This is a genomic window from Pseudoxanthomonas sp. USHLN014 (assembly GCF_037153335.1).
Classification (GTDB): Bacteria; Pseudomonadota; Gammaproteobacteria; order Xanthomonadales; family Xanthomonadaceae; genus Pseudoxanthomonas_A; species Pseudoxanthomonas_A winnipegensis.
Map to the genome: position 1 here is coordinate 1 of NZ_JBBCKO010000011.1, position 57,671 is coordinate 57,671.

Annotated in this window: 44 protein-coding genes and 1 pseudogene (1 of these 45 running past the window's edge); 29 read left to right on the top strand and 16 right to left on the bottom strand. The window is 62.5% G+C overall.

Translation table 11 applies throughout. From position 1 onward, the window contains the following. Positions 1-58: 58 nt before the first annotated feature. Positions 59-718, bottom strand: coding sequence for a DUF6538 domain-containing protein (locus tag WFQ05_RS17180; RefSeq protein ID WP_337054692.1), 660 nt, complete (start codon positions 716-718; stop codon positions 59-61). Positions 719-1,094: 376 nt separating this feature from the next. Here WFQ05_RS17180 and WFQ05_RS17185 point away from each other — a divergent pair, with 376 nt between their 5' ends. From WFQ05_RS17185 to WFQ05_RS17250, 14 genes and pseudogenes are all read left to right on the top strand, one after another. Beyond that, positions 1,095-2,417 (top strand): site-specific integrase, encoded by a 1,323-nt coding sequence (locus tag WFQ05_RS17185; RefSeq protein WP_337054788.1) that lies wholly within the window; start codon positions 1,095-1,097, stop codon positions 2,415-2,417. Positions 2,418-2,486: 69 nt separating this feature from the next. Next, positions 2,487-3,407 carry a hypothetical protein gene (locus WFQ05_RS17190; RefSeq protein WP_337054693.1) on the top strand — a complete coding sequence of 307 codons (921 nt, stop codon included), beginning with the start codon at positions 2,487-2,489 and terminating at the stop codon, positions 3,405-3,407. Positions 3,408-3,539: 132 nt separating this feature from the next. Next, positions 3,540-3,935 carry an H-NS family nucleoid-associated regulatory protein gene (locus WFQ05_RS17195; RefSeq protein ID WP_337054694.1) on the top strand — a complete coding sequence of 132 codons (396 nt, stop codon included), beginning with the start codon at positions 3,540-3,542 and terminating at the stop codon, positions 3,933-3,935. Positions 3,936-4,507: 572 nt separating this feature from the next. Further along, a complete protein-coding gene (locus tag WFQ05_RS17200; RefSeq protein WP_337054695.1) occupies positions 4,508-5,440 on the top strand; it encodes a hypothetical protein in 933 nt (310 codons plus the stop codon). A 26-nt stretch (positions 5,441-5,466) separates the two neighbouring features. Next, positions 5,467-6,231, top strand: coding sequence for a hypothetical protein (locus WFQ05_RS17205; RefSeq protein WP_337054696.1), 765 nt, complete (start codon positions 5,467-5,469; stop codon positions 6,229-6,231). A gap of 57 nt (positions 6,232-6,288) precedes the next feature. Next, positions 6,289-8,619 carry a hypothetical protein gene (locus WFQ05_RS17210; RefSeq protein ID WP_337054697.1) on the top strand — a complete coding sequence of 777 codons (2,331 nt, stop codon included), beginning with the start codon at positions 6,289-6,291 and terminating at the stop codon, positions 8,617-8,619. Positions 8,620-9,015: 396 nt separating this feature from the next. Further along, complete coding sequence (locus tag WFQ05_RS17215; RefSeq protein WP_337054698.1) at positions 9,016-10,338, top strand: hypothetical protein; 1,323 nt, start codon at positions 9,016-9,018, stop codon at positions 10,336-10,338. 85 nt (positions 10,339-10,423) lie between these two features. Next, on the top strand, positions 10,424-11,176 hold the full coding sequence (locus WFQ05_RS17220) for a hypothetical protein (protein ID WP_337054699.1): 753 nt from the start codon (positions 10,424-10,426) through the stop codon (positions 11,174-11,176). A 2-nt stretch (positions 11,177-11,178) separates the two neighbouring features. Beyond that, positions 11,179-13,344: a peptidase domain-containing ABC transporter gene (locus tag WFQ05_RS17225; protein ID WP_337054700.1), complete on the top strand. Its 2,166-nt coding sequence runs from the start codon at positions 11,179-11,181 to the stop codon at positions 13,342-13,344. A 378-nt stretch (positions 13,345-13,722) separates the two neighbouring features. Then, complete coding sequence (gene xth / locus WFQ05_RS17230) at positions 13,723-14,514, top strand: exodeoxyribonuclease III (RefSeq protein ID WP_337054701.1); 792 nt, start codon at positions 13,723-13,725, stop codon at positions 14,512-14,514. Between the two features lie 86 nt (positions 14,515-14,600). After that, a pseudogene (locus tag WFQ05_RS17235) lies at positions 14,601-14,777 on the top strand (DUF3606 domain-containing protein). Between the two features lie 576 nt (positions 14,778-15,353). Continuing rightward, positions 15,354-15,812, top strand: a complete 459-nt coding sequence (locus WFQ05_RS17240; protein WP_337054702.1) for an Imm26 family immunity protein — start codon at positions 15,354-15,356, stop codon at positions 15,810-15,812. 199 nt (positions 15,813-16,011) lie between these two features. Next, positions 16,012-16,632, top strand: coding sequence for a hypothetical protein (locus tag WFQ05_RS17245; RefSeq protein ID WP_337054704.1), 621 nt, complete (start codon positions 16,012-16,014; stop codon positions 16,630-16,632). Next, the gene (locus tag WFQ05_RS17250) at positions 16,610-17,173 is read left to right on the top strand and encodes a hypothetical protein (protein ID WP_337054706.1); all 564 of its coding nucleotides are present in this window, start codon (positions 16,610-16,612) and stop codon (positions 17,171-17,173) included. The genes WFQ05_RS17245 and WFQ05_RS17250 overlap by 23 nt, the downstream gene beginning before the upstream one ends. 355 nt (positions 17,174-17,528) lie before the next feature. On the opposite strand, the gene WFQ05_RS17255 is transcribed toward WFQ05_RS17250, so the two are convergent. Both WFQ05_RS17255 and WFQ05_RS17260 read right to left on the bottom strand, forming a co-directional pair. Continuing rightward, entirely contained in the window at positions 17,529-18,257 is a 729-nt protein-coding gene (locus WFQ05_RS17255) for a hypothetical protein (RefSeq protein ID WP_337054707.1), read from the bottom strand. A 22-nt stretch (positions 18,258-18,279) separates the two neighbouring features. Beyond that, entirely contained in the window at positions 18,280-19,143 is an 864-nt protein-coding gene (locus WFQ05_RS17260) for a hypothetical protein (RefSeq protein ID WP_337054708.1), read from the bottom strand. A gap of 262 nt (positions 19,144-19,405) precedes the next feature. On the opposite strand from WFQ05_RS17260, the gene WFQ05_RS17265 reads away from it, so the two are divergent. Together WFQ05_RS17265 and WFQ05_RS17270 are read left to right on the top strand one after the other, a co-directional pair. Further along, entirely contained in the window at positions 19,406-20,074 is a 669-nt protein-coding gene (locus WFQ05_RS17265) for a hypothetical protein (protein WP_337054709.1), read from the top strand. 28 nt (positions 20,075-20,102) lie between these two features. Further along, positions 20,103-20,882, top strand: coding sequence for an abortive infection family protein (locus WFQ05_RS17270; protein WP_337054710.1), 780 nt, complete (start codon positions 20,103-20,105; stop codon positions 20,880-20,882). A gap of 161 nt (positions 20,883-21,043) precedes the next feature. Here the strand turns inward: WFQ05_RS17270 and WFQ05_RS17275 are convergent, their stop codons facing one another. The 3 genes from WFQ05_RS17275 to WFQ05_RS17285 form a co-directional block, all read right to left on the bottom strand. Further along, a complete protein-coding gene (locus WFQ05_RS17275; protein WP_337054711.1) occupies positions 21,044-21,739 on the bottom strand; it encodes a hypothetical protein in 696 nt (231 codons plus the stop codon). Next, on the bottom strand, positions 21,736-23,112 hold the full coding sequence (locus WFQ05_RS17280; protein WP_337054712.1) for a hypothetical protein: 1,377 nt from the start codon (positions 23,110-23,112) through the stop codon (positions 21,736-21,738). The genes WFQ05_RS17275 and WFQ05_RS17280 overlap by 4 nt, the downstream gene beginning before the upstream one ends. 447 nt (positions 23,113-23,559) lie before the next feature. Next, a complete protein-coding gene (locus WFQ05_RS17285; protein WP_337054713.1) occupies positions 23,560-24,294 on the bottom strand; it encodes a hemolysin III family protein in 735 nt (244 codons plus the stop codon). A 121-nt stretch (positions 24,295-24,415) separates the two neighbouring features. On the opposite strand from WFQ05_RS17285, the gene WFQ05_RS17290 reads away from it, so the two are divergent. Further along, the gene (locus WFQ05_RS17290) at positions 24,416-25,768 is read left to right on the top strand and encodes a HAMP domain-containing sensor histidine kinase (protein ID WP_337054714.1); all 1,353 of its coding nucleotides are present in this window, start codon (positions 24,416-24,418) and stop codon (positions 25,766-25,768) included. Between the two features lies 1 nt (position 25,769). Continuing rightward, the gene (locus WFQ05_RS17295; RefSeq protein ID WP_337054715.1) at positions 25,770-26,471 is read left to right on the top strand and encodes a response regulator transcription factor; all 702 of its coding nucleotides are present in this window, start codon (positions 25,770-25,772) and stop codon (positions 26,469-26,471) included. Positions 26,472-26,480: 9 nt separating this feature from the next. Here WFQ05_RS17295 and WFQ05_RS17300 read toward each other — a convergent pair whose 3' ends face one another. Beyond that, a complete protein-coding gene (locus tag WFQ05_RS17300; RefSeq protein ID WP_337054716.1) occupies positions 26,481-27,221 on the bottom strand; it encodes a DNA/RNA non-specific endonuclease in 741 nt (246 codons plus the stop codon). Positions 27,222-27,875: 654 nt separating this feature from the next. Between WFQ05_RS17300 and WFQ05_RS17305 the strand changes: the two genes are divergently transcribed. Further along, positions 27,876-29,396: an XVIPCD domain-containing protein gene (locus WFQ05_RS17305; RefSeq protein WP_337054717.1), complete on the top strand. Its 1,521-nt coding sequence runs from the start codon at positions 27,876-27,878 to the stop codon at positions 29,394-29,396. Between the two features lie 29 nt (positions 29,397-29,425). On the opposite strand, the gene WFQ05_RS17310 is transcribed toward WFQ05_RS17305, so the two are convergent. Continuing rightward, the gene (locus tag WFQ05_RS17310) at positions 29,426-29,668 is read right to left on the bottom strand and encodes a hypothetical protein (RefSeq protein WP_337054719.1); all 243 of its coding nucleotides are present in this window, start codon (positions 29,666-29,668) and stop codon (positions 29,426-29,428) included. Positions 29,669-30,298: 630 nt separating this feature from the next. Here WFQ05_RS17310 and WFQ05_RS17315 point away from each other — a divergent pair. The 7 genes from WFQ05_RS17315 to WFQ05_RS17345 all read left to right on the top strand — a co-directional run bounded on the left by WFQ05_RS17315 (position 30,299) and on the right by WFQ05_RS17345 (position 44,719). Further along, the gene (locus WFQ05_RS17315; RefSeq protein ID WP_337054720.1) at positions 30,299-34,711 is read left to right on the top strand and encodes an OmpA family protein; all 4,413 of its coding nucleotides are present in this window, start codon (positions 30,299-30,301) and stop codon (positions 34,709-34,711) included. A gap of 11 nt (positions 34,712-34,722) precedes the next feature. Then, a complete protein-coding gene (locus WFQ05_RS17320; protein ID WP_337054721.1) occupies positions 34,723-38,442 on the top strand; it encodes a hypothetical protein in 3,720 nt (1,239 codons plus the stop codon). Beyond that, positions 38,442-40,127, top strand: a complete 1,686-nt coding sequence (locus WFQ05_RS17325) for a CshA/CshB family fibrillar adhesin-related protein (RefSeq protein WP_130528798.1) — start codon at positions 38,442-38,444, stop codon at positions 40,125-40,127. The genes WFQ05_RS17320 and WFQ05_RS17325 overlap by 1 nt, the downstream gene beginning before the upstream one ends. A 111-nt stretch (positions 40,128-40,238) precedes the next feature. Continuing rightward, complete coding sequence (locus WFQ05_RS17330; protein ID WP_337054722.1) at positions 40,239-41,528, top strand: hypothetical protein; 1,290 nt, start codon at positions 40,239-40,241, stop codon at positions 41,526-41,528. 79 nt (positions 41,529-41,607) lie between these two features. After that, entirely contained in the window at positions 41,608-42,525 is a 918-nt protein-coding gene (rimK, locus tag WFQ05_RS17335) for a 30S ribosomal protein S6--L-glutamate ligase (RefSeq protein ID WP_130528802.1), read from the top strand. A 186-nt stretch (positions 42,526-42,711) separates the two neighbouring features. Next, entirely contained in the window at positions 42,712-43,389 is a 678-nt protein-coding gene (locus WFQ05_RS17340; protein ID WP_130515758.1) for a response regulator transcription factor, read from the top strand. Continuing rightward, positions 43,352-44,719, top strand: coding sequence for a HAMP domain-containing sensor histidine kinase (locus tag WFQ05_RS17345; protein WP_337054723.1), 1,368 nt, complete (start codon positions 43,352-43,354; stop codon positions 44,717-44,719). The genes WFQ05_RS17340 and WFQ05_RS17345 overlap by 38 nt, the downstream gene beginning before the upstream one ends. Before the next feature lie 76 nt (positions 44,720-44,795). Here the strand turns inward: WFQ05_RS17345 and WFQ05_RS17350 are convergent, their stop codons facing one another. Both WFQ05_RS17350 and metF read right to left on the bottom strand, forming a co-directional pair. Continuing rightward, positions 44,796-45,398 carry a hypothetical protein gene (locus tag WFQ05_RS17350; RefSeq protein ID WP_337054724.1) on the bottom strand — a complete coding sequence of 201 codons (603 nt, stop codon included), beginning with the start codon at positions 45,396-45,398 and terminating at the stop codon, positions 44,796-44,798. A 481-nt stretch (positions 45,399-45,879) separates the two neighbouring features. Further along, a complete protein-coding gene (metF, locus tag WFQ05_RS17355) occupies positions 45,880-46,710 on the bottom strand; it encodes a methylenetetrahydrofolate reductase [NAD(P)H] (protein ID WP_130533575.1) in 831 nt (276 codons plus the stop codon). 137 nt (positions 46,711-46,847) lie between these two features. Here metF and WFQ05_RS17360 point away from each other — a divergent pair, with 137 nt between their 5' ends. Next, complete coding sequence (locus tag WFQ05_RS17360) at positions 46,848-47,771, top strand: M14 family metallocarboxypeptidase (RefSeq protein WP_337054725.1); 924 nt, start codon at positions 46,848-46,850, stop codon at positions 47,769-47,771. Positions 47,772-47,777: 6 nt separating this feature from the next. Further along, a complete protein-coding gene (locus WFQ05_RS17365) occupies positions 47,778-48,335 on the top strand; it encodes a DUF3228 family protein (RefSeq protein ID WP_337054726.1) in 558 nt (185 codons plus the stop codon). Positions 48,336-48,407: 72 nt separating this feature from the next. Here the strand turns inward: WFQ05_RS17365 and WFQ05_RS17370 are convergent, their stop codons facing one another. From WFQ05_RS17370 to WFQ05_RS17395, 6 genes are read right to left on the bottom strand one after another with little or no spacing between them, the layout of a single operon-like run. Further along, the gene (locus WFQ05_RS17370; protein WP_337054727.1) at positions 48,408-50,252 is read right to left on the bottom strand and encodes an NPCBM/NEW2 domain-containing protein; all 1,845 of its coding nucleotides are present in this window, start codon (positions 50,250-50,252) and stop codon (positions 48,408-48,410) included. A gap of 43 nt (positions 50,253-50,295) precedes the next feature. After that, positions 50,296-51,243 carry a BadF/BadG/BcrA/BcrD ATPase family protein gene (locus tag WFQ05_RS17375; RefSeq protein ID WP_337054728.1) on the bottom strand — a complete coding sequence of 316 codons (948 nt, stop codon included), beginning with the start codon at positions 51,241-51,243 and terminating at the stop codon, positions 50,296-50,298. Between the two features lie 5 nt (positions 51,244-51,248). Further along, complete coding sequence (locus WFQ05_RS17380; protein ID WP_337054729.1) at positions 51,249-52,412, bottom strand: SIS domain-containing protein; 1,164 nt, start codon at positions 52,410-52,412, stop codon at positions 51,249-51,251. Then, positions 52,393-53,682 carry a D-tagatose-bisphosphate aldolase, class II, non-catalytic subunit gene (locus WFQ05_RS17385; RefSeq protein WP_337054730.1) on the bottom strand — a complete coding sequence of 430 codons (1,290 nt, stop codon included), beginning with the start codon at positions 53,680-53,682 and terminating at the stop codon, positions 52,393-52,395. Before WFQ05_RS17385 ends, WFQ05_RS17380 begins: the two co-directional genes overlap by 20 nt. 16 nt (positions 53,683-53,698) lie before the next feature. Beyond that, positions 53,699-54,619, bottom strand: a complete 921-nt coding sequence (locus WFQ05_RS17390) for a DMT family transporter (RefSeq protein ID WP_337054731.1) — start codon at positions 54,617-54,619, stop codon at positions 53,699-53,701. Beyond that, positions 54,616-56,706 (bottom strand): glycoside hydrolase family 36 protein, encoded by a 2,091-nt coding sequence (locus tag WFQ05_RS17395; RefSeq protein WP_337054732.1) that lies wholly within the window; start codon positions 56,704-56,706, stop codon positions 54,616-54,618. Before WFQ05_RS17395 ends, WFQ05_RS17390 begins: the two co-directional genes overlap by 4 nt. Positions 56,707-56,911: 205 nt before the next feature. On the opposite strand from WFQ05_RS17395, the gene WFQ05_RS17400 reads away from it, so the two are divergent. Then, positions 56,912-57,671, top strand: partial view of an amidohydrolase family protein gene (locus tag WFQ05_RS17400; RefSeq protein WP_337054733.1) — the 5' portion only. Its footprint extends 302 nt past the window's final position; 760 of the gene's 1,062 nt are visible here — the first part of the coding sequence; its start codon is at positions 56,912-56,914; its stop codon lies beyond the right edge, outside the window.

The following is a 57,671-nucleotide window of genomic DNA, read 5'->3' on the forward strand; positions in this document are numbered from 1 at the left end:
CAACCGCACCGCGCTTGAACTCGGTGCTGAACTTCCTTCGCTTCGACATGAACACTCCTCATGGCCTTGATCGGCCTTCTCGTAAGTGTCCGTGAAAACGGGGGTGAACCCTCGCGCCCACCTGTCGCGCGAATTCGGCAAGGCGGTTTTCGTGATCCTTCCATGTGCCCTTCTTCAGCCCCCGCTCCTGCTTGCCCTTGATGAAGTCGGTAGCCCAATCCGACAGCGGCCGGTAGCCGGGGTCAGTGATCGAACGGTGGACCTGAGTGAATCGTGCGGACACTGGTGGCGACAGCAGGTTCAACGCTGGGCCGTCCTCCGGGTCCACCGCGCCAATGCTGACCGCATGAGCATGCAGCAGCTCGCCTAGCTCGAACTCGGCGCCTGCGACGTCGGCGGGATGCTCGGGTGCGGGATAGGCCCCGGCACGGTGCCGGGCTTCGATGTTGTGCAGTTCCTGCAGGACGCTGGCGGAACACTTGGGGTCGAGCTGATGGCGTCCGGCGATGGCCTCTTCAACTTCCCGCTGGATGGCGGCCAGCTTCGCCGGCAGGCGTCGCTGCGCCTCCAGCTTGTCCCGCGTGCCCAGCGTTCGCCACACCTCTTCGCGTCCGTAGGCCTGCTGGTGTTGACGAGGAACAAAGTAGCGAGCGTTCCAGGTAAGCCCCCGAAGCCGAAGATTGGTCCGGGTCTTTGGCGGGGTGTTGCGGGTGGTCAAGCTGAGCCTTAAGTGGCAGCGGATCGTAGCAACTGATCGTAGCAGTTCTGGGCCGCAAGTGACTGATACTCAATCGGAAGATCGGCTTAGGTAGTGCCCAGAGTAGAGTCCCTTCACCCGCTCCATCCTGCTTCTCGAAGTCCGTAAGTGACTGAGAAATCACGGGAAATGGCGAAAAACGATTCCTTGAACGATCCCTCCCCGAGGTATCAATCAAGGTATCAAATTGCCCAAACCGTTCCTTCTGCCGCGCCGCTCTGGCCTCTACGCACGCTTCTTTGTCCCCACCGATCTGCAAGGGGTGGTGGGCTCGCGTTACCTCGTTCGCCCTCTCCATCTGCCACCTGGTGACGCTGCGCGTCTGGTGTCGGCCTACATGGGGATGGCACTATCGAACGCGTTCAAAGCATTGAGACAAGGGAAGTCCATGGATCTGGACGAGGTGCTGCGCCGCATCCGAGAGCAAGGACTGCGCGAACTCACATTGACCGATGTGACGCTGCCTAACGGCACGCATCTGGGTAGGGCCCAGATCGACACGCCTGAGGACGCAGCGCTATTTGCTGAGCTGTTGCGTGAACCTGCCGCCGAGGTTGCCGCGCCTGCCAAACCAAGCGGTTGGCGCACTGGCAAGGCCAAAGCCTCCCCGCTGCTGTCCAAAGCGATTACGGATCACTTGGGAGACTTGGGTCGCGCCAAGCTCCACAGCAAGACCATCCTTGAAAGCCGCCACACCCTGCGGTTGTTCGCGGGCGCCGTGGGGCAGGACCTGGCAGTGTCCGAATTGACAGCAGACCACGTGCGCGCCTTTTTCGATGTCGTGCGGTGGTGGCCATCGAACGCGACCAAGCGCGCGCCCTACAAGGGCCTTACCGTCATGGACGTGGTCGCGCTCGCCAAGGTCAATCAAGTTCCTGAGCCTGCCGCCTGGACGGTTGCCAAGCACCGTCAGCGCTTGTCTGTGTTCTTGGTGTCGCTGGTCTCGGCAGGGCTTTTGGCGAGCAACCCGCTGGCGGGTATCCGGGCGATTGCCACACCTGATGCCGACGACACGGGCGAGCCGTTCACCGACGCTGAGTTGAAGGCGATCTTCGACCCGGTGGCCTTCCCGGCGTGGGCTAAAAAGTATCCGCACAGATGGTTTGGCCCGATGCTTGGGCTCTACTCAGGGGCACGCGTGAATGAGATCGCGCAACTTAGGGTGGAGGACATCGACACGATCGATGGTGTGCCGGGCTTCTATGTCAGAAGCGGTGGGAAGGGCCAAAGCGTCAAGAACAAGAATAGCCGCCGTTTTGTGCCGTTGGCCAAGCCGGTGGTCGATGCTGGCTTTTTGGTCTACATCGATGAAGTGCGTCAGGCTGGCCACACTCAGATCTTTCCGCATCTGCCCAATAGCACAGGACTTGGCTTTGGTCGACAGTTGAGTCGCCAGTTTTCCGTCTACATTAAACGTCAGGGGATCACGGCGAAGGGGCAAGGGTTTCATGGCTTTCGCCACACCATTGCATCGCGCTTAGATGAGGCCGGCGTATCGGCCTCCGCCATTGCGGCAATCACCGGTCATGCGCGCGGGCAGGGGGTGTTGGAGAAGTTCTATATCGACCGACGGACACTGCCGGATCGTGTAGAAACCCTAAGACGCTTTCAGCCCTGTGTATCAATTCCTACTTACTGCAAGGATTACTTTGGGTTGTAATCGTAAGGTGGGTAGAGGGCGCCTTGATGATAGCGAGAGCCGGGCCGCCGGTCATGAGGGACATGAACAATGCCTCTCATTGGTATTTTTTACCAACACTTGGAAATCGGCTTTCCCCGGTTAAGTAAGAGCGAACTTCATTTGCAAATCTTAAGCGACAAGCTGAACCTAGCCCCGATTGACGAGACCTTCGTCAATCGGGGGTTTTCTAGCATTCGTGCGGAGATGTCTCTCGCGACGGCGATTTTTGGGCCTGATAGCTATCAGAAGTTCATTGAAAATCAGTCCTTCCCAGAACTATTTGTGGCCGCTAAGGAGCGGGCGAGTGAGCTTGGCGTTCGACTTGCGGAGTGGGAAGCTACCTCTCGGGATGAGGTGAATGAGGCTGTTGCGCTTGTCTTGGACGATCCTGTTCTCGATTTCTTGCGAAAGCGCAATTTGCTTGTGCGGTTCTTTCCTGAGCAGCTCGGACAGATGCTATCTGCGCATCTGCCCGCCTATCAAAGAAGCGTCGAGCAAGAGGTTCAAAATCTCTGCATCGTCACGCGCGGGACCGCCATTCATTTGACAGGAGGGGAAGCGATCGTTGCGCGGAAGCAAGTATTTAATGAGGTTGCACGAGACGCCTTTGCGAAAATTGGACTATTTGTTGCCGGTGAAAAGGATGGATTGCTTCGCTTCTCTGGCGTCGGAAGCGATGGTGCCAAGATTTCGGCGCAGATGGAGCCTTCATCCCTCACTCGGACATACATGACTTACATGTGGCCGACCATTCGATACTGGCCTTTGATGCAATTTAGCTTCGTCGTCAAGAGGAGAGCTAGAGGCGAGAAGAAAGCGGCATTCTTGATGCCACCTGATGTTCGGTCACTGGCAGCGCTGCGCCTAGGAAGATATGAAGACAGCCACTCTTTAGAGTGTGCTGTGCGAGCTTTGGCGCTATGGATCGAGCTAGGATTTTTCGGCGGCGCGCCTAATAGGGCATCGTGAGATCTAGCGTTGAAGCTCAATGGCATATCAAGCCATGAGATAGACGGCAGAGTAACCCTGAGGCTGCTGGTATTTACATTCAAAGCGGCTGTTGGGTCATAATAGATGCGTCTACTTTTAGGGTAATGAGATATGGCAGGAATTTCACTCGATTCGATCGCCGCCACCAAAGCAAAGTTGGAGGAAGAGCTTCGCAAGTTGGAAGAGCAAGAAGCCCAGTTGCGGCAAGATCAGGCTGCCGAAGCGTTCAATGAAGTCGTCAAGCTGCTTGGAGAATTTGCGCGACACTTCAATGCTCAGCAGCGTGCGGAAGTTGCGGGCTTTGTCATTCATGGGGCGGCAAAGTCCAAGAAGGCAGCTGCTTCAAAGAAGGAGGTCGCTCCCAAATACTGGCTGCCTCATACGCAAGAGACTTGGTCGGGTCGTGGACGCACTCCGAGGAACTTTGCCGCGTGGGAAGGCACTGCGGCATACAAGGACTGGAAATCGAAGCATCCTGACGAGAAGTTTCCGAAATTTCCGGGCTAATCGTCTTAAAGAAAGCCGGCAGCAATGCCGGTCTTCCTTGTGCGGTTGGAAGGGCAGTAGCTCCAAACAGATGTTATGGCAGAATTTCGTGAGCGCGCTTGGCGCAGTGCAGCTTCGAGCTACGAGCACAAAATATACGCCAAGCCGCCAGGTATAGTCGTCGACTGTAGAAGTCAACAGACCGTGACAAGTATGCAAACTGCCAAGCAACTCCACTGGCCATTGGCGAAAAGAGGCGTATGGGGTGAGCGGCTAGATTCAATCAGCGGATTGTTCGACTAAAAGCCTGCTTCTAGATCGTTTAAGCAGTTATGCTTCTCAGAGGATGTCGTTAACTAGGTTCGGACCAGTCAAGACCTTTCTGTGATTAATCTGCATGGGTGATCTTTGACGCCTTGTAGGACTTAATCGCTTGGCACCACATTGGAAATACCAACAGTGGGCACTGCCAAAAGATCTCAACGCGTTGTTACACACGACCACCCGCGAAGCTTGACTAAGCAGCCCTGTGCGAGTATACGTCATGATATTACAGGGGTGTAACGTTTGACTTAGGCAAGGAGCAAGGGTTTGTGAAATTGAATGGGGTAGTTGCGGCTAGCGTTATAGCCGTGTCCGCTATTGGGATTTATTTGGCGTTTTCGCATGCTGAGGCCGATAACGCAAAAACCCAGGGAAAAGTTTCAGGTGAAGAAAATGGTCTTGCATCTTACGCTCCTGATGGCGTAGGAGTTAACAAGAAAGGTGCTAGGCATGTCACTTATCTTGATTACAACCAAGCTGGAATAGATAAAAGATACACAGCGTCGCCTGAACTTACTTATGAACATGTGAGCAAGTGCGAAGCTAGGAAGTCATTCGAGTCTTTCTTTCTGTCTAATCAATCCGATCCAGACTCGATCTTCAATAGCAAAAAGAAGTTGCAGGGTCTGTCGGACCTTAAGAGATCTTATCTCGAAAAAGATCTTAAAATGATGACGGATGCGAAGAATGAGTGCGCTGAATGGGAGGAATTAGTGGATCCCCAACTAGCTGGACAACAGCTCTATGGATCAGCACTGAATGCGTCACTTGCCGGAGATGACAATGCAACAGCGTGCATGATGTTTGAGCCGTGGCAATTGCCCGACGCTAATTCTCCTGATTACAAGCAGCTGGCCGCAGCGTTTGAGTCTAGCGCTTCATCATTAATTGATAGAGGTATTGCCAACGGCAACTGGAAGGTTGTTGCGGCAAGCGTCTTGGCCTTCCGGGAGAGAACGGGACTGCGAGCATTGGTTCCTGGCAATGACGCTACCGCATATTATTACGCACGTCTAGGCCAGATGGGCTCTTACAATGACGAGCTGGCCTCGTCTTTCGGTTATGACGCATCAAATTTTGCAAGATTGATTGCGCCGGCAGCCCTAGAAGCAGCGGAAGCAAAGGCTATCCACGATTACGGAGCATACTTCGGGAGCAAAAAGCTAACGGAAGAAGACATTACTGTCAGGTGCGGGAAGTAATCCAACAACCCAAAAAGGGAATTTCGATGAGAATACTGAATGAAAGCGAATTGGAGTTGATCTTCGGTGGTGATGGTTACGGCACTACAACTCTCGAGTCAGTTAAGGTGACGGCACCCTCATACCAGTCAATAGGGAACTATTTCAACTTCTCTTATTCCGCCCCATACACTGAAAGCGGGGGCGGAGGCTCTGGTGGCTCCTACCATGCTCCTGCGAATTCGGCACTACCCCCCTCGCAAGTCCCGAACGTAGCGAAGCTTAGATGTCAAGCCAATGCTGCGGCAGTTCCTGGACATGCACCTAGTGATGTTCCCGGTTATAGCCTTGATTTCTACAATACCCACGCCTATCAGTATAACGGGTCGACTTCAGTTTACTTCACAAAGGGATCAGACAATCAGCCTGCTGGAACAACTCAGTTGAGAGGTCAAACTTATCCCAATTCCCTCACGAAAAACGAGGCAACGGGGGCGTATTCTGGGGGGGCAGTGAAAATTTATGCTGATGCTGCAATTGCAACGACTGGGAATACTTATTCGCATTCATACTATGACGATAGTAATAACTTCGTTTCCCAAGGAGTTTCACTGGGAGTTTTGAGCGCCGAAGAAAATGCACTAATGGTCACCCTCCATGAGTTTCAGCACGCCTATCAAAGTGCGAATCCGAGTTGGATGGCCTCACAAGGTAGAGCAAATACGGCAGCTAATATTGAAGCAGACGCTGAAACATTTGCCATAAAAGGACTTGAGAGATTTCGTGCTGGAAACAAGGGAACTTGCAATTAGATCATGGAAAGATGGCTCTCAAGGGAGCCATCTTTTTAAGAGATGGCAAGGAGCGCTATGCTGTTCGAAATTCAAAAGAAGTTGAGGCAAGCGATTGTTGAGCTGGCTCCAGGCAGCCATCATGCGCTACGCTATAAGTATAGTCAGAATGAATTGATATCGATTTATCCAGTAGTTATTGCGCTCCCACCTATATTTAAAAGTAATATCAGGTCAAAGAGTGACGCGAACTATTTTGATAGGATACTTAAGCGCACAGACGAAATCTACGATGGGTTAAGCTCCACCGAGATCGTAGATACAATTGCACGAGAGCGCACATGTTTCTTCTTGCAGAGAACGGAATTTCTTATTCCTGCAATAGTTTGCGCCTATTTAGTCGCTAAAATTCTTAGCGTTGATGCTCGCGATCAGAGCACTGTAAAGAGGCTTTGCGAAGGAATTTCCCAAGTCTCTGGCTCTCGGGGGCAAGAGCTGGTCTTAAATTCATCAAAAAAACAGCGTCTACTGTCGCACGCCTTAGGGGATTCTTACAATCTACTCAACGCTAAGCTCAAATCGTTAATCCATTCGCGTTTGGGGCAACGAGCTAATTCGCACCTTCATCGCGCTTGCGATGTAGATGACGAGGTTATGGGTAATAGTAGCAACTTATGGGAGATAGTCGCTCTTAGGTCGCGGCGGTTACCAATTCAGCATGCTCGGCTGATCGGTTTCCGTTTTTTGGTTGCCTTGGCTATCTTTCTATTTCAGATGTATCTCACGTACCAATTAATGGGTTTGGCTGATCTCAATGTTTCATCCATATTTTTGGTGGCGCCTTCGGCTTTGTTGTTATCGCTTGAGATTGTGGATGATCTAAGCTTTTTGAGAAAGCCTGAGAGACATGTGGCATACAACGACTACAGCATTTCCGGCATCCCACATGAAGTCTGTGTTGCCATTCCAATTATATTCAATACAGGCGATGACTTAAAGGCAGAGCTCAAGAATATAGCTATAAATGTGTTGGTAGCAAATGACTCCAACGTGAAGTTCGTAGTTTTAAGTGATTTGGTCGACTCTACATGTGAGCCGGATCCTGCTGATGAGCTTCACTTCGTCCATAAGTTAAGACAGGCGGTTGAAGAGCTAAATCTTGAGCTTGGATCTCGCTTCGGTGAATGCATCTACTACGCGCATCGAGAGCGCAAATTTGTGGGTGAGGCAGGGAGGTGGTTAGGAGAAGGGCGTAAGCTAGGAAAAATCAATCTGCTCAATACGTTGATTATTACCGGAGCCTCTGAGTTCTCTTCAATGAGCCCACGTTTGGCCAAACAGGCGCAATGTTTCAGATACGTAATGGTCCTAGATCAGGACTCTATCCTGACCCCAAACGCTATCCAGACTCTCGCCGGTGCACTGGACCACCCTGCAAACTCAGTCTTGATTGATGGCCAGGAAATCAAGGCCGGGCACGGCATCGCGGTTCCTCAAATCTACACTCAGGCAATTTCCTTACGGGATTGGCGCCTGCCCGAGTCGGTTACAAAGGGCTTAGTTGACGCTCGGGGCGGGCGTGAGACAACCAGCCTATTGTTCAATGATTTTGGACAGGCCGGCTATTTCGGAAAAGGTATGTTTGACCCGCGTGTTTATGCCCAAGTCTCCAAAAAAGTGGATCATCGATCTTCTCTGAGCCACGACACCGTCGAAGGAGATTTACTCCGACCGTGCTTTTTAGGTTCCGTCAGTGTAGCGGACGCTTTTCCGAGTGGCCCGCTAGAGCTGCTTACTAGGGACGAAAGATGGGCAAGGGGAGACTTCCAGAATCTTATTCAGAGAATTTTGTTGCCTAAAGGCCACCGCCCACGCTTGTCGCCGGTTGGATCGTATGTTGTTATGCGTCAATGTCTATCATGGTTTTCGCTTGCATCGACGTTTCCGATGGCATTATTGCTGTCAGCAAGTGTCAAAAGTGGTATGGCGCTCTTCTTTTCGATCGCGCTCGCTGTTTATCCTGAGGTAATAGAACGGTTTCTCGCCGCATTGTCCTCAATAAAAAGTGGGAACCACTTTAAGTTCGGTATGTTCTTGAGAGTTTCGCTCTTTATCTTCTTTAAAAAGTTCGTTCTTGCTCCTTGGCGGTTTGGTCAGGTGAGCGTGTCTCTTTGCGGCGCTATATCAGCGGGTCTAGGTTGTAAATATTCGCTTGACTGGAAGGTTGGAAAAAACCGTGTCAGCAGGGGTTCTTTCTACAATAAGCTTGTGTGCGGAGCTTTTGTTGTGTCGATAGTGGCTCTAGCACTCGCTCAGGACGAACGCCCTTGGGCTGCAGTTTATATGGCCCCCTTTATGTCAGCCTTGTTCTTGGAGAGGATATGTCTCAATCAGCGAGCGAGCAGATAGATTCTTCACCTAATTATCGTGTATTCGCTGAAAAACTTGGCTCCGTTGTTGACCTGTGCTCACAGTTGCCAAGCTATCGGATGATGCCCTTAGTCAATCTTCGTGCTTGGACCATCCCGGCAATAGAGCTTGATCAAGTGGTCTTTTTTTATGGCCCTTCCGGGGCGGCGGTGGGCTATTTTTCTTGGGCATATCTCGACTATCACGACGCATTGTGCTTTTTGCAGGGAAGGTCTGCGCCATTTGTTGCGGTCCAACGATTGGACGGTCCAGACTTTTGGATCACAGACCTAGTCGCACTCCCTGGGGCAGTGAGAATAATCACGAAATACATTCGAGATGTAGTCGTCCCCGAGGTGAAGGTTCTGAATTTTAGATCGCCTAGGACCGGTAGACATGCAAGATATGACGCTGAAAAGTTGTTCAGTGGTCGCGAGGGCGCTCGCATCAAGTTCACTATATGAAGAAAGCGCCTGCTTTTTGCCTATCACCGTAAAGAAACTTGAGCGTGCAAAGGTCATCTGGGTAAATCGCCGACTTGAGACCGAAATCCGTAAATACTTTGGTGTTGGCCTAGAGGCCGATGTCTCTGAGCTTATCTTGTCTCGCTTGGCATACACGATAACTTCCCCTGAAAGTGCGTCGAGTCGACTGGTAACTGATTTCTATGGCTCTAGCGGTGTTACTTTCTTTGGAGGTAGCGGTCGTGCGGCGATAATTGATGGGCTGCAAGTTAAAGGTGTTGGAAAAACACCTCTGGTGAGTCCTTATACCAACTGGCACCACTCACATGGATCTGTTTTCTTGGCTGAGGCAATTCGCGAAGTCTTCTACGCCGAGAGAATCCAGGCCGAAATTCCCAGCTCCGTTGTTCCTTATTGGGCAATCATCGACTGTTGTGAATACATAGATCTTCCGAACGGTACACGAGAGCCTAGAGCGCTTTTGGTGAGACCTTTTGTCATTAGGCCTGCACATGTCGAGCGTGCACTTGGATATGGCCACGCCAAAGGGCAGTTCAAGAGAACCTTCCAATTGTCTGACAGACGACGTGTCTCCTCGTGGGTTGAATTCGCAACGACGAATCTAGAATTCGATCTTGTCGAATTCTCAGAAAAACTCGGATCAGCCTGTGCAAATTGCCACGTAAATTCGTGGTTCCATGGCGGACTTTTTTCGTCGCTCGTGGATCTTGATGCCCGAGTAATAGATTTTGGATCTACACGACGGGTGGAGTCATGGTTGAGGGTCAACTACGAGCCTGGCGAACCGGCCTTTGGTGAAGAGATCAGATATGGCTTCAATATCTTGAGATCAATTGCATTCTCTTTTGCGCGCTATGGCGGAATGATATTCGACGTTAATCAAGTCTTGGATAGATTTAATTATTCATATCGAAATGCCGCCATTATGCTGCTGGCTGGTGGAGCGAGCACGACAACAAAGGAAGACTCAGGAATTTTTGAGGTCTTCATTGATCATTTTAACCGCGCGCAGATATGCGGCTCTCATGACTTGGCACAAACGATTGCCAATCAGTTATTTGATGAGCTTAAGTGCTCCCATCCTCTGGGATCTACCCCACCTGAGAGAAGAGAAGATATTGAGCGATCTGCTCTTGAGTTAGTCAGAAATCTGAAGGATGGCGCTGACCTACAGGATCCGATTGATCAGTTGATCCAGAGCGGCGTTGGTTTTCCGGCTAGTAAGGGTTCGTAAAATGGATTTCCGAGAAGAATTTCTGAAGGAAAAGCGAAGGGACAGCCTTGGGCATGTCTCGCTATCGTCGCAGAAAGCTGTGACCATGGCTGCTGTCTCTTTTGCGATATCGAGTTTATTGATAGTGGTCGCGATTTTTAATGTTCGATATTCGCAATACGAGCGTGCTGTGGGCTATGTAGCTGAGAGACATCCTAAGAGCATAGTCGCATCTCCACTTCCAACTAACACCTCTGTTAACGAAATATTTGTGCAGCAGGGAGATTCGCTTATCCCCGGAAAGGCGATCGCATCAGTCGTCCCAGATAAGGATCTGCCGAAAAATCAATTTTCGGCAAATGCTAATTCATTCTTCTTTGCGCCTCAGGTTAAAGATTCCGCGGAAAAAAGCGTGATCATTAGCAGCACCGTCGCGGGAAGGGTAGACAATATCCTTGTTAGAGAAGGAGCAAGCCTATCCCCAATGCAGCCTCTAGTGACCATATCGACTGCTGAGCCCCGCACTTACTTTCAGATCCTCGCGCCGGGCTCAGTTGTTTCGCATCTGGAAGTTGGCAGCGATATTTCAATTTCTATCTCGGATATAAACGAATCTGACCTTGCGGGCTATAGAGGCGTTGTGACGCGGATATCTCATGTGGGTATGTCGCCGATGGAAGTCTCGTCTTTACTGGGGATCCCGCCACCTCCCGGCCCAAGATACCTAATTGAAGTCGATCCTAAAACCGCGCTGAACGTTGAGCAACAGCGAGTCGTTAGACCAGGCATGAGTGTTCTCGCGTCAATCAAGACTAGGGAGAGGACATTGGCATCCTGGATATTGAATAAGAAGGAATAAAAATGGCTTTCAATTCTCAGGTGGGTGAACGCAGCTTTGAGTTTGGTTGGCGAACGAGGATTGAGCCTGTCTTCCAAGCACAGTCTTCTGAGTGTGGGGTCGCTTGCTTGGCAATGGTTCTTAATTTTTACGGTAATGCCATAACAATAACCAAGCTCAGACTAAGCAGCTGGTCTTCGTCTCGTGGCACAACTCTAGCGGGATTGGTCGAGCTAGCCTCCTTACATGGCCTGCAATCACGTCCATTGAGTGCAAGCATGGATGAACTCAGCGCTGTTCGCCTACCCGCCATTGTTCATGTTGACGGTGATCATTTTGTGGTCATCGAAAGCGTCAGAAAGAATACTCTGACAATAGTTGACCCGGCACGCGGCAGAAAGACCGTCAAGGCGAGTGAGTTTTCAAAAAAATTCACAGGTGCTGTCTTGGAGGTGTTTCCTAACTCAAAATTTGAAAAAAGGACGCCCGGCGGCGTAGATTCAGTTATTGGTTTTATAAAGGGGTTGGGGACTGTCGCAGGATTGAGAGCCGCGCTTCTATGGATGTTTGTTCTTGCGGTTGTATTAGAGCTAACAGTTTTGCTCAGCCCGCTATTCATGCAGCTAGTAATTGATGGCGTCGTGGCAAACAGCGATGCCCGTCTATTGGTGATCGTATGTGCGGCATATTTGGGATTGATTTCTTTTCAGACCATTGTATCGTCTTTCAGAAATTGGGCGCTTTCAGTGCTCGGTGCAGAACTCAGTCTTGGCTGGACTGCCAATGTTTTTAGGCGTTTGATCATGTTGCCAGAACAATATTTTTATAACCGATCTGTGGGCGATATATCATCTCGATTTATAGGTTTGAAAGAAATCCAAAACCTGGTTTCAGTCTCCTCTATCGAAGTGGCGCTAGATTCGATTATGCTGATCGGCGTTGCTGGAATGTTGTTCTATTATAATTTATCAATGGCATTGATTGCGATAATAGGTTCTCTGTTTTATCTAGCGGTGCGATTTCTGTCACTAGAAACAATTTCTAGTGCCAATGTTGATCTTATTTCGGCCGACGCTCGGCGCGAGACTGCCTTCATTGAATTTGTGAAGAGCCATTCTAGTATTCGATTTTCCAACTTGCAGCCCTTCGCTGTCAGTAAGCTCGTGAATCTTACCTCGACGGTGCAAAGGAATGGGCTTAAATTACAGTCTATCCAAATTGTATTTGGAGCTATCGGCACAATTCTTCTTGGTGCTGTGAAAGTAGCGACTGTCTATTTCGGTGCTAATCTGATCTTAAAGGGTGACCTGACGGCTGGCATGCTGATCGCTTTCATAGCTTACTGCGATCAATTTTCTGGCCGCTCATCTAAGCTCGTTGATTTTCTGATATCTTATAAGATTTTGAGAATGTACGTGTCTCGCCTAAAAGATATAACTACGTCTGAGGAGGAAAGTAACTTTCAAAGTAGCAGTGCAGTGGCCTTCGATGACTATTCACTGCAATTGAATGGCGTTTCATTCCGATATGGAGTCAATGATCCGCCCATCGTATTGCAGGCAACGTTGGAGGTTCCTTTTAATTCAACGATTGCGCTTGTCGGTCCGTCCGGAACTGGAAAAAGCACAATCGTCAAATTGATTGCTGGGATTTTAAGTCCGCAAGGCGGCGAATTAATGATTGGTCGACAGAAATATGCGTGGGTCGGCCTCGCTAAAGTCCGTGAGTTGATCGCATTTGTCACGCAAGATGACACTCTCATGTCCGGAACACTAATGGAAAACATCACAGGCTTCGAAGCCAATCCGGATACCGAATTCGCCAGTGCTTGTGCCATGATCGCTGGCGTTCATAGTGAAGTCCTGAAGCTGCCGATGAGATACGAAACGGCAGTCGGCGATTCTGGCGTGCTGCTATCAAGCGGCCAGCGACAGAGAGTCTGTCTTGCAAGAGCTCTGTATAGAAATCCCAAAATATTGGTTCTGGATGAGGCTACAAGTCACTTGGACATCAGAAAAGAGGCGGAAGTGATGGCTTCCCTCTCAAAGCTGGAAATGACCATAGTTATCATCGCGCACCGACCGGAGACTGTTCGGTATGCTGATACGATTTACTGCTTAGACAGCGGAAGATTCGTCAGGCTTGAACCTTCCCCCAACCCGGCAGCGAGTGTCAATGTCTCTATCTGACTCGAACGAACTGATTCCAATCCGAAGTGTAAACGGGATAAGGAGTGCCAACTCACTTTAATATTCGAGCACTGCCTCCGCTGCCAGTCGCTCCTAATCTTGATGATCCCCTACCCGCCGGCGACTGGCGCGTTGTATCGGGGAGTCGAAAAAAAAAAAAGACCTAGAGAAGTCGAAGCATGCTCCGGCCAATAGGAGTGCTGCAACCTAAGTTGAAGCGTCGCTCGGCCAAGCCGATCAGGAAGCCAAGGCACACGAACGAGAAAGTCCCGAACTATCCTAGCTAAGGACTTGGGCTGGGAGGTTGAATCCAGGCCCAAGCGCGAGGGTTGACTGCCTCATTGCTGCCTGCAAGACGGCAAGCCACTAGGAATAGCAATGTCGAAACGACGGACCTTGAAGCTAGCCACATTCAACGTAAATGGCATCAACACGCGCCTGGCGAGCTTGCTCAGCTGGTTGGATGAAGCCAAGCCAGACGTGGTCGCGCTTCAGGAATTGAAGGCGACCGATGGAGCCTTCCCTGCCCAGGCGCTGGAAGCGGCTGGCTACGGAGCGATCTGGCACGGGCAGCAGTCTTGGAACGGCGTGGCGTTGCTCGGCAGACAAACGCAACCCATCGAGAGCCGTCGCAGCTTGCCGGGTGACCCGAGCGACGAGCAGAGCCGTTACATCGAAGCGGCCGTGCACGGCGTGGTGGTGGCTGGCCTCTATTTGCCAAACGGCAACCCACAGCCCGGGCCGAAGTTTGACTACAAGCTGGCTTGGATGAAGCGTTTGGAGCAGCACGCGAAGGCCTTGGTCGCTTTGCCGCACCCTGTGGTCCTGATGGGCGACTTCAATGTCATTCCCACCGATCTCGACGTCTACGACCCGAAGTCATGGAAGAAGAACGCCCTGATCCAGCCCGAGTCCCGAGAAGCGTTTGGCCTCCTGGTTGGACAGGGGTGGACGGATGCCGTGCGTAAGGTGTTTGGCGAGGAGCGGATCTACACGTTCTGGGACCACTTCCGCCAGCACGCCGAGCGCGACCGGGGCCTTCGCATCGACCACCTTCTGCTCAATCCTGTTCTGGCCGAGGGTTTGATCGAGGCGGGGGTGGACCAATGGGTGCGCTTGGAAGAACACGCGAGCGATCACGCCCCGCCCTGGGTAACCGTGAGGATCTGATCACATCCGGCAGACGAAGCCGGGGCTACAACCATCTCGGGCCGAAAGCGACTGTCAGGCCCCAACCCAACCGCTTGGAGGACGAGATGAGCGACGACAAGAAGAACACCTGATCCCCTGACCGCGACCGCATCAACGTCAATGAGGACTACGAGGTGCAGTATTGGACCAAGGAGTTGGGCGTGTCCGCCGAGAAGCTGCGCGAAGCGGTGAAGGCGGTTGGCCCGACTTCGGCAGCCGTGCGCAAGCACCTGGGCAAGTAAGCCGGGCTTAGGCCTTTTGCTGATGGAATACCGCCGGAAGCGGCCGAGTCCCTCCGGTCAGAAGCTTGATCGCTGACGCTTGCCGTTCGGACTTTTCTGACGCCCCACTGCGCCAATGTCTGATGGATTCTGGCGTTCGCGACGGCCAGGCTAGCTCCATCGTCCAGGCCACTTCACCCATCATGGATGGGGGACGGAAGTTAGAACTTCCACAAGGCGCCGACGTTCGAAGGCCCCGCATGCGGTGCCTTTGCTTCTCGCGGTCTTCCAGGGACCGTGCAGAGAGCCCCCTAAGAAAGCCCCCGATCAACCGGTGCTTTGGGTGTCCGTGCGTCCAATTCACGATGTGGCCGCGCCCAGCCATGCGGGTAGCTACAATTTTTAGCGGCAGGTCGCGCGCGCACTACGGGGTCGTCTGGGACGCCGCCACGTTTTCAACTGGTGACCTTGTGCCTGTAGAGTTCGAGCGGCGCCACGTGCAATCTGGGCCACTCGCCAAAAAACGGCATCAGATGAGCAATAGAAGAGATAGGGATGCGGGCGGTGCGACTGACTTGCCATACCACTGAGATTGAAATGAAAAAGAGATCAAAACAGCGCTGGGGAGTAGGGGACTATTTCAAGGTGCCGCTTTCTGATGGCTCTTGGGGGTTTGGTCAAGTTGCCAGTATTGAGGCTGAGATGGGGTCAGCAATTTGTGCGTTCTTCCCTGTTCGCGAAGAGTCTAGTGAGGCCACGCCAAGTGACTTTGGTAGGCCGTTCTCCGTCTTTGTTGTTACAAAGGATCTTTTGGATTCTGCGGATTGGCCTGTGTGTAGTTCAGGAAAGGCCATCGAGGTCGAGAATTACATTGATGTTGATTCAATGCGAGCAAGACGCTACGTCGGGACGCGAATTACTGGTTCTGGAATTGCCATGAAGCTGGTCGAAGCGTATTTTGGCTTGTATCCGTGGAACGGATTTCACGATCCGAATTACTTGGACGGATACCTTGTCTCTCCTGAAATGAAGTCGAAATGGGCTGTCTATAAGTAATGCTTGCACGCTTTTGCGTGGCCACGCATAGCGACATAGTTTGAGCATTCGTTCAGTGACCTTTGCCATCATGATCGCTTCTGGGCAGCGGGTAAGGGCGCAATGAGATGGGTTTCCCAGATCCAGCGCAGATGGCCTGCTAGCGTTTTTTTGGGGGGGGGCGTCCCCAAGGAAGACTACGACAAGCAAAGGAGAATGCATGCGAACGCTTATTGCGTTTTTCGCGCTGATACTTCTTTTTTTTGCGAGTTTCCGCGCTGAGGCCCAGACTGCTGTTCCTAATACAGGTCTGGGCTGTCCGGATTTTCTAATATCCGGATCGACAACACTCACTAATCAAATCATCGCTCACCAGAACGAGTGGCATTTCGTTTGGGACACGGCCAGCTATACGAGCTACGGCCCAACGACCATCCATGTTCAAAATTACGACTGCAACTCATTTGACGTCGCCGGGTTGTATTCGCGCGTCGCGAGCATCGCTCACGAAGTCGGTCATGTGCTCCATCCTTGGGTGATTGACGTTCCCCAGATCCCTTTTATCTCCCGCGAGGTTTTTATCGAGAACTCTTGTGCAGGGGAGGGGCGTGCTGTGATCAACAACATCGTCGCTCGCAATGAAATCTACGCATTCTCCAATCAGTCGGCGGACATTGGCTACGCAGCGGCCAACGGGCCAGAGTTGGTGGCGCTTTACAACGCCGGTAAAACCGATGTCGAAATCGGTAAGGCGTTTTGCGATGCGAACGTGACTTCGACAACCGGCCAAAATTACAATGACTACTATGGACAGATCTATGACAACCTCACGGCACCTTAAAGCCTGCGCGACACTGGTCTTGTTGGCTTGCGTGGGTGTTGGTCATGCGCAGACCCAAGCAGTCCAGTCAGGCGTGGCATCGAAAGCTGAGGCCAGCGGGCTTTGGAACACTACTGAGAAGATCGCGGCCAGCGCCGCCTCTGCGTCAAGCGTCGATCAGCTTCGAACGAGCTTGGCGAGCCTTGCAGGTCAAAGCGCGGCGGGTGTCAAATCGCCACAGCAAGACGGTATCGACCAGGTTGGGCCCTTTCGCATTGCAGGCTCTATTCAAGCGTTTTCGACTGCGATTTATACCGATCCAGCCGGGAAGAACTTCAAGGGAATGGCCATCAAGCTTGCCGGCGCCTGTGTCTCCCGGCGCCAGTTCATTGAGCGCTATCCGAATTCCAAGTTGCTATCGTTCCCGACGGGAAAGAGTTCGGAGGAAGCATACCGCTACGCAGCTCTCGTGGATGGCATGCAGCTGGTGTATGAATTTCCGGAGCGCGCCAAGAATTGTGCATCGGCCGTCAAGATCAGTCCGGAAGGATCCGAATTTTGACGGACCAAAAGCGGGGGGGCGGGGCAACGCGCTCCCCCCGCTCTTTTTTGGTGTCAAGTAACAACCAGCCACTCTGCCTTGGGATGGCGAGTGCGGTGCGCGTAGATCCTCAGCAGTGCATATGCCCGGTCAACAATCATTCGGGCAAGCAATGGCCTTGTTCATAGAGCAAGCTTGCATCGATGCAAAGCCGTCAGGACGAGAACGGGCGTCGGCGGACGCAAGCAAACAGCACAGAGAGCTTCAATCTAACGAGCGCAAAAGAGCGGCACAGAGCAATGCGGCAGAGCTGGTGATGATTAATTCATCTTGTAGCTTGCGCTTGTAAGTTTTGCGGGTTTATAGCTTGCATATCTTATTGCGCCACTCGGCGGATCTCGAAATCACCGCGCGACATTGTCCTAACCTGATGAAGGTCAACGTCGTAGATGGCGATCAGTTCAGAGTTGCTGGCGATGATGTGGCCTCGGATCCTTCGCTCGCCGCCTCTCCATAGCTCCGTTTCGATTCTTGAAATGGGGCCCAATAAGCGAAGCTCCTCCTTAGTTGCCTGCTCAACTCCGGCGCGCTCTCCAATGAGTCCTGGAATGATGGCGATAAGCAACACAACGAAATAGGCGGTCAAGATCAAATAGACCACAGCTACAGAAATCGCAGTAGATGAAAGCAATTCTCGCAGCCAGGGTCTTTTTTCAATGAAGGGTTTGTATGGCCTACTTTTTGGCCTTGCGGGTAGTCGGTAGAGCCAGATTGGGATAGTGAGAAGGAGGACTGAGATGGCCAAGGCGAACCACGGAACGGATTTGATGATTCTCGCCCCTTGGAACACAAGCGCGTAATAACCACGAATTACCTTCCAATCGGCAGATTGTGGGAAGAGGTCGGCTTGCACGCCCCACTTATCAAGATAGCTCGTGTAAGCGACATGCCCACAGCCGTGAAGCAAAATCCCAGCCAGAGTTGTCATAGCTGCGATACTGCCGATCAAAGTGGTGATAGACCACGATCTCCTGAAAAATAGTGGGCGGGGCTGGAATCTTTGCGTAACAGGGCGGTTTGATCTGACGATCTTGACGTGGCGCATGGCTGTTGTATCGGTTGACTAGCTAGCTGCGTTGATCGTTCCGCAGGAATCCAATGTATTTCACGGAATTGATATCGGCGATAAAGCGCCCAGAGCCTGAGACTCTGGCGTGATCGAAGAGGAGAAGATAGTGGCCAACCATCTCGTCAATGCTAGATAGGCTATAGCGAGCAAGAATGGGGGGGATGCGGTCGCGCGGAAGTGCTATGCGGAAACTCTGGTGAGTCGCGCCAAAGTTGCAGTAGTAGGTATCATGCGCTGCCCACAAATTCCAGGGGCGAACGATGCCCCAGAATCCAAGCCAGCGACCGACATGCTGCGCCATACTGGCCGATTCGAAACGCACGAAGGCATCATGGACAGCCATCTCCGTGCGATCGGGATCCGGCATACGAAGCGTTAAAGAACTGGTCTTAAAGCTCGGCCAATCAACAAGCTGTTCAAGCAGCTTTTGTGGGCCGCGTGGCACGAAATTTGTTGACCGGGTCCGGTCACCTCCTCCACGTGATCGGCTGTCGTCTCCCGTTGGCTCGCCGGTTGCGGTGTCATCGGCAGAGGCTTCATCTTGATTGGTCAGAATCCGAACGATCAGTGTGGTGTGTCGCTGTTCCCAGCGAGCCACAGTGCGATCGGTATCGTCTTCTTCAGATAAATCACCATAGTTCCGGGTGATGTCGCACTCATCTCCGTGGGGCCGGGAGTAGAAGTGAGCGACCTTGCTGCGCCGCCCTGGGCTGGGCTTGGACGCGGATCTTAAATGGGCGGTTGCCTCGCAGTAAGGGCAACGCAAATGAGGTTTTAGCGCCAGACGAGCAGACTGATTCAGGTCCACCACCTCTTGGGCTGTGTATTCCTGCTCGCTTCGACGATCCCTTGCTTTATCCATCAGACACCCCCTGTCTCGCCTTGCATGCTTTCAAGTGTAGTGCGGCTAGTCAAGCCGATCCGTACGGGGAGTATTCTGATGCAATCAGGTGCACGGCATCTGATGACGAAGGGCTCTGTAAAATTAGGTGTTACCGATCAACTTATGAAAGACAGCAGACCTGTAAGGAGTGATCATTCGGGTGCTCCGGTCGAAGACCTCGCCCACTTGAAGCACAATGGCGCTAAGATTTGCCTGTCAGCATTCGAAGGGGCGGCAGGGGATGGCTTGGACGGATCGGTTAGTCATCAGCAGACTGTTAGCAGAGAAGGCACCCCTTGGAGTTGAGTCTGTCGGTGACGATGTCGATGAGATCTTCAATGCTATTGGTAGGGATAGCTGGACGCATGTGTTGACCCAAGATATGGGAATTGGTGGGGCGATTGCCTCGCCCCACATCGGTGAGCTGTCAAGCTTCGTGGATCGATACAATGAGGCGCCTGAATGGTTCAAGTTGAAACAGCTCGATTGGCTTCTGGCTGACGCTCTCTGTTATGCAGAAGTCAACCAGGCCATGCATGCCTGGCGCTATCCGAAATGGACTAGGGCTGGCAGTTTTCGGTGGGAAAAGCTGACTTTTAAGGTCATCGCATTTCTCATCAGCTGGGTCATCTGGCTTGCCATTCTCTGGCTTCTATCAACGATCTCCGGATGGCTCGTAGCGCTCTGGGTTGCTCTTACTATCCTTAATGTGGTTTTTGGAGTGATTCGCAAGGTGGAGCGGGACAAACTGATGTTGTCCATGATCGATGCTTACCATACTCTGGATTCCAGCCATCCCAGTTGGTCCAACACTTGGAATAGCTTGCAGAAGAGCAAAGATCTTGGTGCGAAGTGGCCCACACCACTTTTGCGCCTTGTGGAGGATAAGTCTCGGGGGCGGAATGCTTAAAGAATTTCCAAGGCCACTTGCTAGTGTCGTGGGAGATATCATCGGTAGCTACTACTACCACCATAAATCGATCGAGACACTATTCTACGAGTCTGGCGCGTCTGGCGATCCTCCTGAGGGTAATGTCTATAAAAAGACAGAGCTTTGGTTGATCCGAGAAGGGAAAGAAGATCCCTCGAAGGCTCTTTCTATCCTCGGCAAGGTCATAGAAGACTTTATGGATGGTGATAGCACTCGGTCCATGAATCACGAAGAGAAGCCGAAGGCGCAAAAGCGCCTCACTGATGCTCTTGCTCGTTATCAACTTAATTATGGCTTCGGTGGTCAGATATTTGGAGCAGCGAGCGTTACGGCACCAAGTAAGGCGTTCGGAGAAGCACTGAGAGAATTTTCCGTCGCAGAAATTGAAGATGAGTTCAGTCGCGCGGTGCGGTTCATCGATTCGGATCTGCCAAGCGCGGTAACAGCTGCGTGTGCCATCGTGGAAGCACTATGCAAGCACTACATTGCTCAACAGAATCTGGATCTTCCAAGCATGCAGACTGTCAAGCCACTATGCCAAAAAGTCTCTAAGCACCTAAAGCTATCCCCTGATCAAATTGAAGACGATGATTTGAAGCGGGTGCTGACCGGACTTAGCTCTATAGTGGATGGACTAGGAGCGTTCAGAACGCACGCCGGCAGTGCCCACGGCCAGCACAAGCGGTCCTACAAAGTAGCCCCAAGGCATGCACGACTGGTCGTGCATGCTTCTCACTCCCTATGTCTTTTTATCATTGAGACTTGGCGCGCACGGAGCGGTGAGTAGGGCGCCGCCATTATCGATCAGCTCAGGTCGCGGATGCGATGCAGTTCAAGTTGCACTCGGCAGCATGTGCTTCACCTCGTAGGACGCGATGATGCCGACATTGCTCGCTCCGATGAGTTCTTCCAGGAAAGCCCGGGCGGTTTTGCCAGGGCCCTTTCCAATCACTCTCCCAGGGACTGCAGTCGCGTGCGCTCCAATTCCTGCCTGAGCACGAACTTGTCATCCCGTTCGACCGGACTTGTTGAGCTGGTCGTGCTCGCGCTCTTCGCGTTGGCGCCTGCAGAGATTCCTGCCTTCTCCTCAAGCACAGCCAGACGCTTCACGTAGTAGTCGCGATGCTGCTTGCTGACATCTTGCAACCTGCCCGAGTCGAGTTCGAGTAAGCGTTGCTCCTTTGGAGTGGGTAGCGCCCCTTCATACTGATCAATGAAGCGGTCCACGACCAAGAGCTTCTTCGGTGAGCCTGGCTCAGAAATGAGCCGCTGATCCAGCCCGCGCATGTTGGTCCCGTTGCTTCGATAGATCGTCACGACGGGGCTGCCTGCTCGCGTTGTGATGACGGCAAGGTTGTTGAAGAACGCGCGCCCGGAGTAGTCCACCAGTGCAACAAGCTCCAAGTTGCCATCGCCATCGAGGTCAATGAACTTGGCTTCGCTTACCGTGGCTTGCACAGTGTCGCCATCCGGGTCGTATCGAACGATCAGCTTCTCAGCAACCTTGGCAAGGTCGGGAGTCTGATTGAGCTTGGCGGCCTGGGACGATCGCCAGGTCATGGGTTGACCAAGATCGGCGCTCCACGCGGTGAATGGGGCGGAAGATGAGATGACAAGGGCGAGGAGTAGGGCGTTCATCTTCATTGGATTTTTGACCTCACTTCATTGGTGTAAGCCACGCCAGCCGGGTTGTTCTGCGTATTGACCACCCAATCCCAAGCGCCATTGGTATTCACTGCTCGGTAGTATTGATTTTCTGTTCCCGAAGCGGCGCCAGGACCATAGAGCGTGACAGCCATATTTTCCAGTTCTTTTCCGGTTAGCTCGCGAATGCCTGGGGCAGCGTTACGCATGCGATTGTAGAGCCGCACCGCTGTGAGCAGCTTCTCTCGAAAGAGCTTGTCTGCGGAGGTTGTGTTCTCAATCCAACTCCACGCATTGAAGACGCCTTGTGAGCCGGTAATGGTGCTGCCTGACGATGCAACCTGCATCAGCCCCACATGGCTTCCGCCATCGTAGCTTTCGGTCGGCCAAAGCCCCGCATGCCCATATTTCGTCGTCTGTGTGAACTGGCGGTAGTTGCTTTCCTGCTTGGCGATACCCGTGTAAAGGCGTGGCGTGGGGCCGGTGGAGTAAAGCGAAACCAGGCGCGTGGTGATGGTGTCATCCGGGATCTGACTGCCTAGGATGTAGACATACTCGACAGGGCAGGCCTGCGCCGCGCTGGTTGACGCTGAGACCTTCAAGCGCCCTCCGCGAGACTGGTAGTAGAGCTTGTGGGTCGCGGTGCCTTCCGTAGTGAAGGTGCTGGTCAAGCCCGGCATCGAGCGAGGTGTAGAAGTGTCGTATTCCAGTTCGGCGGTCCAGTTGACAGTGCCAGTTGCCGCGCTCCCTGCCGCAGCGAAGCTCACATCCTCAGATCGGGTCAGGTTCTGCTGGGTCAGCAAGAACTCTGCATCCTTGGTCGGGGTTGAGATACGCAACGCGCCGCCGCTCTGGGCAGTGAACTGCAGATTGTCGATGGCAAAGCCGTTGGCGTCACCGCCTGCATCTGCAATGCGGAAGGAATGCGTGCCTGCGGGCGCGGTGAAGGTCACAATTCCCGTGGACTGGTTGCTAACGGTGCTCAGAACTGCGTCATTGATGTCGCGAAACTCGACGACAGTGGAAGCCACTTGGTCGAAGTATCCCGCTTGGAAGCTCAGAGAGGTTGCAGCGAGCTTGGTCGTAGGGTCGCTAGGATCAACCAGTTCGGCAACGATGGGTCCCTGGAACTTGGGCGTGCCCGATAGAACAGGTGAGGTCGGATTGGAGCCATCAGTGGCGATCTGTGCCGCTTGGCTTGCAGGGAAGTTGACGCCCTTGTTTTGATACTGCGTGGTGATCGTCGTTCCCACCGGGAACTCACTGAACGTCAGTTGCGCGCTGGTTGATGCGCACTGTTGTGCGAAACCTGGCCCAGCTGCGCTCATGGCGACGGCCAAAAGCGAGATGCGCCTCAGATTGATTGCAGTCATTTGCATCCATCTCCTTGGGTTGAATGGTCTTTCTTATGGGGGACGAGACGGTGTCTACCTCCTTTGGCCAAGCGTAAAAGTGACAAGCAAAGGCAAGCCCTTCCGTGCGCGACGAAAGCGGGGGCGGCAGTTCTGGGGGAATGCGATGCGCGTCATACAGTCCTTGTAGCTAGGACGCTTTGCTGCGCCCTGAAAGCACTTCCTGTGCATGGCGTTCCGCTAGGTGCGGTGCCATCGCTGCTGTATACGCCATCGATGTTTACCGCGCAATACGAGCAAACGGCGGCTTCAAGAACTTAGATACAAAGCAGATTTCGAGTCACTCGCACGGGGAGGGCGTGGAATGCGAGTCGCAATCTCGGGCGCTGAGACCAATGCGCGCCAAGCTTCCTCTATGCCCTCCCTTTCGTTTGACTCTCCCGCCTGGGCGGATCAAGTTCGATCTGCCTACGTGCCTGGCAACTGCATGACGGCCACGTAGTGGGAAACGCTTCCCAGAATGACGAAGCCATGCCAAACGGCATGCATGTAGGGCTTGGCCGAGCGTAGATAGAACAGCGTGCCGAGCGTGTAGAAGCAGCCGCCTGCAAAGAGCCAGGCGAAGGTGCTGAATCCAAGGTGCTGGATGATGGGCATCGCCGCGCACGCAACGAGCCAGCCCACGCCGATGTAGGGGATGAGTGAGAGCCAGGTTCGACCCAGGGGGCGGAAGGCTTTGAACATCGTGCCAACCAGGGCCAAGGTCCATATTCCGATCAGGGACGGGGTGCTCCAGGAGCCTGGGAGCGCCAGGCAGAACGGCGTGTAAGTTCCAGCGATCAAGAGGAAGATCGCCGCGTGATCGGCACGGCGAAGGCTTGCCTTGGCCCTTGGGTCAGCGCAGGCGTGATAAAGGCACGAGACGACATAGGTGATCGTCAACGTCAAACCAAAGACGCCGCTCCCTAGCAGGGCCCGACTGTCTCCGTTGGCGGCTGCTTGGCGCAGGAGAAAAAGGGTGGCGGGGATGGAAAGCAGCGCAGCGGCGCCGTGGGAGAGCGTGTTGAGCCACTCACCCGTAGGCAGAAGCGTCTTCTTGGGTGTTGATCGGATGCGGTAAGGCCGGAAGAGCGCCTGCGTCAATCCAGGTGCCTTTAAGGCATCGGTCGTAGTGCGCGTCTGGCGCATGAAGATCCGTTCCATCGATGAGTAATCGGGCTCAGCGTGGACCGGAAAGGTTGTCCGAAGGTTGCGCGTCGAATCGTTTGCTCCGTCAGGGTGGCTTGTCCATCATGCTCACGAGAAGACGTAGACGGATCGATCCATGCGCAAGACCCAGTCGCTATCGTGGCGACTCTCCTGGCAAGTCGGCGTGGCGCAAGTGCTTGCGTTCGTGCTGTTGGGCGCAGTGATGTGCATTGCGTTTCTGGATCGCTCGATCGGCCAACTGCCGCATGGCACGGCGATCGACGTCGCCGAAGCCTTGGGCTACGAGCATGGAAGGCTTCGCTTCGATCCGGGGCTACTGCCGCAAGAGTTCACCAGCCAAGCGCCCCATGCGTGGGCCCTGGCGAAAGATGACCTCGGAAACATCGCGGCTTGGGGCACAGCGCCCAAGGCGTTCGAAGCCTGGGTGCCGATCATGGGTGAGCTTGAACCGACCGACATCAAGAGCAACGTTCCACCGTTCCGCTCGGCGACGAAGTTGATCGTGCATCATCAGGGCGGCAGGACGCTGCGTGTGCTGGTCGGCGGCTACGGCGGCTATGACCTGGCTGGCGCCATTGCTTTTATCGCGATTTACCTGGCGCCGTGGGTGGGCCTACCGCTCATGGTCACTTCGATTGTTGTGATTCCTTTGGTGGTCCATCGACGCCTGAAGGGAATGAACGAAGTCGCAAGACTGGCCGCGCAGACGGACCTGAGTCGTCGCGCCAAGCCCCTGGAGGCGGCGGATGTTCCCGTTGAGATCCGGCCATTGATCGATGGCTTCAACCAGGCGCTCCAGCGGATCTGGGACGTGTCCGAAGCCCGCGACCGCTTCCTGGCAGACGCCGCACACGAACTCAGGATGCCCATCGCGATTCTGACGACCCGGGTCAGCGGCCTGGAAGCAGGCGCTACGAAGGATGAGTTGATGTTGGACGTGGCGCGCCTGCAGAACATCACCGAGCAGCTGCTTGACATCCAGCGGGTCGATCGCAGGATCGGTGTCTTCGAGCGCTTCGACCTGGTCGCCATCGCGCAGGAGGTTGCCGAGGTGACCGCGCCGCTCATTGTCGCCAACGGGTATGAGTTCTCGTGGGAACCGCCGGATCGGGCGCAGTGGATGGAAGGTGATGCCGGCGCGATCCAGCGCGTGATCACTTGCCTGGTCCAGAACGCGATCGATCACGGATCGAAGCAGGGCGAGATCAGGATCGTGGTCGGCCCCGACTGCTCGGTGAGCGTATTCGACCAGGGAGAGGGCGTGCCGAGCGAGGCCAGCTCGCGGATCTTCGAGCCATTCTTCCGTCTGCGTCCCTCGGGAGCTGGAAGCGGGCTGGGGCTTTATCTGGCGGCGGAGATCGTCAAGAAGCATCGCGGCGTGCTGACGGTATCCCAGCCTGTGCGAGGTGGCTGTTGCTTCACCATGCGCCTGCCGAGCGCCGGCAGCCCGATCTCGGGTGAGCACTAGGATGCGCCTGCTCATCGTTGAGGACGATCAGCAATTCGCGTCGGTGCTGGCCACGCAACTGGCGCGACACGGCATGATCGGCGATGTGGTCCCCAGCCTGCGCCAGGCCGAGCAGGCACTTGCCAGCCACGAATACAGGGTGATGCTGCTGGATCGGCAGCTGCCCGACGGCGAAGGCGCGGACTTTGTGCCGCGCGCCCGAGCAATACGCCCGGGTCTGCCCATCGTGATCCTGACGGCAAAGAGTGAGATCAGCGAGCGCATCGATGGGCTGGATAGCGGCGCGGACGATTATCTGACCAAGCCGTTTTCGACGGATGAGCTGCTTGCGCGGCTGCGGGCCATCTTGCGCCGCCCGACTCAGGTGGTGGTCCAGACGATCCGCATCGGCAATGTTCGATACTCCTCTGACGATCGGGAAGTGTGGGTAGACGGGGAGAGGCTGACGCTTCCCAGACGACAACTACTGGTGCTCGAGGCGCTGCTCATGCGCCACGGGCGGACGGTTTCAAGAGCGGCGTTGCTGGAAAGCGTCTATGGGTTGGACGAACACCTGGAGTCCAACGCGCTGGAAGCCCATGTCTCCAAACTGAGGCGAGCGCTCGCCGATAGCGGGGCGGGGATCAAGATCCATGTGTTGCGGGGGTTGGGCTACATGGTTCAGGAAACTCGCCAGGAAGGCGCCGGACCTGTTCGTCGGTGAGGTTTCCGATCAGCTCAGGTCGCAGTTGCTCGGCAGTGTCCAGGTCGAGCTCGGCAGCATGTGCTTCACTTCATAGGATGCGGTGATGCCGACATTGCTCGCCCCGATGAGTTCCTCCAGATCCGCGATCGAGACGATGTAGTCGTCCAGGCTGCCCAGGCCTGTCTCGTTGGGGATGATCCAGCTGATGGCCTTCTCGGCGCCCGTGTTGGGGTCCGTGGTGATGATGGTCTTCCAGAAGTATTCCGGCGTGCGGATGCCGTGGCTGGCCAGGAAGTAGTCGTTGGAGGTGTCGCCATAGACCACGCCGCCGTACACCTCGACGGGGTTGATGTCCCGGTAGCACTCGGCGACGTTTTCGGCCTGCACCCAGATGCCCTGGTTGAAGCCCGACACCTGCGGCACGATGTTGGACATCAGGTTGGCGCGGCGGATGTAGGTCGTGTTGTAGTCCATGTGGTTGGAGGTGACCAGATGGCCGCGATCGTAGCCGGAGTGCACGCTGGAATAGGACTTCGTCGAGGTCTGGCCACCGCAGCCGCTTGGCAGCGTCGTGTCGAGGTTGAAGTCGGAGGGGCGAGCGGCGGAGCCGTTATCGGCGCCGAGGGTGTATTCGTAGCGCGTGGCGGTGTGCTCGGTGCAGTCGTAGGTGAGGATGAAGCCCCCCTTGTTGAGGGTGACCACCTGGGCCTGCGCTGCGGCGCTGAAGGTGGTGAGCAGAAAGACGGCGAGAAAGATCGGGAATCGCATGGCTTCTCCATGATGTTGGCGGGCCGCACGAAGCCAGCACGCACGGCCCTGGGCCGTGCCTGTTGAGCGACATGCGAGTTGACGGAGGTGGAGCAGACAGCCAAGACCGGCGCGATGCCGGAGTGGTGTGAGAAAGACGACCACCGCGCCCCTTTGCCACGACGTGGCACGCGGTGACCGCAGATATCCAACAGAGTTTCTGCGTGGTCAACAGCCAATCAAGCAAGCTGTGACTGAGTCCTTGAACCCGGCTTCTGTCAATGAAGCGCCATCAGGATGAAACGTCGATCAGGGCTGCCCTTGCTGGGTCGGCCGATCGAGCATGGTGCATGCCACGTGCTTCCAGGCGTCGTGCGGCTCCCGCATCCGCGCCTCAACACGGCGCAGCCGTCGCAATCGATGAGGGCAGCAACGTGGGCATGCCGACCTGGCACATCGTTGAGCACTGCGGAATGATTGCGCGGCTGCAGGCACTCAACTTCAGCAGGTTGGCGACCCAACCGGCCCGTATCGATCCAAGTGGCTGCAGACGACAGACTCCGGTTCGAGCGTCCAGTCACATTTCGAGGCGCCGCCCCTCCAGCATCTTCGAGCCACGCTGTGCACCGGCGCTAGGATGTTCCAGACAAGGAATCCCACAAAAGGAGATTGGCCATGGGCGTCTCGAAGCACACGCTCCAAAGCGGGCAGCAGGTGGAACTCGTGGATTGGGAGGGGGTGAAGCCGCCCCAGCACGGGGCCGCACTGCAGAACGCGGCGTGGGATCCGGAGGCCTCGCGCATCGGCCTGGCGTTCTATGGGTCCACCGAAGAATTCATGCGCAACGACTGGGCCAGGCAGCATATGAGCCCGACGCCGGCAGCGCTGCCCGGACAGCGCCCGGTGCTGCTGTATTACAGCGAGCGAGAGGGGAGCTGGCACACGCCGGAGGCGTTGGATATCGACCACATCGTGCAGTGGAAGGACCACCTCAAGGCGCTGGACGTTCGCAATCTGGCCGAAGCCCAGATGGGCTACAACGATGTGAGCAACCTCAGATTGCTGCCAGCGGCGGTCAACCGCGCGCGCGACGCAGCGGATCGTGTCCACGACCAACATGGGCCACAATCGGCCGAATGGCGCGCCTGGTGCCATGCGCGTTTCGGCTTCGATCCGTCGGCGCCGCGGGCGGCCTTCGATCCGGACACCGACGGCGCCAAGCGGCGCGCCGCGACGCTCGAGGCCGATTGGACGCCGGCGATGACGCGCAAGGACCTCTCGTTCGATACGGCCGTGGTGGAGAAGTGGTTCGAAAGCGCCTTGAAGGAAGCCTACCGCGGTGAAGCCTCGGTCACGCGTCCGGTGGCGCCTTTCGACGCGATGAAGGTGCCGCTCTTCGAGTGCGCAGTCACCAGGCAGCTCTGCACGCGCGACGCGTTCGATATCGATCATGCGATCGCATTCGAGGCGCTTCTCAAGGAATTGCCCAAGCACACCGGCGGCCAGGGCCTGAAGAAGGCCGATGTGCTGGATGCCTTCAACGACACCAGCAATCTGCGCCTGGTCAGCCGCGCGGCCAATGCGTCCCACGAGTTCGAGCTCAGTGGCCAGGGTCAGTACCAGGAAGCGCTCAAGGAGATGCCGGAGCAGCCCGGAGAGTTCAGGAACTTCCTGGTGCCGGGCGCGATGAGTGCGGCCGACCAGCAGGCGCTGACCGACGCCATCAAGGCATTCGTGGGAAGGGATCAGCACAAGGCCGAGGTGTATTCGCAACTCAAGGCCGGCGGCGTGATCGACTTCCAGGATCCTCGCGCGACCGCGGGGCCGGTATTGCAGCTGTCCGATCCGCATCATCCCGACCATCATCGGTTCGATATGGTCATGCGCAGGATCGAGGTCCTGGACCCCAACGGGCAGGTGCTTCCCACGCAAGCGCATCGCGAGAATCTGGCAGCGGCGCTGGCGGTGGAATCCAAGCGTCAAGGCATGACCAGGATCGACATGGTCGACAAAGGTGGGCCCGAGGGCACCCAGCTGTTTGCCGCCGAGAAGCAGGGCGCGGTGCTGGGCCGGGCCCAGGTCTCGGTGACCGAAGGCGCCCTGACGCCGATGGCATTCAGCACGGCCGCCGCCGATGCCATGTCTGCCCCGGTCCAGTCGCAGGCGCACGCCCTGCACAAAACTGCGCATCAATAGCCTCGGACTTGCGCCCTCCGGACGAAGCTCTAGAGCGGCGCTTTGCGCCTCGGTCTTGCATTGACGGCCTGCGCAGCAGTCTTGGGCTGCTTTGCGCCCAGCAATGCCCGAACCTGACGCTGCTGCTTGTCCGTGAAATCGTGGAAGTGCGCGGACAGCATGCGTTTGATGCGCCGGTGTGCCTCGGCGATCGCGGCCTGGATCAATGCCTGATCCGCCTGTTCGGCTGCGGGCTTGCGGGACAGCAACGGCGTCGAAGGCTTGGGGGGCATGGGGCGGGGCGAGCGAGGGCGAAGCCAATCCTCGGACCTGCCATGCCGGCTCGCAACCCCGTGCTGGCGCAATCGCCGTCATGCGCGGCGTGCGACGCGCGTCAGCGACATGAGCGGCCTGTCCATGGAATAGGCAGCTGACAGCCCTGGCGCACGGATGAGAGCAGGAGACGCTCCCTGCCTGCATCAGGCCGGGTCGTCTCCGGCCGCTTGTTCTTCCTGTTCTGATCCGAAACCAAGGTGCGCAACCCGATCGCCGGTACGCGCCGCTCGCCGCTGCCGTTTGTCTGTCGGTGCCCGCCAGTCGTCGCCTCCCCGCATCGAGCCGGCTGATCAGCTCCCCTGTTCATTTTGCACGGAGGAGGAGCTAGTCGCTTGTTTTACAAAGTGTTTACGTCTTAGCTGAACGCTTTGAGTCACGCATGTGAAATTCGTGACTCAAGTCACGTTTATTTCAGGGGTGGTCAGAAAAGCGTGCGCTAGTTATCATTTCAATGCGACTTGCCTGGCAGTTTTTGCGGCGCGCGTCGTACATCGCGGTCCTTGGCCGTGATTGGGGAGGCTCGCAAGGCTGCGTTGGCCGTGGGTGGACCGGCGCTGCCTTGTGTCTTTGAAACAGGGGGCAGTTCCGTGGCAGTGACGTCAATCCGTGGCGCGCAGAAGGTCTTGCGCGCGCTCTCCTCGTTCGCGCTGCTGATCGGCCTGGCCGCCGCGCTTCCCGCCGCCGCCCAGAGCTCGGTCACCAATACGGTCACCGTCACCAACCCGTCCGGGGTGACCTGCACCGCCGGCGGCAGCTGCGAGGTCTCGGCCACCGACTCGGACACGGTGGTGGCACCCCAGCTCAACCTGGCCAAGAGCCACAGCGGCAACTTCCGCCAGGGCCAGAACGGGGTCTACACCTTGACCCCCAGCAACACCGGCACCGCGCCCACCAGTGGCGCGATCAGCGTGGTCGACACGCTGCCGAGCGGCCTGACCTATGTCTCGGCCACCGGTGCCGGCTGGGCCTGCAGCAGCACCGCCCCGACCGTGACCTGCACCAGCACGGACGCCATCGCCAACGGCGCGTCCGGCAACCCGATCACGCTGACGGTCGCGGTCGCGAGCGGCACCACGGGCAGCGTGACCAACACCGCGCGCGTCAGCGGCGGCGGCGATGCGACCTGCCCGGCGTCCGGCGCGACCCAGTCGCGCTGCACCCCGTCGGACGCGACCGCCATCGATCCGCCGATCGACGCGGTCAACGACCCGTTCGGCACCGTGGTCAGCGGCACCAGCACCGCTTCGGTGCTGGGCAACGACACCTTCAACGGCGCGGCGGCCACCACCGCGACGGTCGCGCTGACGCCGGGCACGGCGCCGTCGCCCGCGGCCGGCAGCATCACCATGAACGCCGACGGCACCATCACCGTCGCGCCGGGCACCACGCCGGGCAGCTACAGCTATCCCTACACGATCTGCCAGACCGGCCAGTCGAACAACTGTGATACGGCTACCGCGACCCTGACCGTGGCGGCGCCGAGCATCGATGCGGTCAACGACACGGCCAGCACGCCGGCCACCACGCCGGTGACCACCGCCGTGCTGAGCAACGACACCCACGTGGGCGGCACGATCAACCCGGGCTCGGTCACGGTCACCACGCCTTCGCCGAACGGCAGCACCACCGTCAACGCGACGACCGGCGCCATCACCTTCACCCCGAACGCCGGCTTCAGCGGCACCACCACCTACCAGTACCAGGTGTGCCTGGCCAGCCCGAACCAGGCGGTGTGCGACATCGCCACGGTCACGGTCAACGTGGGCAGCGCGATCGACGCGGTCGACGATGCGACCGAGACGCTGACCAGCGCCGGCGGCACCACCGCCACGTCGGTGACCAGCAACGACACGGTCAATGCGGTGCCCGCCGTGCTGGGCACGGGCGGCAATGCCACGATCACCGGCTCGACGCTGTCGAGCACGCCGGCCGCGGGCGGCATCACGCTGAATCCGGCCACCGGCCGCGTCACCGTGGCGCCGGGCACCACGCCGGGCAGCTATACGCTGACCTACACGCTGTGCACCAATCCGGCGACCACGCCGGCGACCTGCGACACGGCGGTCAAGGTGATCGTGGTCCAGGCCGGCATCGACGCGGTCGACGATGCGGCCGAGACGCTGACCAGCGCCGGGGGCACGACCGCCACGCCGGTGACCAGCAACGACACCGTCAACAACGCGCCGGCCGTGCTGGGCACCGGCGGCAACGCCACGATCACCGGCTCGACGCTGTCGAGCACGCCGGCCGCGGGCGGCATCACGCTGGACCCGGCCACCGGCCGCGTCACCGTGGCCCAGGGCACCACGCCGGGCAGCTACACGCTGACCTACACGCTGTGCATCAACCCGCCGACCACGCCGGCGACCTGCGACACGGCCACCAAGGTCATCGTCGTCCAGGCGGCCGTGGATGCGGTCGACGACACCATGCCGGCCATCGGCAGCGGCTCGGGCGGGACCACGCCCTCGGTCTTGGTCAACGACACCCTGGCTGGCCAGCCGGTGTCGCTCAACACGGTCACGCTGACGCCGGGCGCCTCGCCGCAGGCGGGGCTGACGATGAACGCCGACGGCACCATCACCGTGGCGCCCGGCACGCCGGCCGCGACCTACGCCTATCCGTACACCATCTGCGCCAAGAACAACGCGAACAACTGCGACAGCGCCGTCGCCACCGTGGTCGTGGCCCCGCCGATCGTGGCCAACGACGACCGCTTCCCGGCCATCAACGAAGCCGGCACGACCACCACGGTGCTGAGCAACGACACCCTCGGCGGCCAGCCGGTCAGCACCTCGACCGTGTCGCTCACGCCGGGGACGTCGCCCAATGCCGGCATCGCGATGAACGCCGACGGCACCATCACCGTCAGCCGCGGCACGCCGGCCGGCAGCTACGGCTATCCGTACACCATCTGCGAACGCGCCCATCCGACCAACTGCGATCCGGCGGTGGCCACCGTGGTGGTAACCGTGACCCCGATCGTGCCGGTGGACGACCATCCGCCGACGGTGGACAGCAGCGCCGGCGCGACCCTGCCCAGCGTGCTCGGCAACGACACCGTCGGCGGCAGCGGCGCCACCATGACCAATGTGGTGCTGACGCCGGGCACCTCGCCGCAGCCTGGCCTGGTCATGCGCGCCGATGGCACGATCACCGTGGCGGCGGGCACGCCGGCCGCGACCTACGCCTATCCGTACACGATCTGCGAGGCCGCCAACCCCAGCAACTGCGGCAGCGCCATCGCCACGGTCATCGTGGCTTCCAGCTACGACATCCGCCTGACCAAGACCGTGGCCGTCAACACCGCGGTGGTCGGCGACCTGGTGCGCTACACGCTGACCGTGCGCAATGTCGGCGACGGCAACTTCGTCGGCGGCGCGATCACCGATACGCCGCCGCCGGGCTTCACCTATGTGGCCGGCTCGCTGGTCGCCGGCGATGACGACCGCAGCGCCACGGTCAGCGGCCAGTCGCCGATCCGCATCGCCGGCGTGGACGTGGCCGCCGGGCAGAGCGCGACCTTCGTCTACCTGATGCGGGTGGGCGCCGGCGTGCGCCAGGGCATCCAGGTCAACCAGGCCCAGGCGGTCACCGCCGCCGGTGCGCCGGTGTCCAACGTCGCCATCGCCTCGCTGACCATCTCCTCCGATCCGCTGGTCGATGAGAGTCTGCTGGTGGGCACGGTGTTCGACGACCGCGACGGCGATGGCTGGCAGGACAGCGCGGCCATCACCGGCCTGCACGTGCAGGGCGGGTTCGATCCCTCGGCCTACGTGCCCAACTCGACGCTGATGGACGCCGGCCAGGGCTGGCAGGCGCAGGCCGACGCGAGCGCGCCGCTGCTGCACGGCATCGCCGTCGGCAAGCTCAGCGCACGCCAGTCCGAGGCCGATCCGGCCGAGGCGCACCAGGTGGTGATCCGCCAGGTGCTCAGCGCGCCGCGCTTCAGCGACGACTTCGTGCTGACCACCGACCAGGGCGTGACCGTGCGCATGGATGCGGCAGGCAGGACACGCGTGGACACCAGCGGCCAGGCCGCCAAGGGCCTCACCGCGGCCGCGCCGACGGTCGAGCGCCGCCTGTCGCAGGGCGAGCAGGGCTACGTGGTGGATTACGTGATCCGCAACAGCGGCATCGACGAGCGCGGCATTCCCGGCGTACGCATCGCCTCGGTCGAAGGCCTGGTGATGGAGACCGACCAATTCGGCCGCTATCACCTGGAAGGCGTCGACGGTGGGCAGTGGTCGCGTGGCCGCAACTTCATCCTCAAGGTCGATCCGACCACGCTGCCGAGCGGCGCGCAGTTCACCACCGCCAATCCGCTGGTCCGTCGCATCACGCCCGGCATGCCGGTGCGCTTCGACTTCGGCATCAAGCTGCCGCAGGGCCTGATCGAAGGCGGTGCGCGCACGGTCGAACTGGAGCTGGGCCAGGTGCTGTTCGAGGCCGACAGCGCCCAGCTCAAGCCGCAGTACCTGCCGGTGGTGGAGAAGATGGCCGGCCGCATCGAGGCCTATCACGGCGGTGAGGTGGTGATCGCCGCCGACGGCGAAAGCGCCGCGCTGGCGTTCGACCGCGCCAACGCGGTCAAGGCCGCGCTGCTGCCGCGTCTGACGGCCGCCACCGCGGCGGCCACGCGCGTCAGCCTGCGCAGCGAGGCGTCCGATCCGGACACGATGATCGCCGGCCTGGACGGGCGCGGCCCGCTGCTGGGCTCGGTCCTGTTCGACACCGGCAAGGCCACGATCAAGCCGCAGGCCGATGCGCTGCTGGATGGCGTGGCCCGCTATCTGGAACAGCGCGGCGGTGGCGTGGTGGCGCTGGTCGGCCATGCCGACCGTCGCGGCGACGCGGCGCGCAACGTCGAACTCGGCCTGCGCCGCGCCAAGGCGGTGTACCAGGCGCTGGCCCAACGACTGCGCCCCGAGGTGCGCGCGAAGGTGACGGTGCAATCCAGTGACGATCCGACGGCTCCTGCCGGCGTGGCCGGGCAGTAAGGGGGCTGAGCATGAAGACCATCACGATGAAGTTGCTGGATTACACCCTGATCAGCCTGCTGGCCGGCACCGCGCCGCTGGCGGCCGCGCAGGAAGCGTCCCCCGCTCAGCCCGAGACCCCCGAGCCGCAGTGCGGCCCGGAGGGCTGCCAGGCGAGCGAAGGCCTGTTGTTCAAGGTGCGCACCCGCGGCGATACGCAGCCGGTTACCGCGCCGCAGGCGTCCGACGCCGCCGCGCTGGCGGCGGACCGCCGCGTGGACATCCTGCAGGTGCAGCCGGGCCAGGCCACGGCCACGGGCAAGTTCTCGATCAACCTGGCCAACGGCGGGGTGATCTGGGCGACCGAGGATCCCCAGATCGGCACGGCCGAGCTGTCGGTGTCGGCGCCGGGGCTGGTCGCCTTCGACGGTGCGCGCATCACCAAGCCGGTGCAGTTCTATGTGCGCAGCAACTACTCGGCCTTCGTCGCGCGCTACGAGCTCGCGATCTATCGCGCCACCGACACCGACCTGGTCGCGCCGCTGGCCACCGTGCCGATGCAGGTGGGCAACGTCAGCCATGTCGACTGGGATGGGCAGCTGCCGGCCGACTACCACTATCGCGCCGGCGATTCGCTGGCCTATGTGCTGCGCGCCTACGACGCGCAGGGCCGCTTCGACGAGACCACGCCGCGCACGCTGCAGCTGGTCCGGCCCGATGAGGCCCAGCGCGGCAGCGATCTGCTGCGCACGTCGACCGAACGCAGCCTCGGCACGGCGCTGACCGACGACCAGGCCCAGACCCAGCGCCTGGTGGAGGACGTGTTCGCCGGCAACGGGCTGCGCCTGCAGAACATCCCGCTGTACGGCTCGCGCGTGCGCATCCAGGGCCGCAACCTGCCCGAGGGCTACCAGCTGGCGATCAACGGCGAGACCTATCCGGTCGACCTGGAGCGCAAGTTCGCCGCCGAGTACCTGGTGCCGGTGGGCCATCACAGCTTCGACGTGGCGCTGCAGGACGGCGCCGACGGGCTGGGCGGCGCGGCCGCGGGCACCGGCGTGCCGGCCGCGCACCGCACGCTGGATGTGGATGTCACCGGGCGCTATTTCTTCGGCGTCGGCCTGGCCGATGTGACCGTGGCGCAGAACAAGGTGTCCGGTTCGACTGCGACGCTGTCGGCCACCGATCCGCGCTACGCCGACGACATCATCAGCGACGGCCGCCTGGCCTTCTACGGCAAGGCCAAGTTCAACGGCAAGTACCTGGTGACCGCGCAGGCGGACACCACCGAGCAGGATCTGGAGCACCTGTTCGACCACTTCACCCAGGCCTATGCCACGGACGTGTTCCGCAGCCTGGACCCGGACCTTTACTACCCGACTTACGGCGACGACTCGTCCGTGCGTCGCGACGTGGACACGCAGGGCCGGTTCTACGTGCGCGTGGACTGGGACAAGAACCAGGCGCTGTGGGGCAACTACGCCACCGGCTTCACCGACACCGAGTACGCCCAGTACGTGCGCTCGCTGTACGGCGCGGCGATCGACTGGCGCTCGCACGCGATCAATCCCTGGGGCGAGGCCAAGACCCAGGTGCGCGCGTTCGGCTCGCAGGCGCAGAGCGCGCCGGGGCACAGCGAGTTCCTCGGCACCGGCGGCAGCCTGTACTACCTCAAGCACACCGAGATCCTGGCCGGTTCCGACCAGGTGGTGCTGGAAGTCAGCGACCCGACCACCGGCCGCGTGGTCGACCGGGCGAAGCTGGTGCGCGGGGTGGACTACGAGATCGACCAGATCCAGGGCCGCATCCTGCTGACCCGTCCGCTGGCGCAGATCACGCGCGACAACGTCACCACGCTCACCCGCGACACGCCGCTGGACGGCTACACGCAACGCCTGCTGGTGGACTACGAATTCGTCCCGACCGGGTTCGACGACGACGAGGTCACCGCCGGCTTCCGCGGCAAGCAGTGGCTGGGCGACCACGTGGCCGTCGGTGCGACCTATGTCGACGAGAACCGCAGCGGCGAGGACTACACGCTCAAGGGCGGCGATGTCACCCTGCAGGCCGGTCGCGGCACCTATCTGAAGGCCGAGTACAGCCAGACCGAGTCCTACGCCACGCCGGTGTTCTTTTCCGACAACGGTGGCTTCACCTTTACCCAGATCAACGCCACCGGCCCGCGCCAGGGCGAGGCCAAGGCCGTTGAGGCGCGCGCCAATCTGAAGGAGCTCGGCTGGACCCAGCAGGACTGGGCGGCCGGCGCGTGGTGGCGCGAGGTCGGCGCTGGCTATTCGATCAGCCGCTACGACACCGGCGAGGACCTCACCGAGTACGGCGCGGAAGTCACCGGCCAGTTCACCCAGGACCTGAGCGTGTACGCGCGCTACAGCAAGACGCAGAGCGGTGCGCAGTCGCTGATCCAGGCGCAGGTCACCAGCGAGTGGCGCATCGGCGACTTCGACACGCTGGCCGCCGAGATCCGCCGCGTCGAGGAGCAGCGCACCGTCGGCGAGGCCGCCGGCCTGCTGGGCGCGTTGAAGTATACGCACCGCTTCGGCGACACCTTCGACCTGTATGGGCAGGCGCAGCTGACCCTGGACGACGACCACGGCAAGTACGCCGACAACGACGCCTACACCGTCGGCGGCAAGTACCTGTTCGGCAACCTGTCCTCGGTCGGCGCGGAAGTCACCAGCGGCGATCGGGGCGATGCGGCCACGGTCAATGCCGAGTACCGCCTTATGCCCGATCACAGCCTGTACGGCGCCTACACCGCCACCCACGACGACACCCAGGCCTACGACCCGCTGTTCAACAACAGCGCGCGCGACGGCTGGACGCTGGGCCAGCGCTGGCGCCTGTCCAACCAGATCAACGTGTTCAACGAGAGCCAGTTCCTCAAGGACGACACCGCCGGCGAATCCGGCCTGGCGCATACCTTCGGCCTGGATTTCTACCCGGCGCAGGGCTGGACCAGCGGCTTCACCCTGCAGCGCGGCGATCTGGTCAACAGCGCCGGCGGGCAAGTCGAGCGGCGCGCGATCAGCGTCAGCCTGGGCCGCACCTCGCCCGATACGGACTGGGCCTCCAAGGTGGAATGGCGGCGCGACACCGGTGCGGAGGAGCGCGAGCAGTGGGTGTCCACCAATCGCCTGACGCATCGCTTCAACGACAGCTGGCGCATCGCCGGTCGCCTGAACTACTCCGACACCGACGACAAGCTCGATCCGCTTGCCGGCGCCAGGTTCATCGAGGGCAACCTGGGCTTCGCCTGGCGTCCTTGGGACTCGGTGCGCTGGGCCGTGTTCGGCCGCTACACCTATCTGTACGACCTGGCCACGCTGGCGCAGATCGGCGGGCACGACTACGACCAGAAGACCCAGGTGCTCTCGCTGGAGGGTGTGTACAAGCCCGACCAGCGCTGGGAGTTCGCGGCCAAGGTCGCCCAGCGTGTGGGCAAGGCGCGCTACGGCCGCGGCACGGGCCAGTGGTTCGATTCGACCACGACCTTCTACGGCACCACCGTGCGCTACGACCTGGGCCAGCAATGGCATGCGATGGGCGAGTACCGCCTGCTCAAGGTCGAGGACGGCGGCAACCGCCAGGGCTGGCTGGCCGGCGTGGACCGCGACATCGGCAAGAACCTGCGGATCGGGCTGGGCTACAACTTTACCCAGTTCAGCGACGACCTGACCGACTTCGACTACGACCACAAGGGCTGGTTCATCAACCTGGTGGGGAGCTACTGATGCGCAAGCACTTCATCCATGGCTGGGCCGCGCGCGGCCTGGGGCTGGCGCTGGCCGCCGGCGCGGCGCTGGCGCCGATGCAGCAGGCGCAGGCCGCGGCCTACGCCACCGGCGGCACGGGCAAGTACCGCAACGAGATCCTCTGGCTGACCTGGGGCGGCGGTGTCAACGGCACCGATGGCGTGGCGCTGGCCAACGGCGCGCAGACCACGGCCACCCTGCAGGTGGCCAACGGCCAGCAGATCCAGGTGACCTGCACCCTGTCCAACCTCAACGGCGCGCTGAGCAGCTATCGCTCCGGCGATTACAGCGGCGATGGCCTGGAGGACATGTACAACATCGACGGCACCGGCGGCGCCAACAACCTGGTGGCGGGTCTGGCCACGGCGATGACCTCGACGGCCAGCTTCGATATCGACTGCTCGGCGACCCGCAACGGGGCGTCGTATCCGATTCCCGGCCTGGTCATCGCCGATGCCGAGTCGCTCGAATCCACCTTGGACGGCAACGGCGTCCCCAGCGAATACATCCGCGGCACGGCCGCGGGCAACTGGAACATCCTGGAGATGTTCGCCGGCAACGGCAATCCCTATACCGCCACCAAGACCACCAACGGCGGCAGCCAGACCATGGAGTTCGGTCCAGGCGGGCAGGGCGGCGGCACCAGTCCCGTGGCGCTCAGCTACCTGACCTTCACCACGCCGACCGCCACGCCGAGCATGTCCTTCGCCATGCGCGGCGGCGGTATCACCGCCATGTCCATCGGCCTGCTCGTGCCGCGTGCGGACTACGGCGATGCGCCCAGCAGCTATGGCACCGCCGCGCACCTGTTCTACGACTGGGTGCACGGCAACGACAGCGGCGTGTCGGCCAGCGGCACGAACATCAACGACGCGTCCTTCCGCCCTGGTGGCCTGTCGCCGCTGACCACCGATCACTTGGGCACGGTCGGCCCGGATGGCGAGCCCGGTACGTCGTCGTCCGACAACGCCTATGGCATTGCCGGCGCCAATGAGGAGAACGGCTGGCCCACCTCGCCGGCGATCAATGCCGGCAGCGGGAACACCGTGCTGACGCGCAGCATCGCCTGCAGCGGCACCGGCACGGTGGCCGGCTGGATCGACTTCGACGGCAACGGCAGCTTCGACAGCGACGAGCGCGCCACCGGCACATGCTCGGGTGCCAATGGCACGGCCAGCCTGAGCTGGACAGTGCCCAACGACATCCAGGCCGGCACGACCTGGGTCCGCCTGCGTTACGCGCAGAACGCCAGCGAGGTCGCCAGCCCGTCCGGCACGGCGACCAGCGGCGAGGTCGAGGACGCGCAGATCACCATCGCCCAGGCCAGTGCCAACCTGGTGGTCACCAAGACCAACACGCCCGCCGCGGGCGCCAACGATCAGGCCAACGACACGGTGGTCAAGGGATCGAGCCAGACCTACACCATCGTGGTTACCAACAACGGTCCGCAGCCGGCCAATGGCGCGATCGTGCGCGATCCGGCCAGCAGCGGCCTGACCTGCACCAGCGCCAGCTGCACCGGCACCACCAACGGTGCGGCCTGCCCGACCCAGGCCAGCGGCAGCGCGCTGTTGGGTGCCCTGCAAAGCTCCGGCGGGGCTGCGATTCCCACGCTGCCCAATACCGGCACGGTCACCCTGACGGTCACCTGCACCGTCAACTAAGATCACGCTGCGCCCCGCCCATCCGGGCGGGGTGCTTCTGTCAGCGGCCTTGCTTCGCGCTTCCCATCGCGATCGGGCATTTCCCGTGATTGAGCAAGGTCCCCAGGTTCGATGAAGTCTTCGTTCGTGTTCGTCCGTGTGGGGCTCGGCCTGGCGCTGCTTGCGGCCCTGGCCTCGGCCCAGGCCCAGGAAGTCACCAGCTGCCCGGCCGGTCTCGAGCAGACCCGCCTGTATGCCTACACGGGCAATGCGCCCGCCACGTTCACCGTGCCGGCGCGGGTGACCTCGGTGCGTCTGATCGCCGTCGGCGCCGACGGCGGCGAGCGCACGCCCAACCCGTATCAGGGCGGCGCCGGCGCGCGGGTCGAGGGCACGTTCGCGGTCGCGCCGGGCGATGTGATCACGCTGCTGGCGGGCCAGGCCCCGCCCGGCGCCAACGACCAGGAGTCCGGTGGCGGCGGCGCCTCGGGTGCGTATCTCAACGGCACGCTGGCACTGATCGCGGGCGCGGGCGGTGGCGACGACAACACCGGCAATGGCGGCGGCGGTCGCGCGGGCCTGGATGGCGGCAACGGCGGCTCTCCGGCCGGCGGCGACTGCGCGGCCGGCGGGCTGGGCGGCGTCAACGGCGCAGGGGGCCAGTTCGGTGAAGTCGCCGCCGATGGCAGCACCACCTGCCAGACCGGCGACGGTGGTGCCGGTGGCGGTGGCTTCAACAGTCCCGGGCAGGGCGTGACCTATGCGGGCGCGCACCAGGGTCCGCGGGGCGGCGGCCAGTGTTCGATCAACGGGGCTTCCGGGGGCGCCGGTGGCACGGGCGAACCGCAGGCCGGCGATCGCATCGGCGCTGCCGGCGGCTGGGGCGTGTGCGGCGGCGGTGGCGCGGACGATCGCGAGAGTGGCGGCGGCGGCGGGTACTCCGGCGGCGGCGGTGCGCCCGAGTCGGCCTATCCGGGCGGTGGCGGTTCCTATGTCGCGGCCAGTGCCACCTCGCCCACACGCGTGGCCGGCGCCGACGGCGGCGGCAGCGGGCGCAACGGATCGGTGCGGGTGTGCTATTCGCTGCGCGCCGAGCTGAGCGTGACCAAGACCAATACACCGTCGTCCGGTCCCAACGACCAGGCCGGCGACACGCTGACCCGTGGCGAGGCGACCAGCTACCGGATCGTGGTCAGTAATGCGGGGCCGGTCGCCGCCGATGGCGCGGTGCTCCGCGATCCGGCCGCGGCGGGCCTGACCTGCACCGCGGCCCGCTGCGGCAACGCCAGCGGCGGTGCGATCTGCCCGACCGGCAGCGATGCCGCGCTGCTGGCCGCACTGCAGTCCAACACCGGCCTGCAGCTGCAGACCTTGCCGGTGGGCGGCGTGCTGACCTTCACGGTCGACTGCACCGTCGACTGAGGGCCGCGGCGGCGCGCGCATGAGCGGTCACGGCGCCGTGTCATGCTGTGCGCCGTTTTCTACCCCGGCCCGCAGCCGCATGAAACTGGCGATCCTCTCCCGCAACACACGGCTGTATTCGACCAAGCGCCTGGTCGAGGCCGGACGCCAGCGCGGCCACACCGTGCGCGTGCTCGATCCGCTGCGCTGCTACATGCGCATCGACCGCGGCCGCTTCGACCTGCGCTACAAGGGCGCCACCCTGTCCGGTTTCGACGCGGTGATTCCGCGCATCGGCGCCTCGGTCACCCGCTACGCCACCGCGGTGCTGCGCCAGTTCGAGCTGATGGGCTGCCACACGCCCAACAGCTCCGATGCGATCCTGCGCGCGCGCGACAAGCTGCGTGCGCACCAGCTGCTGGCCGCCCACGGGATCGACCTGCCGGCCACCGTGTTCGGCGACAACCCGGACGACACCGCCGACCTGCTGGCGCTGCTGGGCCCGCCGCCGCACGTGATCAAGCTCAACGAGGGCGCGCAGGGCGCCGGGGTGATGCTGACCGAGAAGCCCTCGGCCTCGCGTTCGGTGATCGAGGCGCTGCGTGGGCTGTACGCCAGCTTCGTGGTGCAGGAGTTCGTCGAGGAGGCCAAGGGCGCGGACCTGCGCTGCTTCGTGGTCGGCGACCGGGTGGTGGCGGCGATGCGCCGGCAGGCGCCGGAGGGCGACTTCCGTTCCAACCTGCATCGTGGCGGCGAGGCGTTTCCGGCGATCGCCAGCGACGAAGAGGCGGCCGTGGCTGTGCGCGCGGCCCAGGTGCTGGGCCTGGGCGTGGCCGGCGTGGACCTGATCCGCTCGGCGCGCGGCCCGCTGGTGCTGGAGGTCAATTCCACGCCGGGCCTGGAAGGCATCGAGCAGGTGTCCGGGGTGGACATCGCCGGGGCGGTGGTGGAACTGGTGGCCGCCGCCGCGGTCCAACGCCCAGCCTCCCTCGCACGCCGCCCCGCCAGCCGAACGTGAACGGCCATGCAGGGAGGCTCACCGACGGTGTGACAGAATCGCCCCGTCCCGCGCGGAAGGCTGAACAGGCCGGCCCGCTGCGGCTTGGCCCGCACAGGAACAACCCAAGGATCCCCATGACTTTCCCATTCCCGATGCGCCGTGCTGGCGCCGTCCCGGCCGCCCGGCCGCAGGAGACCTGCTGACATGCGCATCCTCGTCATCGAAGACAACAGCGATATCGCCGCCAATCTGGGGGATTACCTCGAAGATCGCGGCCACACCGTGGATTTCGCCGCCGACGGCGTCACCGGCCTGCACCTGGCCGTGGTCCACGACTTCGACGCCATCGTGCTCGACCTCAACCTGCCGGGCATGGATGGCCTGGAGGTCTGCCGCAAGTTGCGCAACGAGGCGCGCAAGCAGACCCCGGTGCTGATGCTGACCGCCCGCGACAGCCTGGACAACAAGCTGGCCGGCTTCGACTCGGGCGCCGACGACTACCTGATCAAGCCCTTCGCCCTGCAGGAAGTGGAAGTGCGCCTCAACGCGCTCTCGCGCCGCGGCAAGGGCGTGCAGACCCGCGTGCTGGACGTGGGCGACCTGGAATACAACCTGGACACGCTGGAAGTGCGCCGCCAGGGCAAGCTGCTGCAGCTCAACCCGACCGCGCTGAAGATCCTGCAGGCGCTGATGGAGGCCTCGCCGGCGGTGGTCACCCGCCAGGAGCTGGAGACGCGCGTGTGGGGCGAGGAGCTGCCGGACTCGGACTCGCTGCGCGTGCACATCCATGGTCTGCGCGCGGTGGTCGACAAGCCGTTCGAAGTCCCGCTCATCCAGACCCGCCATGGCATCGGTTACCGCATCGCCGCTCCCGAAGCCTGAGGGCCCCGCGTCCGCGCGGCCGGCCGCGACGCGGGCGCGCAAGTTCCGCCGCCGGCTGCGCACCCGCATCGTCTGGTCCTTCGCCCTGCTGGGCCTGTGCCTGACGGTGCTGTTCGCCTATGCCTCGATCCTGGCCCGCCAGCGTGTGGAGAACCAGCTGGTCGAGGACGTGATGAACCGCAACATGGAAGCGTCCTGGCGCAGCTATGTGGCCAGCGGGGGGCGCAACCTGGACATCCCGGTCCAGCAGATGAAGGGCTTCGTCTATCGCCCGGACAAGCTGGACAGCCTGCGGCGCGATTTCCCCGAGTGGGAAAAACTCGACGACGGCATCCACCCCATGTCGGGCACCGATCCGGATGGCAAGCCGTTCGCCTACAAGGTCGGCGTGCGCAAGACGCCCAATGCCTGGTTCTTCATCGCCTACGACATGGGCCAGGTCGCGCTGGGCGAAGTGCAGTTCAAGCGCACGCTATATGCCACGGTGCTGCTGTTCACGCTGGTCTCGCTGCTGATCGGCTGGTGGGCGGCCTCGCGGGTGATGAGCCCGGTGTCCGAGCTGGCCAATCGCCTGCGCGCCTACCGCGGCAGCAGCAACCCCACCCAGCTGGGGCCGCTGTTCCCCGAAGACGAGGTAGGCGAACTGGCGCGCGCGCTGGACGACTACTCCAACCGCCTGACCGAAGTCGTGCAGCGCGATCGCGAGTTCAACGCCGACGTCAGCCACGAGCTGCGCACGCCGCTGGCGGTGATCCGCGGCGCGACCGAACTGCTGCTGGGCAAGCCCGACCTGGAGCCCAAGATCCAGGCGCGCCTGCTGCGCATCCAGCGCGCCGAGCAGGCGTGCTCGGACCTGATCGGCTCGCTGCTGCTGCTCTCGCGCAACGAGCGCGGGCAGGGCACCAGCAATGTGGCCAAGGTCGCCGAGCAGCTGCTGGACTCGCACCGCGCGCAGATCGGCGGCAAGCCGCTGGAGCTGATGCTGGAAGGCAACCAGGACCTGGTCATTGATGCGCCCGAGGCGGCGCTGTCGGTGGCGCTGGGCAACCTGGTCGGCAATGCGGTCAAGTACACCCAGGAGGGCACGGTGCGGGTGCGCGTGCTCAATGATGCGGTCGAGGTCATCGACTCCGGCCCCGGCCTGAGCGAGGAGGACGCGGCGCGGCTGTTCGACCGCGGCTATCGCGGCACGCACGCCGGGCACTCCCAGGGCGGCGGCATCGGCCTTTCCATCGTCAGCCGGCTGTGCGATCTCTACGGCTGGCAGGTCAGCGTGCGGCCTGGTGCCGAGCGCGGCGTGGTGGCCACGCTGCGGTTCCATCCGGCCTGAGGGCCGCGACGCTGGCTTTCCCGCGTCGTTCGGGGCACCTCCAACCAAGGAGGCCCGCACCCGCGGGCATGGTGGGTCAGAGCGAGATCCAGAAGCAGTCGTAGCTGCGGCGGATGCCCAGTACCGTCGAGGTGGGCGTGCCGTTGGACAGCGTCTGCTGCAGGCGCAGGCCGACCGGGCGCCGGCGCTGCGGCGGGGTGGCCTGCGGATAGAAGCCATCGGTGTTGGCATCGGTGATGGTGCCGTCGGCCTCGACCACCGGGTCGGGCGCCGGAAGCACAGGGGTGATGTCCAGCAGGGGCCGGCGCACGATGCCCTCCATGCGGTCGAGCAGGCGATTGGCCGACGCGTCGGAGATGCCGTTCCACTGGTACAGCGCCGCCAGGTCGTTGGCGTCCTTGGCGGCGATGGCCGCGCCGATGCGCTGGACCAGGTCGGACAGCTTGCGCGGGCAGCCCAGGTGGGTGCGCGCCGGCGCGTCGCCGGCCTCGCCGGCGATGGTCGGCAGCGGGCGCGGCACGCGGCTGGCCGCGCCCAGATCCTCGCAGCGGCGATCGGTGAACACGCTCACGCCGCCGGCGTCGGTGCAGCGATGGATCGCCTGGGCCCGCGTCGAAGGCGACCACGCCAGCGCGGTCAGCGCGAGGGCCAGGGGCAGCAGCAGGAGCGGGGCGGGCATGCGCATGAAGGGGCGCAGCCTACCCCAGCCAAGCTGAAGTCCATGACGCGATCCGGTAAGAGCCGGCATGCCGGCGATGGGCCTCACCCGTGAAGCCACCACCGCCGCGGGCCAGAGGACTGCCAAGGCACCGAGGAACAGAAGATCGGAAGCCGCTGCAAAACCCCTACCGTCGTTCCCGCGAACGCGGGAACCCATGGACGTTGCGCGACGCGCGGCCTGTCCGAACGTCCCTGGATCCCCGCGTTCGCGGGGATGACGAGCTTTGGGGTTGGCGCGCGCATCCGGTGGCGCTTTCCGGCGAGCGCGTGGGTTCCGGCGAGCGGCCAGGTTTACGGCGCGCACCGCACGCAGCGGCGAAACCTCCCTCGTCGTTCCCGCGAACGCGGGAACCCAGCGACTTCCCGCGCAAAGGCCAAACACCCCAGCCCGCGCTTCCGCGGGAGCACTGCGTTCCTAGGAAATGCTCAACCGCGCGTCCCTAGCGAATCCCCAACCGCTGCAGCACCGTCTGCGTGGGCTTGGCCAGATTGAGCGTGTAGAAGTGCAGCGACGGCGCGCCGCCGTCGATCAGGCGCTGGCACAGCTGGGCGACCACGTCGGCGCCGAAGTCCTTCACCGCCGCCGCGTCGTCGCCGTAGGCCGCCATGCGCTTGGCGATCCAGCGCGGGATCTCCGCGCCGCACTGTTCGGAGAAGCGCCGCAGCTGGGCGAAGTTGGCGATCGGCATGATCCCGGGAATGATCGGGATCTCCACGCCCAGCCTGCGCACCGCCTCGACGAAGCCGAAATAGGCATCGGCGTTGTAGAAGTACTGGGTGATGGCCGCGTCGGCGCCGGCGTCGACCTTGGCCTTGAAGTGCTTCAGGTCCGACAGCGCGTCGCTGGCCTGCGGATGGGTTTCCGGATAGGCGCCGACTTCCAGCTGGAACGCATCGCCGTGCTCGGCGCGGATGAAGGCGATCAACTCGGAGGCATAGCGCAGATCGCCGGCATGGCCCATGCCCGAGGGCAGGTCGCCGCGCAGGGCGACGATGCGCCGGCAGCCGATGGCACGGTAGAGCTTGAGCAGCTCGCGGATCTCCTCGCGGCTGCCGCCCACGCAGGACAGGTGCGGGGCGGCGTCGAAGCCGTGGTGCTGCTTGAGGTGGCGCACGGTCTCGGCGGTGTAGCTCAGGGTCGAGCCGCCGGCGCCGAAGGTGCACGAGACGTACTCCGGCGCGTAGCGCGCCAGCCGCTCGGCGGTGCGATTCAGCTGGGCCCGCTGCTCGTCGGTCTTGGGCGGGTAGAACTCGAAGCTGATCGGCGTCATGGCGGGGCGTTGGGCGGCGGGTGCGGCATCTTATCGCTTCATCGCGATGGATGCATGGAGAGAATCCGATGCGGCCAGCCGGGCGGCAGACGGGTGCTAAAGTCCCGCGCCTCCTTCCGCTGCCAGGGTGTCGCTGCATGACCGTGTCCACGTCCCTTTCCATCGGCACGCCGGGCCGCCCCTGGGGCGCGGCCGAGAAGGCGCAGTGGCGCGCCGCCCAGACCCGCAAGCGCGGCTATGCCGACGAGGTGCTGGCCCGGATCGAACCGCTGCGTGCGCGCTTCGACGTCGCGCCGTATGGCCATCTGGACTACGACGCGGACCAGTACGACCTGTTCGCCGTGCGCAGCCGCCCCTGGGACCCGGCGCTGCCGACGATGCTGGTCACCGGCGGCGTGCACGGCTACGAGACCAGCGGCGTGCAGGGCGCGCTGCAGTTCCTAGAGCACCACGCCGCCGCCTATGCTGGTCGCGCCAATCTGCTGGTGGTGCCGTGCTTGAGCCCGTGGGGCTACGAGCGCATCCACCGCTGGAACCCCGACGCGCTGGACCCCAACCGCAACTTTCGCGCGCACAGCCCGGCTGCCGAATCGGCTGCGCTGTTGGCGCTGATCGCGCCGCTGCGCGCCGGCATCGTGATGCACATCGACCTGCACGAGACCACCGACAGCGACGAGACCGAGTTCCGCCCGGCGCTGGCCGCGCGCGACGGCAAGCCCTATGTGCCGGGCACGATCCCCGACGGCTTCTATCTGTGCGCCGACAGCGCCGCGCCGGCGCCGGCCTTCCAGCAGGCGGTCAACGCCGCGGTGGCCAAGGTGACCCACATCGCGCCGGCCGATCCGGACGGCACGCTGATCGGCTCGCCGGCGGTCGCCCCGGGCGTGATCGAATACGACTGCAAGGCGCTGGGCCTGTGCGCGGGCATCACCGACGCGCCCTATCGCACCACCACCGAGGTCTATCCCGACAGCCCGCGCGCCACGCCGCAGCAGTGCAACGACGCGCAGGTGGCGGCGATCCGCGCGGCGATCGACTACGCGCTGGCGCAGCGGGGCTGAGGCGCGATGTCGATCGTGCTGACCCCGTTCGCGCGTGCGCGGCTGTTCCCGCGCACACCGCGCGGCAACACTATCCAGGACTGCACCGCGGAAGGCTTCGAGGCCTATCTCAACGCCCACACGCCGCTGCGCGTGCTCGACGGCTACGCGCCGTTCTGCAAGCTGCATGTGCACCGCAACTGGACCTCGACCCGCTGCCTGACCGTGCCGATCACCGCCGACAACTGGCATCTGCTGCGTTCGGCCTACGAGGCGCGCACCTCGGCCGAACTGCCGGTGCTGGTGCGCTGGTTCGAGGGCGTGCAGGCCCCGCGCGCCGAGTACCTGCTGCCGATCCTCTACAGCCGCGCGCAGCTGGCCAAAGAGGGTGAGGCCATCGACGCGGACTGGGGCGTGGTCGGCTGCCTGTACACCGCCGAGCCGGAGGAGATCCCGATGGCCCCGATCACCATGCTGCGCAACGCGCTGGGCGTGGAGGAGGGCGGCTCCGGCGTGCCGCTGGACCGCGAGGCGTATCGGCGCGCGGTGGCGTTCTGGGAGCGCAACGCGAACTGGCGGCCTTGAGGCGCGTCAAGACCATGCGTTCCTAGGCGACAGACCAAGCGGGAAGCGCCGGGGCACGATCAGCGACGCGCGCTAGCGTTCGAGCAGCCGCGCGTCGGCCCAGGCGATCACCGGCCGCAGGTCGCCTGCGGAGGTGTCCTGCGCCTCGGCCACCAGCTCCAGCGTGCGCACGCCGTCGATCGGCAGGTCGAGCGTGGCCGCCTGATGCGCGCCCAGCGGCGCGGTGGCGTGCAGCAGCCGGCCGTCGCCGTAGACGCGGAACACCACACGGTCTCGCACCGGCGCCGCGTCGTCCTGCAGTCCGACCCGCGCGCGGAAGCGCACGAAATCTCCGCGCGTGGCGACTTCCAGGCGCGAGTTGGCGTGGGCGCCGATGCCATATGGATAAGCCCTGCCGGCCACGCGCAGCGTCGCGCCGTCGGGGGTGAGGTCGGCGCGGGGCGTGCCGGCCGGCTGGTCGAACCGCGTGCTGTAGAGCGGCATGCCATCGGCGGCCACATGGACGCGCGCGGTCAGCTCGCTGAGCAAGGCGCCGCCGGCCTGCACCGGCGTGCCGCTGACCTTGAGCAGCGCGACCTCGCGCGAGGCGAGCGCGAACCGCAGGCTGCCGTGCGTCTGCGTCAGATCCTTGCGCTGCCACAGGTCGCGCGCGCTGAAGCCGGCCTCGGCCAGCTTCATCTGCGCCGGCGTGACCTGCGCCGTGGCCGGTGCATCGCCGCGGTTGAACAGCAGCACCGCGCGTTCGCCGCGCGTCGCCAGCGGCTTGACCAGCAGCTGCAGCCCATCGGTATCGGAGACCAGCACCGCCTGGTTGCCGGCCGGGTCCTGGTCGATCGCGATCACCTCGGGATTGGACAGCAGATCGATCAGCGGCTGCGGCGCGCTGCGCAGGTCGAAGCCCAGCAGCAGCGGCGCCGACAGCATCGCCCACAGCGAGAAATGCGTGCGCGCCTGCGCCAGATGCTGCGCGTCGAACTCGCCCAGCCCGATCGCCAGCATGTCCGGGTCGTTCCAGCGCCCGGGGCCGGCGTAGAGCTCGCGACGCGAGGCCGAATCGAAGTTGTGCAGCATGCTGGCCCAGGTGGGCTCGATATCCGGACTGGTGCGCCACAGGTTGCCGTGCGCGCCGCCCCAGTCGCGCACGCCGGCCTCGCCCCAGGGGCAGATCGACAGCACGAAATCGTCGTCCGCATTGAGGTCGGCCAGCAGCCGCCCGATGCGGGCGTAGCGCGTCTCCACCGCGTCGGCATCGGTGCGCTGCGCGTCGCCGCGCACGATCAGCGGCCGCAGCGGGCGATGGCCGCTCTGCCGCACCGGCTCGCCGTCGGCGCCGAAGTCCGCCAACCCGCAGGCATCGACCTTGAGGTAGTCGAAGCCCCAGTCCTGGAACATCGTCTTCAGGTCCGAGGCCTCGAAGCCCTGCAGCCCGATCTCGCGCTGCGCCACGCTGCCGACCGGCAGGTTGGGGCTGTGCCGGTCGAAGGCCTGCGAGCACGCGTTGCGGCCGGCATCGGTATACAGCCCGGCCTTGAAGCCGCGTGCGTGCAGCAGGTCGGTCCAGGCGCGGAAGCCGGTGCCGCCGTCGGCCTGCCTGGCGATGGGGAACATGCTCGTGCGGATTTCGATGCGCCCTTGCGCGTCGCGCCGCAGCCACCAGCCATCGTCGAGGTTGACGTAGCGATAGCCGGCCTGCTGCAGGCCGCGCTGCTGCAGGGCGTCGACCACCGACAGGATGCGCGCCTGATCGACCTCGGTGCGGAACGCGTTCCAGGGGTTGAAGCCCATCGGCGGCGTGGCCGCCGCGCCGTGCCCGTACACGCTGAAGCGCCCGCTCGGCTGCAGCGCATCGCTGGGCTGGCCGGCCGCGGCGGGCAAGGCGCACAGCGCGAGCAGGGAGGCCAGCAGCCGTCGATTCATCGCTTCATTCCTTCTGCGGGGCCGGCGGACTGCGGCGGGGCGGTCAGCGCGGCGCCGCGCCGGCCAGCTGCAGCGCGTAGAGCGCCGCGCCGTAGTGCGGGGGATGGATCGGCGTGCGCAGGACGAAGTCCGCGCTCGATCGGGCCAGCGCCGTCTGGAACGGCTGCATCAGCAGCGCGCCGGCACTGAAGGCGCCGCCGGAGTAGGACAGCGGCACCGGCTCGCCCGGTTCGAAGCCGAGCAGCACGCGCAGCGCCTGCGCGATCCGCGCCAGTTCCTCGCCGGCCTGCTGGAAGATCCCGATCGCCACCGCATCGCCCGCGTCGGCGGCTTGCGCCACCTGCACGGACAGGCGGGCGATGTCGCCGCGCGTGCCGACGCCCTCGCCATAGACATGCGCGCACAGGTCCAGGTCGTCGTCCAGGTCGAAGTGCGCGCGCAGGATCGCGTGCAGGGGGCCGCGCGGCAGGCGGCCATCGCTCATGCGCGAGAAGGCGTTGAGCCCCTGCGTGGCGATCCAGTGGGCCGACCCTTCGTCGCCGAACGCCTCGCCCCAGCCTCCTGCGCGCGCCGCGGCCGCGCCGCGCCGTCCATAGCCCATCGAGCCGGTGCCCGCGATGATGTTGATGCCATCGGCGCAGGCCAGCGAGCCGGCCCAGCCGCACACCATGTCGTTGTCGCAGGCGTAGCGCTGGTGCCCCAGCACCTGGCCGGGGATGAGGTCCAGCGCGGCGGTGGCGCGGCGGTCCTCGCCATAGGCCGGCAGGCCGAAGAACGCCTGCGCGATGTCCTCGCGGCCGCACTGCAGCGGTGCCAGCACGGTGGCGATGCCTTCCTCCAGGATGCGGCGCACGCCGTCCAGCCCGACCTGCGGGTGGTAGGCAGTGCCCAGCTGGGTCTGCGCCAGCAGCGTGCCGGCGCCATCGATCAGCGCGAAGCGCGTCTTGGTGCCGCCGCCATCGACGCCCAGATACAGCGCGTGTCCAGGCATCGGGCTCAGGATTCCAGCGCGTACAGCCGCACGCCCTGCACGACGCGGTTGACGATGCCGGCCGGGTTGGGATTGTCCGGCGTGACGCCGCGCACGCGTGCATGCAGGAAAGCGTAGATCTGCGCGGCGGCCACGTAGGGCCACAGCAGGTCCACGTCGGCGGCCTGGGCCAGGCCGGGCACGGCCAGCGTGTCGGCATCGTCGCTGCGCGGCCGGGCGGAGATCTCGATCACGCGCGCGGCCACGCCGTCGCGGCGCAGTTCGTCGATCAGGTCGTGGTCGTAGCGGCGGGTGTAGGGATCGTTCGACACGAACACCACCACCAGGGTCTTGGCGGTGACGAAGGTCTTGGGCCCATGGCGGAAGCCCAGCGGTGAGTCGTAGCAGGTCGCCACCGCGCCATTGGTCAGCTCGCCCAGCTTGAGGGTGGCCTCGCGCGCCAGGCCCTGGAACAGCCCGCTGCCCAGATACACGACGCGGTCGTGGCGGGCGTTGGCCAGGGCCTGCAGCAGCGGCAGCGCGTCCTGGATCACCGCCTCGGTCGCCTGCGCGATCGGCGCGATGCGCGCATCCAGCGCGCCGGCCGGCAGCAGCGCGGCCAGGGCGGCGTACATCATGCAGCTGAAGGAGGAGGTCATCGCGAAGCTGGTGTCGTGCGTCTCTTCCGGCAGCGTCACGGTCATCGCCTGCCTGACCGGCGCGGTGGCCAGCTTGCCCTGCGCGTTGCAGGTCACCACCAGATGGCGCACGTCGCGCACCAGCGATTCGGCCAGCTCGACCGCGGCGATGCTCTCCGGGCTGTTGCCCGAGCGGCCGAAGGAGATCAGCAGCAGCGGCTGCGCCGGGTCCAGATACAGCTGCGGCGCGCACACCAGATCGGTGGTCGGCACCGCGTCCACGCGCGCGGCCAGCGCACGGTCCAGCAGCGGCGCCAGGCACTGGCCGATATAGGCCGAGGTGCCCGCGCCGGTGAGGATCACGCGCGCGGCCGGGTCGTTGGCGATCGGCGCGGCGAAGGCCTGCAGCTGCGCATGCAGGTCGGCGATCAGCGCATGGGTGCGACGCAGCAGCCGCGGCTGCTGGGCGATCTCGCGCGCGGTCCAGATGGCGTGGCTGGCCTCCAGCTCGGCCTCGGGCACGCCGAGGAGCTCAGGAACGGTCTTGGTCATGGCATGCATGGTGATACTCATCGAGAACGGCACTGACGTGGGCCATGGCCAGGGACTGCGGGTCGAGCGTCGCGGTTCCGGTGCGGAGGGCGTGCAATGCGTGGGGAAGGAACTGGCTGACCAGCGAGATCGGCGGCGGGTCGCGCCGCAGGTTGTCGAACAGCTGCAGGCGCGCCTGTTCGATGCGCGCATCCGGCCAGTAGTAGCGGATGCGGTCGGACAGGCTGTACTGCAGGTCGATGTCCAGCGCATGGCCCTGGCCGTGGTAGTAGCGGCGCCAGTGGCCGGGTTCGGCGTGCAGGCGCTGCAGCACGACCTCGCGCAGGCGCGCCTGACGGGCCGGCGCGATCCACTCGCGCTCGATCGCATCCAGCGCCCACAGCGCCTCACGCAGGGCGAAGGTCAGGCCCGGGCCCACCTTGAGGATGGCGAAGTGATCGCGCACCAGCGCGGCCAGCGCATCGCGGGTCTGGTAGTCGGTGGAGTGCGCCTCGAACACCATGTTCGGCACGGTGGTGATCGACCGGCTCAGGGCCACGGCCTTGTCGGGCGCGTAGTCGATGACGCTGTGGTGGTCGAACTCCACGCCCGGCTGCACGACCGAGGCGACCACGCGCCGCCAGGCGGCCTCCAGGCCGGCCTCGACGAAGGCGACGCGATGGGCCTCGATGGTGGCCAGCGCCGCTTCCGGGGTGGTCACCGCCAGGCCCTCGATGGCTTCGGTGGCGCCGCCGGGGACCGGGACCTCGGTGCCGATCACGTAGACCGGCGCCTCGCCGCCGGCCTGCTGCCAGGCGGCCTCGGCCGCGCGCGCCAGGCGCACGGCGCGCCGCACGATCTGCGCCTCCGGCAGCGGCTCGGCATCGCCCGCGCAGGCCATCGAGCAGTCCAGGTGGATCTTGCGGAAGCCCGCCGCGACGTAGGCGGCGACCATCACCTCGGCTTTGTCCATCGCGGCCGAGGCCTCCAGCGTCGTCCACGGGTTCGGCCCCAGGTGATCGCCGCCCAGCGCGATGCGCGAGGCATCGAAACCCACGCGCCGGGCGATGCCGTGCACGAAGGCGACGAAGTCGGCCGGCGTCATGCCGGTATAGCCGCCGCCCTGGTTGACCTGGTTGCAGGTCGCCTCGAACAGCACCAGGTCCTGTCCGGTGCGCTGGGCGTGATGCAGCGCGGCTTCGATGACGAGAGGATGCGCCGAGCAGATCGAGGTCACGCCGACGGCGTGGCCCGAGGTGTGGCGTGCGATGAGGTCGAGCAGAACTTGCACGGGGGAATGATCCGGATCAGGAAAGAGGAGCGTCGGCCGGGCGCTCGGGTTCGAGCACCAGCAGCAGCGAGGCGATCAGGGCCAGCACCAGGCCGGCGGCCTTGAGCGGGCCGGGCACCACGCCGGCGAACAGCAGCGCCAGCGCGGCGGTGACCAGGGGCGCGCCGGCATTGCTCAAGGGCGCGACCACCATCGCCTTGCCGTAGCGGAAGGCGAACACCAGCGTTAGCGCGCCGATGGCGTTGAGCACCTGGATGCCGGCGGCCAGCCACGGGCCGGTCAGGCCGGTGTTGATCGGCTGGTCGAAGTCGGTCATCCACAGCGCGACCGGGGCCAGCAGCAGCGCGCCGAGGGTCATGTAGGCGAAGATGCTGTCGGCGCGCACGCTGTCGTTGGCCAGCTTCATGAAGAACGCCTGCACGCCCCAGGCCAGCATGATCAGCAGCGACTGCACGAACCAGCCCAGCCCCCCGCCCGCGCCGCGGCCGAAGGACAGGTCCAGCATCGGCAGCGCGACCAGCGCCAGCACGATGCCCAGCGTGCCCTGCCAGCCGGTGCGCTCGCGCAGCAGCACGAAGGACAGCACGATGGTCACCACCGGCGAGAGCGAGATGATCGGGAACACGAAGTACGCAGGCCCAATGGTCAGCGTATGAAACAGCAGCATCTGCCCGCCCGCGCCGAGCAGGCCGATGGTCAGGCCGTAGACGACGGCCCTGGGCGAGCGCTCCAGCTGCCAGCCGCCGCGCCACAGGATGTAAAGCGCCGGCGGCAGCATGGTCAGCGCCCACACCACATAGACCAGCGTGTCGGGGAATCCGTGCGCGGCCGACAGCGGCGACAGCGCGCCCCATACGCCCCACAGCACGACGGTGACCAGCGCATAGGCGAGCCAGGGGCGCCGACGCGGCGCGCTCGCGGCGAGCGTGGCGCTCATGCGGCGGTCTCCGGCGTGGCTTGCAGGAACAGAAAGCGCTCGAACGACGCCGGCAGCCTCGCCGTCGGCCCCTGGACCACGCCCAGCTCGCGTGCGTTGAACAGGTCGCGCACCTTCCAGCGGCCCGCGGCCAGCCCGCGCAGTTCCACCTGCCCGTCGAAGCGCGGCGCGTAGAAGGTGTAGTACTGCGCCCCGTCCTTGGCGATGACGTGGGTCTCGGGCCGGTCGAAGCCGATGTCGTAGAGCGTGCCCAGGTACTCGCCCTTGGGCAGCATGTGCGCCTTGTACAGGTCGACCCACTTGCGCCACAGCGCCTCGCGCTCGGGCGTCAGCACGAAGCCGCCCGGCGGCAGCGGCTCGGCCGGATGCTCGGTGTCCCTGGGCCAGGTGAACTTGGTCGAGATCACCGCGCCGATGCCGACGGTGGAGGCGAAGTCGTCGCGCTGGTCCGACAGTTCCACATGGTCGCCGGCATAGCTGCTGCGATGGCCCATCAGCGCCTTGATCGACTTGCCCTTGCTGCGCACCTGCCAGGAGGACAGCGGATCGGAGGCCGGGTATTGGTCGGTGGCCGGCAGGTTGTGGAAGGCGAACGCGGTCCCGCACGGGCACAGTTCCACCACCGCCTCGGGATTGGCCTCGTGCGCGGCGTGGTAGATGGCCTGCCAGAACCTGGCCAGGCCTTCGACCGAGTCCTCGGGCCGGGCGTGGCGGTGCGCCGGGTTGTAGCAGGGCGCCACCGCATTGAGGTGCTGGCCGTCCAGCTTGATGCCATCGAAACCCCAGTCGCCGATGATCTTCTTCACCAGCGCCACGTAGAAGTCGATCACCGGTTGATAGGCCGGGCACTGGGTCAGCGCATTCCACCAGGTCACGGTCTGGAAGGCGCCGGTCTTGTCCAGCAGCAGCATGTCGACGTGATCGTGCAGCACGTCGCTGCCCGGATCGGCGGCCAGCGGCGCCAGCCACAGGCGCGGGCGCATGCCGTGCTGGCGCACCTGCGCGGTGAAGGCGCGCATGTCCGCATCGCCGCGCGGGAACTTCTTCAGGTCGATCTTCCAGTCGCCCTCGTTGGTCTGCCAGCCATCGTCCAGCACCGCCCACTCGAAACCCAGCGCCTGCGCCTTGGGCAGCGTGTCGACGATCTGCTTGACGGTGAAGTCGCGCTCGTAGCCCCAGGCGCACCAGATCGGCGCGAAGGCCGAGTCCGGCGGACGCGGGCCTTCGATGCCCTCGGCCGCCATGAACTGCCGGTACTGCTGCAGCGGTGCGTAGAAGTCGCCGCGATGCACGGCCAGGAAGGTGCGCTCGGTGACCAGCTCGGCGCCGGGCGCCAGGGTGACCGGCTGCTGGCCCTCGATGGCGATCGAGGCGCCGGTCGCGGTGCGCTTGACCGGCATGGCCAGCGGCCGCGGCACCGGTTCGACATGACCGACCGCCAGGCCGACATCGCGGCGCCACAGGTTGGCCACCGGCGTGCCGCCGCCGTAATCGGAGGAATCCATCGCCAGGCTGTTGCGCTGGTCGAAGTCCTCGCCCAGCGGCTGCACCCAGTCGCGGCGATCGGTATGGGTGGACCCGGAGAAGCTCCAGAAGCCGCCCGGCGCCTCGCGCAGCGCGTGGGCGCTGCTGCGCCAGCCGATCACGCTCAGCGGCGTATCGCCCAGGTTGCGGTAGCGCACCTGCAGCAGGGCCAGGCCGGGCAGGGCCTCGAACCAGCTCACGGCGACCTGCTTCTCCACGCCCTGCGCGGCGCGGCCGGTGAACACCACCTGCCGGCCACGGCCGTGACGCGGGTCGTCCAGGTCGTGGGCCTGCTGGCCGCTCAGGCTGAAATCGCCGATCTGATCGCCGTCCAGCAGCAGGACCTCGCTGGGCTGCCAGTCGGTCAGCGGCTCGCCCCAGGCCGACAGGCGCGTATGCATGCGCTGGTCGAAGGCGATGCCCAGCACCGCATCGCCCGCCTGCGCGCCGGTAGGCGATGCGGCAGCCGCGGCGCGCGCCCAGGGCAGGGTGCTCCAGGTCATGCCGCCGGCCACGCTGCCAGCGATGAACTTCAGGGCGGTGCGGCGTCCAATCGGGGGCATGTGGGCTGATCCGGTGGCGATGCCAGGCATTCTGCGTGCGCAGGGCGCGTTGATGCAAGCGTTTTGTTGCGATATGGTTCCAATAAGTTTCGTTTGGTTACCGGAAGAGGGGCGTGCGATGCGTGGGAAGCGGCAGGGGCTCTTCGCCGGTGCGGCGGTGATTGTGCTGGGGTTGGCGGCCTGCTCGCCCTCGACGCAGCCCGCAGTGTCCGCGCCCGCCGAGGCTGGCGCGGCGCCGCCGGCGACCTACGCCATGGACGACTACGCCAGGGTGCGCAAGTTCGATGCGCATGTGCATGCCAACGGGACCGATCCGGTGTTCCTGCAGTTGGCGCGGTCGGACAACTTCGAACTGCTGTCGATCAACGTCGACTACCCGGACTTCCCCACGCTCGAGGCGCAGCATCGCGTTGCCCTGGCGCTGGCCCGGGAAGCGCCGCAGCGCTTCCATTGGGCGGCGTCCTTCACGATGAAGGGCTTCGGCACGCCCGGCTGGCTGGCGCGCACCAACCAGGGCCTGGACGCGGCGGTCGCCGAAGGCGCCCGCGCGGTGAAGGTGTGGAAGAACATCGGCATGGTCGAGCGCAACGCCAGGGGCGAGCTGATCACGCTCGACGACCCGGACCTGTCGCCGGTGGCCGATCACGTCCAGTCGCTCGGCGTGCCGCTGATCGCGCACCAGGCCGAGCCGTACAACTGCTGGCTGCCGCTGGACCAGATGACCACCGACAACGACCGCGAGTACTTCGCGCACCATCCGGACTACTACATGTATCTGCATCCGGAGATGCCCTCGCACGAGGCATTGATGGCCGCGCGCGACCGCTTCGTCGCCGCGCATCCGCGGCTGCGTTTCGTGGGCGCGCACATGGCCAGCCTGGAATACGACGTGGACGTGCTGGCCAAGTTCCTCGACACCCATCCCAACGCCACGGTCGATCTGGCGGCGCGCATGAGCCAGGTGC

Bases quoted from the DNA above. Each gene is read 5' to 3' on its own strand.
- WFQ05_RS17225 (WP_337054700.1), top strand. From the start codon at position 11,179: ATGGCTTTCAATTCTCAGGTGGGTGAACGCAGCTTTGAGTTTGGTTGG.
- WFQ05_RS17320 (WP_337054721.1), top strand. From the start codon at position 34,723: ATGAAGACCATCACGATGAAGTTGCTGGATTACACCCTGATCAGCCTG.
- WFQ05_RS17370 (WP_337054727.1), bottom strand. From the start codon at position 50,252: ATGAATCGACGGCTGCTGGCCTCCCTGCTCGCGCTGTGCGCCTTGCCC.
- metF (WP_130533575.1), bottom strand. From the start codon at position 46,710: ATGACGCCGATCAGCTTCGAGTTCTACCCGCCCAAGACCGACGAGCAG.
- WFQ05_RS17340 (WP_130515758.1), top strand. From the start codon at position 42,712: ATGCGCATCCTCGTCATCGAAGACAACAGCGATATCGCCGCCAATCTG.
- WFQ05_RS17380 (WP_337054729.1), bottom strand. From the start codon at position 52,412: ATGACCAAGACCGTTCCTGAGCTCCTCGGCGTGCCCGAGGCCGAGCTG.
- WFQ05_RS17280 (WP_337054712.1), bottom strand. From the start codon at position 23,112: ATGACTGCAATCAATCTGAGGCGCATCTCGCTTTTGGCCGTCGCCATG.
- WFQ05_RS17240 (WP_337054702.1), top strand. From the start codon at position 15,354: ATGAAAAAGAGATCAAAACAGCGCTGGGGAGTAGGGGACTATTTCAAG.
- WFQ05_RS17375 (WP_337054728.1), bottom strand. From the start codon at position 51,243: ATGCCTGGACACGCGCTGTATCTGGGCGTCGATGGCGGCGGCACCAAG.
- WFQ05_RS17285 (WP_337054713.1), bottom strand. From the start codon at position 24,294: ATGGAACGGATCTTCATGCGCCAGACGCGCACTACGACCGATGCCTTA.
- WFQ05_RS17255 (WP_337054707.1), bottom strand. From the start codon at position 18,257: ATGCGCCACGTCAAGATCGTCAGATCAAACCGCCCTGTTACGCAAAGA.
- rimK (WP_130528802.1), top strand. From the start codon at position 41,608: ATGAAACTGGCGATCCTCTCCCGCAACACACGGCTGTATTCGACCAAG.
- WFQ05_RS17305 (WP_337054717.1), top strand. From the start codon at position 27,876: ATGGGCGTCTCGAAGCACACGCTCCAAAGCGGGCAGCAGGTGGAACTC.
- WFQ05_RS17330 (WP_337054722.1), top strand. From the start codon at position 40,239: ATGAAGTCTTCGTTCGTGTTCGTCCGTGTGGGGCTCGGCCTGGCGCTG.
- WFQ05_RS17310 (WP_337054719.1), bottom strand. From the start codon at position 29,668: ATGCCCCCCAAGCCTTCGACGCCGTTGCTGTCCCGCAAGCCCGCAGCC.
- WFQ05_RS17195 (WP_337054694.1), top strand. From the start codon at position 3,540: ATGGCAGGAATTTCACTCGATTCGATCGCCGCCACCAAAGCAAAGTTG.
- WFQ05_RS17290 (WP_337054714.1), top strand. From the start codon at position 24,416: ATGCGCAAGACCCAGTCGCTATCGTGGCGACTCTCCTGGCAAGTCGGC.
- xth (WP_337054701.1), top strand. From the start codon at position 13,723: ATGTCGAAACGACGGACCTTGAAGCTAGCCACATTCAACGTAAATGGC.
- WFQ05_RS17390 (WP_337054731.1), bottom strand. From the start codon at position 54,619: ATGAGCGCCACGCTCGCCGCGAGCGCGCCGCGTCGGCGCCCCTGGCTC.
- WFQ05_RS17250 (WP_337054706.1), top strand. From the start codon at position 16,610: ATGACAACCTCACGGCACCTTAAAGCCTGCGCGACACTGGTCTTGTTG.
- WFQ05_RS17300 (WP_337054716.1), bottom strand. From the start codon at position 27,221: ATGCGATTCCCGATCTTTCTCGCCGTCTTTCTGCTCACCACCTTCAGC.
- WFQ05_RS17245 (WP_337054704.1), top strand. From the start codon at position 16,012: ATGCGAACGCTTATTGCGTTTTTCGCGCTGATACTTCTTTTTTTTGCG.
- WFQ05_RS17185 (WP_337054788.1), top strand. From the start codon at position 1,095: ATGGGGATGGCACTATCGAACGCGTTCAAAGCATTGAGACAAGGGAAG.
- WFQ05_RS17190 (WP_337054693.1), top strand. From the start codon at position 2,487: ATGCCTCTCATTGGTATTTTTTACCAACACTTGGAAATCGGCTTTCCC.
- WFQ05_RS17295 (WP_337054715.1), top strand. From the start codon at position 25,770: ATGCGCCTGCTCATCGTTGAGGACGATCAGCAATTCGCGTCGGTGCTG.
- WFQ05_RS17205 (WP_337054696.1), top strand. From the start codon at position 5,467: ATGAGAATACTGAATGAAAGCGAATTGGAGTTGATCTTCGGTGGTGAT.
- WFQ05_RS17265 (WP_337054709.1), top strand. From the start codon at position 19,406: ATGGCTTGGACGGATCGGTTAGTCATCAGCAGACTGTTAGCAGAGAAG.
- WFQ05_RS17210 (WP_337054697.1), top strand. From the start codon at position 6,289: ATGCTGTTCGAAATTCAAAAGAAGTTGAGGCAAGCGATTGTTGAGCTG.
- WFQ05_RS17365 (WP_337054726.1), top strand. From the start codon at position 47,778: ATGTCGATCGTGCTGACCCCGTTCGCGCGTGCGCGGCTGTTCCCGCGC.
- WFQ05_RS17345 (WP_337054723.1), top strand. From the start codon at position 43,352: ATGGCATCGGTTACCGCATCGCCGCTCCCGAAGCCTGAGGGCCCCGCG.
- WFQ05_RS17350 (WP_337054724.1), bottom strand. From the start codon at position 45,398: ATGCCCGCCCCGCTCCTGCTGCTGCCCCTGGCCCTCGCGCTGACCGCG.
- WFQ05_RS17325 (WP_130528798.1), top strand. From the start codon at position 38,442: ATGCGCAAGCACTTCATCCATGGCTGGGCCGCGCGCGGCCTGGGGCTG.
- WFQ05_RS17360 (WP_337054725.1), top strand. From the start codon at position 46,848: ATGACCGTGTCCACGTCCCTTTCCATCGGCACGCCGGGCCGCCCCTGG.
- WFQ05_RS17220 (WP_337054699.1), top strand. From the start codon at position 10,424: ATGGCTGCTGTCTCTTTTGCGATATCGAGTTTATTGATAGTGGTCGCG.
- WFQ05_RS17275 (WP_337054711.1), bottom strand. From the start codon at position 21,739: ATGAAGATGAACGCCCTACTCCTCGCCCTTGTCATCTCATCTTCCGCC.
- WFQ05_RS17260 (WP_337054708.1), bottom strand. From the start codon at position 19,143: ATGGATAAAGCAAGGGATCGTCGAAGCGAGCAGGAATACACAGCCCAA.
- WFQ05_RS17395 (WP_337054732.1), bottom strand. From the start codon at position 56,706: ATGCCCCCGATTGGACGCCGCACCGCCCTGAAGTTCATCGCTGGCAGC.
- WFQ05_RS17215 (WP_337054698.1), top strand. From the start codon at position 9,016: ATGCAAGATATGACGCTGAAAAGTTGTTCAGTGGTCGCGAGGGCGCTC.